Annotated in this window: 57 protein-coding genes and 2 pseudogenes (1 of these 59 running past the window's edge); 22 read left to right on the top strand and 37 right to left on the bottom strand. The window is 66.5% G+C overall.

The window, feature by feature from the left end; genetic code table 11:
* Positions 1 to 1,015: 1,015 nt before the first annotated feature.
* The 7 genes from ACWDXS_RS11790 to ACWDXS_RS11820 form a co-directional block, all read right to left on the bottom strand.
* Complete coding sequence (locus tag ACWDXS_RS11790) at positions 1,016 to 1,672, bottom strand: TetR/AcrR family transcriptional regulator (protein WP_449964797.1); 657 nt, start codon at positions 1,670 to 1,672, stop codon at positions 1,016 to 1,018.
* A 219-nt stretch (positions 1,673 to 1,891) separates the two neighbouring features.
* Complete coding sequence (locus ACWDXS_RS11795) at positions 1,892 to 2,602, bottom strand: hypothetical protein (RefSeq protein ID WP_449964800.1); 711 nt, start codon at positions 2,600 to 2,602, stop codon at positions 1,892 to 1,894.
* A gap of 53 nt (positions 2,603 to 2,655) precedes the next feature.
* Positions 2,656 to 4,017: an MFS transporter gene (locus tag ACWDXS_RS11800; protein ID WP_449964803.1), complete on the bottom strand. Its 1,362-nt coding sequence runs from the start codon at positions 4,015 to 4,017 to the stop codon at positions 2,656 to 2,658.
* A gap of 48 nt (positions 4,018 to 4,065) precedes the next feature.
* On the bottom strand, positions 4,066 to 5,238 hold the full coding sequence (locus tag ACWDXS_RS11805) for an acyl-CoA dehydrogenase family protein (RefSeq protein WP_449964806.1): 1,173 nt from the start codon (positions 5,236 to 5,238) through the stop codon (positions 4,066 to 4,068).
* 112 nt (positions 5,239 to 5,350) lie between these two features.
* Positions 5,351 to 6,109, bottom strand: a complete 759-nt coding sequence (locus tag ACWDXS_RS11810) for an enoyl-CoA hydratase-related protein (protein ID WP_449964808.1) — start codon at positions 6,107 to 6,109, stop codon at positions 5,351 to 5,353.
* Positions 6,110 to 6,162: 53 nt separating this feature from the next.
* Entirely contained in the window at positions 6,163 to 7,791 is a 1,629-nt protein-coding gene (locus ACWDXS_RS11815; RefSeq protein ID WP_449964811.1) for a long-chain-fatty-acid--CoA ligase, read from the bottom strand.
* Positions 7,792 to 7,814: 23 nt separating this feature from the next.
* Positions 7,815 to 9,005, bottom strand: coding sequence for a thiolase family protein (locus ACWDXS_RS11820; protein ID WP_449964813.1), 1,191 nt, complete (start codon positions 9,003 to 9,005; stop codon positions 7,815 to 7,817).
* Positions 9,006 to 9,397: 392 nt separating this feature from the next.
* On the opposite strand from ACWDXS_RS11820, the gene ACWDXS_RS11825 reads away from it, so the two are divergent.
* The 4 genes from ACWDXS_RS11825 (at position 9,398) to ACWDXS_RS11840 (ending at position 11,920) form a co-directional block, all read left to right on the top strand.
* Positions 9,398 to 10,009 carry a TetR/AcrR family transcriptional regulator gene (locus ACWDXS_RS11825; protein WP_449964816.1) on the top strand — a complete coding sequence of 204 codons (612 nt, stop codon included), beginning with the start codon at positions 9,398 to 9,400 and terminating at the stop codon, positions 10,007 to 10,009.
* A gap of 48 nt (positions 10,010 to 10,057) precedes the next feature.
* Entirely contained in the window at positions 10,058 to 10,804 is a 747-nt protein-coding gene (locus tag ACWDXS_RS11830; RefSeq protein WP_449964819.1) for an SDR family NAD(P)-dependent oxidoreductase, read from the top strand.
* Between the two features lie 78 nt (positions 10,805 to 10,882).
* Positions 10,883 to 10,996, top strand: coding sequence for an Lsr2 dimerization domain-containing protein (locus ACWDXS_RS11835; RefSeq protein WP_449964822.1), 114 nt, complete (start codon positions 10,883 to 10,885; stop codon positions 10,994 to 10,996).
* 369 nt (positions 10,997 to 11,365) lie between these two features.
* A complete protein-coding gene (locus ACWDXS_RS11840) occupies positions 11,366 to 11,920 on the top strand; it encodes a YbaK/EbsC family protein (RefSeq protein WP_449964825.1) in 555 nt (184 codons plus the stop codon).
* 1,454 nt (positions 11,921 to 13,374) lie between these two features.
* Here ACWDXS_RS11840 and ACWDXS_RS11845 read toward each other — a convergent pair.
* From ACWDXS_RS11845 to ACWDXS_RS11855, 3 genes are all read right to left on the bottom strand, one after another.
* Positions 13,375 to 13,521, bottom strand: a complete 147-nt coding sequence (locus ACWDXS_RS11845; protein ID WP_449964828.1) for a hypothetical protein — start codon at positions 13,519 to 13,521, stop codon at positions 13,375 to 13,377.
* 19 nt (positions 13,522 to 13,540) lie between these two features.
* Positions 13,541 to 13,885: a hypothetical protein gene (locus ACWDXS_RS11850; protein WP_449964831.1), complete on the bottom strand. Its 345-nt coding sequence runs from the start codon at positions 13,883 to 13,885 to the stop codon at positions 13,541 to 13,543.
* Positions 13,886 to 14,101: 216 nt separating this feature from the next.
* Positions 14,102 to 14,959, bottom strand: coding sequence for a GNAT family N-acetyltransferase (locus ACWDXS_RS11855; protein WP_449964834.1), 858 nt, complete (start codon positions 14,957 to 14,959; stop codon positions 14,102 to 14,104).
* A gap of 220 nt (positions 14,960 to 15,179) precedes the next feature.
* Here ACWDXS_RS11855 and ACWDXS_RS11860 point away from each other — a divergent pair, with 220 nt between their 5' ends.
* Positions 15,180 to 15,353, top strand: coding sequence for a hypothetical protein (locus ACWDXS_RS11860; RefSeq protein ID WP_449964837.1), 174 nt, complete (start codon positions 15,180 to 15,182; stop codon positions 15,351 to 15,353).
* Positions 15,354 to 15,622: 269 nt separating this feature from the next.
* On the opposite strand, the gene ACWDXS_RS11865 is transcribed toward ACWDXS_RS11860, so the two are convergent.
* Positions 15,623 to 15,853: a hypothetical protein gene (locus ACWDXS_RS11865; protein ID WP_449966258.1), complete on the bottom strand. Its 231-nt coding sequence runs from the start codon at positions 15,851 to 15,853 to the stop codon at positions 15,623 to 15,625.
* Positions 15,854 to 16,097: 244 nt separating this feature from the next.
* Positions 16,098 to 16,931, bottom strand: a complete 834-nt coding sequence (locus ACWDXS_RS11870) for an oxidoreductase (RefSeq protein ID WP_449964840.1) — start codon at positions 16,929 to 16,931, stop codon at positions 16,098 to 16,100.
* Positions 16,932 to 17,020: 89 nt separating this feature from the next.
* Between ACWDXS_RS11870 and ACWDXS_RS11875 the strand changes: the two genes are divergently transcribed.
* A complete protein-coding gene (locus ACWDXS_RS11875) occupies positions 17,021 to 17,593 on the top strand; it encodes a TetR/AcrR family transcriptional regulator (protein WP_449964842.1) in 573 nt (190 codons plus the stop codon).
* Between the two features lie 180 nt (positions 17,594 to 17,773).
* Here the strand turns inward: ACWDXS_RS11875 and ACWDXS_RS11880 are convergent, their stop codons facing one another.
* Positions 17,774 to 18,049, bottom strand: a complete 276-nt coding sequence (locus ACWDXS_RS11880) for a GlsB/YeaQ/YmgE family stress response membrane protein (protein ID WP_378988442.1) — start codon at positions 18,047 to 18,049, stop codon at positions 17,774 to 17,776.
* 634 nt (positions 18,050 to 18,683) lie between these two features.
* The gene (locus tag ACWDXS_RS11885; protein WP_449964845.1) at positions 18,684 to 18,809 is read right to left on the bottom strand and encodes a hypothetical protein; all 126 of its coding nucleotides are present in this window, start codon (positions 18,807 to 18,809) and stop codon (positions 18,684 to 18,686) included.
* Between the two features lie 43 nt (positions 18,810 to 18,852).
* On the opposite strand from ACWDXS_RS11885, the gene ACWDXS_RS11890 reads away from it, so the two are divergent.
* From ACWDXS_RS11890 to ACWDXS_RS11900, 3 genes and pseudogenes are all read left to right on the top strand, one after another.
* A complete protein-coding gene (locus tag ACWDXS_RS11890) occupies positions 18,853 to 19,188 on the top strand; it encodes an LppU/SCO3897 family protein (protein ID WP_449964848.1) in 336 nt (111 codons plus the stop codon).
* A gap of 6 nt (positions 19,189 to 19,194) precedes the next feature.
* The gene (locus ACWDXS_RS11895) at positions 19,195 to 19,551 is read left to right on the top strand and encodes a hypothetical protein (RefSeq protein WP_449964851.1); all 357 of its coding nucleotides are present in this window, start codon (positions 19,195 to 19,197) and stop codon (positions 19,549 to 19,551) included.
* A 6-nt stretch (positions 19,552 to 19,557) separates the two neighbouring features.
* Positions 19,558 to 19,955: pseudogene (locus tag ACWDXS_RS11900) on the top strand (ATP-binding protein); the annotation flags it as partial.
* Here ACWDXS_RS11900 and ACWDXS_RS11905 read toward each other — a convergent pair.
* The 3 genes from ACWDXS_RS11905 to ACWDXS_RS11915 form a co-directional block, all read right to left on the bottom strand.
* A complete protein-coding gene (locus ACWDXS_RS11905; RefSeq protein ID WP_449966192.1) occupies positions 19,938 to 21,533 on the bottom strand; it encodes a DUF1254 domain-containing protein in 1,596 nt (531 codons plus the stop codon). The pseudogene ACWDXS_RS11900 and the gene ACWDXS_RS11905 overlap by 18 nt on opposite strands.
* 285 nt (positions 21,534 to 21,818) lie before the next feature.
* Positions 21,819 to 22,397, bottom strand: coding sequence for an Rv1733c family protein (locus ACWDXS_RS11910; protein ID WP_449964853.1), 579 nt, complete (start codon positions 22,395 to 22,397; stop codon positions 21,819 to 21,821).
* 5 nt (positions 22,398 to 22,402) lie between these two features.
* Complete coding sequence (locus tag ACWDXS_RS11915) at positions 22,403 to 23,725, bottom strand: wax ester/triacylglycerol synthase family O-acyltransferase (protein ID WP_449964856.1); 1,323 nt, start codon at positions 23,723 to 23,725, stop codon at positions 22,403 to 22,405.
* 169 nt (positions 23,726 to 23,894) lie between these two features.
* Here ACWDXS_RS11915 and ACWDXS_RS11920 point away from each other — a divergent pair, with 169 nt between their 5' ends.
* Positions 23,895 to 24,092, top strand: a complete 198-nt coding sequence (locus ACWDXS_RS11920) for a TetR/AcrR family transcriptional regulator (RefSeq protein WP_449964859.1) — start codon at positions 23,895 to 23,897, stop codon at positions 24,090 to 24,092.
* Between the two features lie 42 nt (positions 24,093 to 24,134).
* Here the strand turns inward: ACWDXS_RS11920 and ACWDXS_RS11925 are convergent, their stop codons facing one another.
* The 3 genes from ACWDXS_RS11925 to ACWDXS_RS11935 all read right to left on the bottom strand — a co-directional run bounded on the left by ACWDXS_RS11925 (position 24,135) and on the right by ACWDXS_RS11935 (position 26,637).
* Positions 24,135 to 24,530, bottom strand: a complete 396-nt coding sequence (locus ACWDXS_RS11925; protein ID WP_449964862.1) for a hypothetical protein — start codon at positions 24,528 to 24,530, stop codon at positions 24,135 to 24,137.
* Between the two features lie 123 nt (positions 24,531 to 24,653).
* Positions 24,654 to 25,661, bottom strand: coding sequence for an Acg family FMN-binding oxidoreductase (locus tag ACWDXS_RS11930; RefSeq protein WP_449964865.1), 1,008 nt, complete (start codon positions 25,659 to 25,661; stop codon positions 24,654 to 24,656).
* Positions 25,639 to 26,637 (bottom strand): Acg family FMN-binding oxidoreductase, encoded by a 999-nt coding sequence (locus ACWDXS_RS11935; protein WP_449964869.1) that lies wholly within the window; start codon positions 26,635 to 26,637, stop codon positions 25,639 to 25,641. Before ACWDXS_RS11935 ends, ACWDXS_RS11930 begins: the two co-directional genes overlap by 23 nt.
* Positions 26,638 to 26,830: 193 nt before the next feature.
* On the opposite strand from ACWDXS_RS11935, the gene ACWDXS_RS11940 reads away from it, so the two are divergent.
* From ACWDXS_RS11940 to ACWDXS_RS11950, 3 genes are all read left to right on the top strand, one after another.
* Positions 26,831 to 27,217: an SDR family NAD(P)-dependent oxidoreductase gene (locus ACWDXS_RS11940; protein ID WP_449964872.1), complete on the top strand. Its 387-nt coding sequence runs from the start codon at positions 26,831 to 26,833 to the stop codon at positions 27,215 to 27,217.
* 119 nt (positions 27,218 to 27,336) lie between these two features.
* Positions 27,337 to 28,257, top strand: coding sequence for a universal stress protein (locus ACWDXS_RS11945; RefSeq protein WP_449964875.1), 921 nt, complete (start codon positions 27,337 to 27,339; stop codon positions 28,255 to 28,257).
* A 73-nt stretch (positions 28,258 to 28,330) separates the two neighbouring features.
* Positions 28,331 to 29,317, top strand: coding sequence for an Acg family FMN-binding oxidoreductase (locus ACWDXS_RS11950; RefSeq protein WP_449964878.1), 987 nt, complete (start codon positions 28,331 to 28,333; stop codon positions 29,315 to 29,317).
* A 78-nt stretch (positions 29,318 to 29,395) separates the two neighbouring features.
* Here the strand turns inward: ACWDXS_RS11950 and ACWDXS_RS11955 are convergent, their stop codons facing one another.
* Complete coding sequence (locus tag ACWDXS_RS11955) at positions 29,396 to 30,295, bottom strand: universal stress protein (protein ID WP_387443812.1); 900 nt, start codon at positions 30,293 to 30,295, stop codon at positions 29,396 to 29,398.
* Positions 30,296 to 30,385: 90 nt separating this feature from the next.
* On the bottom strand, positions 30,386 to 32,092 hold the full coding sequence (locus tag ACWDXS_RS11960) for a SulP family inorganic anion transporter (protein WP_449964881.1): 1,707 nt from the start codon (positions 32,090 to 32,092) through the stop codon (positions 30,386 to 30,388).
* Between the two features lie 127 nt (positions 32,093 to 32,219).
* On the opposite strand from ACWDXS_RS11960, the gene ACWDXS_RS11965 reads away from it, so the two are divergent.
* The 3 genes from ACWDXS_RS11965 (at position 32,220) to ACWDXS_RS11975 (ending at position 35,122) form a co-directional block, all read left to right on the top strand.
* Complete coding sequence (locus tag ACWDXS_RS11965) at positions 32,220 to 32,633, top strand: hypothetical protein (protein ID WP_449964884.1); 414 nt, start codon at positions 32,220 to 32,222, stop codon at positions 32,631 to 32,633.
* A gap of 66 nt (positions 32,634 to 32,699) precedes the next feature.
* Complete coding sequence (locus ACWDXS_RS11970; protein ID WP_378987241.1) at positions 32,700 to 33,344, top strand: response regulator; 645 nt, start codon at positions 32,700 to 32,702, stop codon at positions 33,342 to 33,344.
* 41 nt (positions 33,345 to 33,385) lie between these two features.
* Positions 33,386 to 35,122: a sensor histidine kinase gene (locus tag ACWDXS_RS11975; RefSeq protein WP_449964888.1), complete on the top strand. Its 1,737-nt coding sequence runs from the start codon at positions 33,386 to 33,388 to the stop codon at positions 35,120 to 35,122.
* A 3-nt stretch (positions 35,123 to 35,125) separates the two neighbouring features.
* Here ACWDXS_RS11975 and ACWDXS_RS11980 read toward each other — a convergent pair whose 3' ends face one another.
* Positions 35,126 to 36,058 (bottom strand): CHAD domain-containing protein, encoded by a 933-nt coding sequence (locus tag ACWDXS_RS11980; protein WP_449964891.1) that lies wholly within the window; start codon positions 36,056 to 36,058, stop codon positions 35,126 to 35,128.
* A 203-nt stretch (positions 36,059 to 36,261) separates the two neighbouring features.
* Between ACWDXS_RS11980 and ACWDXS_RS11985 the strand changes: the two genes are divergently transcribed.
* From ACWDXS_RS11985 to ACWDXS_RS12000, 4 genes are all read left to right on the top strand, one after another.
* On the top strand, positions 36,262 to 37,131 hold the full coding sequence (locus tag ACWDXS_RS11985) for a universal stress protein (RefSeq protein WP_449964894.1): 870 nt from the start codon (positions 36,262 to 36,264) through the stop codon (positions 37,129 to 37,131).
* A gap of 338 nt (positions 37,132 to 37,469) precedes the next feature.
* Complete coding sequence (locus tag ACWDXS_RS11990) at positions 37,470 to 37,862, top strand: YciI family protein (RefSeq protein WP_449964897.1); 393 nt, start codon at positions 37,470 to 37,472, stop codon at positions 37,860 to 37,862.
* Positions 37,859 to 39,103 (top strand): RNA polymerase sigma factor, encoded by a 1,245-nt coding sequence (locus ACWDXS_RS11995; protein ID WP_449964900.1) that lies wholly within the window; start codon positions 37,859 to 37,861, stop codon positions 39,101 to 39,103. The genes ACWDXS_RS11990 and ACWDXS_RS11995 overlap by 4 nt, the downstream gene beginning before the upstream one ends.
* Positions 39,104 to 39,706: 603 nt before the next feature.
* Positions 39,707 to 40,351 (top strand): NERD domain-containing protein, encoded by a 645-nt coding sequence (locus ACWDXS_RS12000; protein WP_449964903.1) that lies wholly within the window; start codon positions 39,707 to 39,709, stop codon positions 40,349 to 40,351.
* Positions 40,352 to 40,455: 104 nt separating this feature from the next.
* Here the strand turns inward: ACWDXS_RS12000 and ACWDXS_RS12005 are convergent, their stop codons facing one another.
* Positions 40,456 to 40,617, bottom strand: coding sequence for a hypothetical protein (locus tag ACWDXS_RS12005; RefSeq protein WP_449964906.1), 162 nt, complete (start codon positions 40,615 to 40,617; stop codon positions 40,456 to 40,458).
* Between the two features lie 465 nt (positions 40,618 to 41,082).
* Here ACWDXS_RS12005 and ACWDXS_RS12010 point away from each other — a divergent pair, with 465 nt between their 5' ends.
* The gene (locus ACWDXS_RS12010; protein WP_378987268.1) at positions 41,083 to 41,499 is read left to right on the top strand and encodes a hypothetical protein; all 417 of its coding nucleotides are present in this window, start codon (positions 41,083 to 41,085) and stop codon (positions 41,497 to 41,499) included.
* 260 nt (positions 41,500 to 41,759) lie between these two features.
* On the opposite strand, the gene ACWDXS_RS12015 is transcribed toward ACWDXS_RS12010, so the two are convergent.
* From ACWDXS_RS12015 to ACWDXS_RS12030, 4 genes are all read right to left on the bottom strand, one after another.
* On the bottom strand, positions 41,760 to 42,416 hold the full coding sequence (locus ACWDXS_RS12015; protein WP_056817616.1) for a nitroreductase family protein: 657 nt from the start codon (positions 42,414 to 42,416) through the stop codon (positions 41,760 to 41,762).
* A 368-nt stretch (positions 42,417 to 42,784) separates the two neighbouring features.
* A complete protein-coding gene (locus ACWDXS_RS12020; RefSeq protein ID WP_449964910.1) occupies positions 42,785 to 43,375 on the bottom strand; it encodes a DUF1877 family protein in 591 nt (196 codons plus the stop codon).
* A 117-nt stretch (positions 43,376 to 43,492) separates the two neighbouring features.
* Positions 43,493 to 43,726: a hypothetical protein gene (locus ACWDXS_RS12025; RefSeq protein ID WP_449964913.1), complete on the bottom strand. Its 234-nt coding sequence runs from the start codon at positions 43,724 to 43,726 to the stop codon at positions 43,493 to 43,495.
* A gap of 281 nt (positions 43,727 to 44,007) precedes the next feature.
* The gene (locus ACWDXS_RS12030) at positions 44,008 to 46,164 is read right to left on the bottom strand and encodes an elongation factor G-like protein EF-G2 (RefSeq protein WP_449964915.1); all 2,157 of its coding nucleotides are present in this window, start codon (positions 46,162 to 46,164) and stop codon (positions 44,008 to 44,010) included.
* Between the two features lie 162 nt (positions 46,165 to 46,326).
* Between ACWDXS_RS12030 and ACWDXS_RS12035 the strand changes: the two genes are divergently transcribed.
* On the top strand, positions 46,327 to 46,689 hold the full coding sequence (locus tag ACWDXS_RS12035; protein ID WP_449964918.1) for an acyl-CoA dehydrogenase C-terminal domain-containing protein: 363 nt from the start codon (positions 46,327 to 46,329) through the stop codon (positions 46,687 to 46,689).
* Here the strand turns inward: ACWDXS_RS12035 and ACWDXS_RS12040 are convergent.
* From ACWDXS_RS12040 to ACWDXS_RS12080, 9 genes and pseudogenes are all read right to left on the bottom strand, one after another.
* Positions 46,676 to 47,106, bottom strand: a pseudogene (locus ACWDXS_RS12040) (DoxX family protein). The gene ACWDXS_RS12035 and the pseudogene ACWDXS_RS12040 sit on opposite strands and share 14 nt — an antisense overlap.
* A gap of 76 nt (positions 47,107 to 47,182) precedes the next feature.
* Positions 47,183 to 47,815 (bottom strand): HAD family acid phosphatase, encoded by a 633-nt coding sequence (locus ACWDXS_RS12045; protein ID WP_378987280.1) that lies wholly within the window; start codon positions 47,813 to 47,815, stop codon positions 47,183 to 47,185.
* Positions 47,816 to 48,011: 196 nt separating this feature from the next.
* Complete coding sequence (locus ACWDXS_RS12050; protein WP_378627985.1) at positions 48,012 to 48,329, bottom strand: GYD domain-containing protein; 318 nt, start codon at positions 48,327 to 48,329, stop codon at positions 48,012 to 48,014.
* A 262-nt stretch (positions 48,330 to 48,591) separates the two neighbouring features.
* Positions 48,592 to 49,314, bottom strand: a complete 723-nt coding sequence (locus ACWDXS_RS12055; protein ID WP_449964924.1) for a DUF6390 family protein — start codon at positions 49,312 to 49,314, stop codon at positions 48,592 to 48,594.
* Between the two features lie 29 nt (positions 49,315 to 49,343).
* Positions 49,344 to 50,417 carry a hydrogenase expression/formation protein HypE gene (gene hypE / locus ACWDXS_RS12060; RefSeq protein ID WP_378987286.1) on the bottom strand — a complete coding sequence of 358 codons (1,074 nt, stop codon included), beginning with the start codon at positions 50,415 to 50,417 and terminating at the stop codon, positions 49,344 to 49,346.
* Positions 50,410 to 51,522, bottom strand: a complete 1,113-nt coding sequence (gene hypD, locus ACWDXS_RS12065) for a hydrogenase formation protein HypD (RefSeq protein WP_378987289.1) — start codon at positions 51,520 to 51,522, stop codon at positions 50,410 to 50,412. Before hypD ends, hypE begins: the two co-directional genes overlap by 8 nt.
* Positions 51,519 to 51,863, bottom strand: a complete 345-nt coding sequence (locus ACWDXS_RS12070) for a HypC/HybG/HupF family hydrogenase formation chaperone (RefSeq protein ID WP_378987292.1) — start codon at positions 51,861 to 51,863, stop codon at positions 51,519 to 51,521. The genes hypD and ACWDXS_RS12070 overlap by 4 nt, the downstream gene beginning before the upstream one ends.
* 17 nt (positions 51,864 to 51,880) lie before the next feature.
* Complete coding sequence (gene hypF, locus ACWDXS_RS12075) at positions 51,881 to 54,229, bottom strand: carbamoyltransferase HypF (protein ID WP_449964929.1); 2,349 nt, start codon at positions 54,227 to 54,229, stop codon at positions 51,881 to 51,883.
* A protein-coding gene (locus ACWDXS_RS12080) for a HypC/HybG/HupF family hydrogenase formation chaperone (protein WP_449964932.1) crosses the window boundary here: on the bottom strand, positions 54,226 to 54,377 show its 3' portion. Its footprint extends 91 nt past the window's final position; 152 of the gene's 243 nt are visible here — the last part of the coding sequence; its start codon lies off the right edge, out of view — the gene reads right to left on this strand; the stop codon is at positions 54,226 to 54,228. Before ACWDXS_RS12080 ends, hypF begins: the two co-directional genes overlap by 4 nt.

A 54,377-nucleotide genomic window follows, 5' to 3' on the forward strand; every position in this document is an offset into this window, starting at 1 on the left:
CGCAAAGCCGCGTCGACGTCGAGGCAGACGCGGGGGTGGACCAGCTCGGTGCCGAGCGCGGCCCGGGTGAGTTCGAGCTGGGCCCCGGGACATGCCCGGGTCCCACACCTCCAGCCTGAGGGGTAACCCGACAGCCTCCCCCAACTACCAACGTGGACCAGCCTTCATCCGAAGGCTGGTCCGCCCGCTTTCGCCACCTGGCTTCGGCGGCCCGTCTACAAACGACGCTGCCGTCGAGAACACTGCCGCACCACGACCTCGACAAACCTGTTGACCAAACCATCTGCGACGTGGACCGACTCGGATGAGGCCACGCGTCGTGGCCGCAGATGCGTCGGCCCCATCCTCACTCGAACACGAGTCCGAGTACGCCGCGCCGGCCCCGTCGATCGGCTCGCCTGCCACTGGCATATCGAATCAGAGGACCGTCGAGTCCAAGCGATGAAGACCGTGCCGCCCTTTCGTCGACTTGCAAGCGGCCGATCGACGACGGCACTGGCTCCACTGCCGATGCCCCGCGTTCTCGACCGGTGGTCGCGACCGAGGCGCCCAGGATCAGGCGTTCTCGAGCGTGGCTCCAACCCGGCTATCGGCCGCGAGCGTGCGACCACTACCCGTCCGACAGTCCGCAGGAACAACGTGCGCGGCATGCGAGAACAGTTCTCGAGCAGAACCCGCAGTAATTCCGGTCGACGTGAGCGGGCGATCTACAGTCGCACGCGTTGGTTCCCGGCGGAGTGACCAGTAGGCGAGCATTCATATCCACGCCGTCAGGTGGAAGTCCACATGCACGGCCGTCGCCCGTATCCGGTTTTGATCGAAACCGTGCGACGGAAGATCTTGCAGTTCAATGCTTTTCGTGGCCGGGCTCCGCTTGTCGGAATGCCTCCGACGACGGTGTTGCAGCTCCGGGTTCCCGGCAACCGACCACGAGCGGGGTTGGTGACGAACTCGGCCAGCCACGGCCCATCATGATCGGAAACGCGACTGCGGCGCGTAGTGACGAGGCCTGCAGTCAGCTGAGATCAGCATCTGCGCCGACGTTGTCGGCGTAGATGCTGCGGTACCAGATCAGACTTACCGTCTCGGCCGCTTCGTCGATGGTCGGGACTTCTCCCCCATACTTCTCGGACTCCACATACCAATGGAATGCCAGTTGGTCGACCATGGTGGCCAGGGCAACCGAGGCATATTCTGGGTTCAAGTTGCCGGCAGGCAGATGTCGACGTAGGTAGAGTTCCTTGCGGCGGAAGGTTTGTCGCTTGAGGTTCCACCAACGTTCGGCACATTCGGGAACAGCGGCGGACATCTCGATCAGTCCCGCGATGAGGCGCCGATTGTCGTAGTAGGTCGTGAGGTATCGCCGCGACGATTCTCGCAGCGACTCCAATTCGCTGCCCTTGACCCAGCTGCCGCTCACCGCGGTGAACAGTTCCTCGGTGACTTCCTCGAGGATTTCCAAGAAGATCAGGTCTTTGTTGGCGAAATAGCGGTAGATAGCACCGAGTGAGAGCGAACTCTTCTCCGCGATCTCGGCGACGGTGGCACCGAAGTATCCTCGTTCGCTGAGTACTTCACGGCCGGCGGCGAGAATGCGCGCTCTCGTTTCTTGACCCTTTTTGGTCGGCGCGGAACGCGTCCTCGGCTTCGATACGGCCACGAACGCCGCCATTTCTCACCCTCCCGCTGTCGAAAGACATCTGAACCGTGTTCAGTCTATCAGCGGCCACCGAAACCCGATGGTGCGCAACCCGGCACAACCCGGGGCCCCATCACACGCAGATCCGGAGGAGGTCGCTGCCCCGGAAACCGGAGCGCCGCTCGGACAGCCCTTGCGGGATGCCCGAGCGGCTGGAGTGTGCGGTTCGATCGTGGCGCGAGCGTTGCCCGTCTACTTGGTCGGAGTGAAGGGGGCGTTCACCGTTGCGGAGTACTGGATGAACGCGGCTATCGCCACCGGCGCGCCGACGAACATCGCCCCGACAAGGACACCGATCGGAGCGAGGGCGGCTGCGCCGATCAGGCAACCTGCCAGCGGGCCCGCTCCGAACAGGGTCGCCAAGGGGCCGGTCAGCACGGCACCTGCGGCACCGCCGAGCAGACAGCCCAGGGTGCCGGACGCCACCGCCCCGACGATGGCGCCGATTCCGGCTCCCATGCTGATGGTCGAGGTCATCCGATTCCACGCAGCGACTTCACGGTCGTAGGCGGATTTCCACGGCGCCTGGTCCTCGAATGGCAATGCGACGGGCTTGTAGTGGGCACGAGCGGTGTCCAGCGACGGCGTCAATGTGGCGGTGTTGCCGTCCAGCTTGGTGTCGATCGGAAACACGATGTCGTCGATGGTGAATTCCAGCGGAACTCCGGCCAGCACGCGACCGGCACGATCGCGGATCTGGAACTGCCCGTTGTCGACGATCAGCGTCCCGTCGCTCACGGTGATCACCGCGGCGCTTCCGTCCTTGTAGGCGGTGTAGTTGACGCCTGGCGCGAGATCGACGTTCACCGGCGGCGGGGGCGCGGGTTCGGCGGACACGGTCGTCGCTGCGCCGGCGAGTGACAGTGCAATCCCGGCGGCAGCGGCGAGATTCTTGGAGATCATGGGGCTCCTGTTCGGTTGGGTTCTATGGGCTTCATCAGGTGCGGATCGCGTGCTCAGGTGGTCGTCGGCGCCGCTGCGGTCGCGGTCACTGTCGGCGGTTCCGATCCAGGGGCGGGACCGCTGGATCGAAGTGTCAGTGCTGCTCCTGCGGCAACCAGCACAAGTGCTGCGGCCGCGACATAGAGGTGCGCCGGGGTCCAGCCCTCGTCGATCAGAGCTCCGACTATCAACGGTGAAGCGATCGCTCCGGCACGACCGATCCCGATAGCGCTACCGACGCCGGTCGCGCGAATGTGTGTCGGGTAAGCCAGCGCCGCGGTGGCGAGCAGGCCCGCGATACAGCCACTGATGCACATGCCCATGAGCAGTCCGCTCAGCAACGCGATCCCCAGACTCGACAAGGTCGCGGGAAACGCCGCCAACAGAGCGACGGTCACGAACATCGCAGCGGCCAGGACCCGACCGACAGGAACCCGAGCGGACAGGAATCCGAACAACAGAGTGCCGATCACGCCGCCGATGTTGAGCAGAACACCGCCGGTGAGACCGCGGCTGGGTGACATCCCGGCGGTGATCAGCAGTTGCGGGCTCCAGCTGGTGACGAAGTAATAGGTGAACAACATGATCAGGAAAAGCAGCCACAAGGTCATGGTTTCGCGGCGCAATGCAGGAGACAGCAATGCGGGGAATCGGGCCTGAGTTGTCGCGAGTTTCGGTGCCCGAGTCGGCAGCGAGGACAACGGCGCCATGCCCGCGCGGTGAGCGATCTGGTTGATGCGCTCGAGTGCGTCGGCGGCACCGCTGTCGAGGAGGAAGTCGACGGATTCGGGCAGGCGCCACATCACCAGGATCAGCGATGAGAGTGAAAGCCCGGCTCCGACGAAGAACACCGACCGCCATCCCCAGCTGTCGATCAGGAACACCGCTGCCAAGCCGCCGATGGTGGCGCCGACGGTGAATCCAGTGGTCTGCAGGCTCACAGCGAGCCCACGCCAGCGAGGCGAGGAGTATTCGCTGGCGAGCACGTTGGTGCACGACAGCAGCCCGCCCACCCCGAGCCCGGTCAGGACTCGCATCAGCCCCAACTGGACTTCGTCCTGGGCCAGCGCGGCGCCGATCATCCCGACGGTGGCGATGCCCACGCAGGACATGACGAGTTTCCGACGCCCGATCCGGTCACCCCACGGTGCGATGAACAGCGCGCCGATCGCCATGCCGAGCAGGCCGGCGCTCAGTAGGACACCGAGCTGGCCGGCGGACAGACCCCATTCGGCCTTGACCGAGTTCGCGGTGAAGGCCATCACGAGTATGTCGAAACCGTCGAGCATGTTCAGCACGACGCATACCCCGATCGCTGTCCATTGGTAGGACGACATCTTTTCGTCGCTGACCTCGAATTTTGGATATTCCGTCATTGCAATCTCCAAGAAAGAAAGGGTGGTGCGAGAGTTTCGGAGGTGGAGTCAGCGAAATGCTTGCTGACCGGAAAGAGCTCGGCCGATGGTCAATTGATGTATTTCCGCGGTACCTTCGTAGGTCATGACCGACTCGAGGTTGTTCGCGTGTCGCAAGGCGGGATAGTCGAGCGTGATGCCGTTGGCGCCGAAGATCGGACGGCATTCGCGCACGATGTCGATGGCCTCGCGAACGCTGTTCAGCTTGCCGAGGCTGATCTGTTCGGGGCGCAATTCTCCCCTGTCTTTGAGCCGACCCAATTGGAGCGCCAAGAGCATGGCGGTGCCCAGTTTCAGGGTCATGTTGCTCAGCTTCAATTGTGTCGCTTGATAGGCGGCAAGCGGCTTTCCGAAGATTTCCCGCTCGATTGTGTAGGCGATGGTCGCGTCGAGACTGTCGCGTGCGGCGCCGAGCGCGCCGAAGACGATCCCGAACCTCGCTTCGTTGAGGCACGCGAGCGGACCGCCGAGTCCGGTCGCCGACGGCAGTACCGCGGTGTCGGGCAGTCGGACGTCGTCGAGGATGAGCTCGCTGGTCACCGACGCCCGCAGCGAGAGCTTGCCGCTGATCGGGTTGGCCGAGAATCCTGGTGTGTCGGTGGGGACCACGAAGCCGCGGATGGCGTCGTCGGTGTGCGCCCACACGATGGCGACATCGGCGACCGACCCGTTGGTGATCCACTTCTTGGTGCCGTTGAGCACCCAGTCACCGTTGTCGCGGCGCGCGAAGGTGCGCATACCAGCCGGGTCGGAACCGAATTCGGGTTCGGTCAGTCCGAAACATCCGATGGCCGTGCCCCGCGCCATCGGTGGCAGCCAAGTGGTCTTCTGTTCCGGCGAGCCCCATTTCCAGATCGCGTACATGGCCAGCGAGCCCTGCACCGATACCAGTGTGCGCAAGCCGGAGTCGACGGCCTCGAGCTCGAGGCAGGCCAGGCCGTAGGCGGTGGCGCTTGTTCCCTGGCAGCCGTAGCCGTCCAGGTGCATGCCGAGCACACCGAGTTCGCCGAGTTGCGCGGCGAGCTCGCGGACCGGGACATCACCGGATTCGTACCATTCGGCCACACGGGGACGCAGCTCGGCTTCGGCGTATTTACGGACTGTGTCTTGCACTGCGGCGTCGGTTTCGGAAATAAGTCCGGCGATACCGAAAAGCTCGAAAGGTGTTTGCGGGGAAGGCATTTCGTATCCTTTTTCGGGTACAACAAAGGAACCCTGGTTTGTCGGGTGGAATGTGCGACCCCTGTGATCGGGCCGCGAATCTATCGGCGGCGCGGTGCGCCGGGTCGATCGGTCAGCGACCGACCCACTGCGGCGGTCGCTTCTCGAGGAACGCGCGAGCGCCTTCGCTGAAATCTTCGGTCTCTCGGATCATCTCCATGGTCTGCTCCCCCAGCGCCATCGCTTCGGCGGCGTCGAGGTTCATCCCTTGTCGCAGGACGGTTCTGGCGTGCCGGACCGCCAGCGGAGCGTTGGCCGTGATCCGGTCGGCCAGACCGAACGCCGCCTCCATCAGGCCTTCCGGTTCGACGAGATCGTTGACCAGTCCGAGCTGATAGGCACGGTGGGCGGTGATCGGGTCGCCGGTCAGCGCGAGTTCCATGGCGACGTTGCGCGGCAGCACCTGGGGCAGGTGATAGAGCCCGCCACCAGCGGCGACCATCGAACGCTTGACCTCGGAAAGACCGAACGACGCGGTTGTCGAGGAGACCACCAGGTCACACGCCAGCACGATTTCGCAGCCGCCGGCGATGGCCGGACCGTTCACCGCGGCGATCAGCGGTTTGGATCGCGCCCGCGCGACGAGTCCGGCGAAACCACCGCGAACCGTTTTCGCGGGGCTTCCGCCATCGGCGATGGCTTTCAAGTTGGCGCCGGAGCAGAACACCGGGCCGGTGCCGGTGATGACAGATACCCAGATGGTGTCATCGAGTTCGATGGCATCGATTAGCTCTTCGATCGCTTCGGCGTCAGCGTGATCGATGGCATTGCGTACCGTCGGGCGATCGAGTGTTATCACCGCGATGCGGCCATGTTTGTCGAAGTCGACCATGATTGGCTCCCTGAACAATTGAATATGAAACGCAGCGGCGTTCGGGGCCGGTGCTATCGACGCGTCTGCGATGCGTACAGTGCGCGCAGCGCCTTCTTGTCGATCTTTCCGACGCTGGTCATGGGAAGTTCGACCAACAGATGGACCTCGTCGGGAACGCAGAACTTCGCTACCTGCGGGCGCAGCCACGCCAAGAGTTCGCGCGCATCGACACTGCCGCCGGCCATCGGGACCACACACGCGATGGGTCTTTCGTCCCAGCGCTCGGAGGGCACTCCGATGACGGCGACGGACTCGACACCCGGATACCGTTGGATCGCGACTTCGAGTTCGAGCGAGGAGATCCATTCGCCACCGGATTTGATCAGGTCCTTGAGCCGGTCGCGCAACCGGATGTATCCGTCGGGGTCGATCACCGCGGTGTCGCCGGTACGAAACCAGCCATCCGGTGTGGAGGCGTGCTGCACGGTGTCACCGTGATACCCGGCTGTCACCCATGGCCCGCGGCACTGCAATTCACCCACGGCGACTCCGTCCCACTCGAGCTCGCGGTCGTCATCCTCACCGACGATGCGGAATTCGACACCGGGGCTGGCGATTCCCTGCGATTGCGAGACCGTGTGCGCTGTCGCGAGATCGGTCGGATCGAGATGGGAACGCACCCGGGTCATCGCCGCGAACGCATTCGTCTCGGTCATTCCCCACACCTGGACGATCGGATTGCCGGTCAGTTCCCGACACAGCTCCGAAAGCCGTACCGGCACTGCGGATCCGCCGGAACACAGCATCCGAACAGCGGATGTGTCACGATCTCGAAGTTCGGGCAGAACCCGCGACCACACCGTCGGTACGGCAGTGGAGAACGTGACCCGGCGCTGCTCCATCAGTCGCGCGACCGACAACCCACTCAGGTCGGATCCCGGCAGCACGAGATCGGCACCGGCGGTCAGCGCCGCGTAACACAAGCCCCACGCGCTCGCGTGAAAGATCGGCACCAACGGAAGGACGGTGTCACGCTCACAGATCCCCGCGGTATCGGTCTGCAGTAGCGACATCGTGTGCAACCAGAGAGTCCGGTGCGAGTTGACGACCGCTTTGGGGTTACCCGTGGTGCCGCTGGTGTAGCAGACGGTCGCCGGCAACGACTCGTCGCTCACCTGCAGTTCGATCGCGTACGCTGCGGCGATGAGTTCTTCGTAGTCTTCGATCGGCACCGGCGACGCCGAGATCAGATCGACGTCCACCGTGGGACCCTCGTCGTTCATCACCACGACCCGGCGCACGCTCGGTGTGTTCGCCAGGACCGGCATCAGTCGGCCCAGGAGCGACTGGTCGACGAAAACGACGGCGTCCTGCGCATGGTTGAGGATGTAGGTCAGTTGATCCGCGGGCAGCCGAACATTGATCGGATGCAGTACCAGCCCCGACCCCGGCACCGCGTAGCTCAACTCCACGTGACGGATCGTGTTCGCGGCGAACGTCGCGACCGGAGTGCCGACAGGCAACGCCATGCCCGCGAGCGCACCGGCGAGGCGGCGCGTGCGCTGGGCCCAGTGCCTGATCGAGGTCTCCACGAACGTGCCGTTGTGGGCCTCGGTGATCGTCTTGTGTGCGGAGTACCGCTCGACGCGCCGGAAGAGTTGATCGACCGTGAGCGGCACATCCTGCATCGTGTGCTTCATCGCGTACCTCGTTAATGATTGTGTCACTGCGCTGCCTCGATCAGCACCGCGTCGGTCTGTCCGAATCCGCCGCAGATCGCGGCGACTGCCCAGCGACCGCCGGACCGTTGCAGTTGACGGGCGGCGGTGAGCACCAGCCGGGCACCGCTCGCACCGGTGGGGTGGCCCAGCGCTACCGCTCCGCCGTTGACATTGGTGCGTGAGGCCAGCTCCCGTTCCAGCGCGAAGTCCCCGCCTGCCAAAGCCTTCGTGCTCACCACCGCAGTGGCGGCGAAGGCCTCGTTGATCTCGATGACGGAGATATCGCCAGCAGTGAGTCCGGCTTCTTCGATCAGGCGCCCGATCGCGACCCCCGGCAGATACACCGATGACGTGGGTGTCGACGCGGTCTGCAGATACGAGTGCACCTTCGCCAGCGGAGTCACGGCATTGCCCGACAGTGCCTGTTCCCCAGCCAGCATGAGCGCGACGGCACCGTCGTTGAGACCTGGAGCATTGCCCGCGGTGACCGTCGGGCCGCCGTAGACCGGTGTCAGGCGCGACAACTTCTCGATGCTGGTATCGGCACGGGGTTGCTCATCGACCTCGACGATTCCGTGCGGAGTCGACACAGCGCTCACCTCGCCGTGGAAGTATCCTTCGGCCAGAGCCTTGAAGTAGCGCTCATGACTCTGCAGAGCCCAGTTGTCCTGCTCCTCACGCCCTATCCCGCGGGCCTGCGCCTCGAGACCGACCGATCGTGCGATAGACACCCCACCCTCGAGTGGGTTGCGCAGCATCAGCAGATCTTCCACGGTCAGGTCGCCGCGTTTGGATCCCCACCGGGTCTCGTGCAGCAGCCGTGGCGTCTGGCTCATCGATTCCACGCCTATCGTGAGCGCGGATCGCGCGCCTGCGCCAATCGCGCGCACACCCAGCCCGACTGCGGCCATTCCCGAGCAACATGCCCGGTCGATGGTGAGGGTGGGTAGCGTCTCGGGCAGTCCCGCGGCGTAGGCGAGTTGGCGGGCGGGCACCATCAGTCCGCCCTCGATCATCGCCATCCCGACGATCAGTTCGTCGATGTCGTCGATCGGCCACTGCGTCCGAGTCAACAGCGACTCGAGCGTCTGTTTGGCCATATCGATCACGGACAGTTCCCGCAGACTGCCACCGAACTTGCCGAACGGGGTCCGGGTCCCGTCGGCGATCCATACGGGCTGCATCGGCTGCATGGCTTCCTCCATTAGTGAAAGTGACTTCACTTTTATTCTATGGAGTGGCCTGCGCCATAGTCAAGCCCCCCTAGATCTGGCCGACGCAGGAGTCCGACCCCGGCGCCACAGGACGGGTAAGCCCAATACCTGCGATTACGCGGGGTGCGATGGCAACCACAAAGCTCCGACCGCCGAGCCGCAGGATGGCGAGTTGCCGAACCGCCATCAGGTGAACCTTCACCCTTCGGTGGACATGGCCGTATCTGAACTGTACGGTCAGTTCAGATACGGCCGTGTTCCACTCGCCGGTGCACTGCTGCACTACGAACAAGGAGAGAGGAGTCAGGGTGTACGTGAGGTAGGGCTCCGCTCAGATACCCCTCACAGGAGCGACAGAGAGAGGAGTCCGATTGACCGGCGACGACGAAGAGCTCAAGCCCCCCACAGGTCCGCGAAGCACGATGCTTCATCAGAAGGCGATCCGCGCCACGCAAGAACTGTTGCGGGAGGCAGGGTATTCGGCGGCCACGATCGACGCGATCGCCGCACGGGCAGGGATCAGCAAGGTGACCCTCTACAACCATTGGCCGTCACGGACCGCGATCATCGCGAAGTCGTACGGACTGATGATGCAGGACGCTTTGACGGTTCCCGATACCGGCAACGTCGTGCAGGATCTGTCGATCTACCTGAAAGGCATCGTTCGTTTCTATGCGAGCGATCTGGGTGGGGTGTTCGCTCAGCTGCTCGCTTCGTGCATTCAGGAACCGTCTGCCCGCGTCTACTTCCACAAGTACTTCCTCGACAAACGGCGCGCCGGGTTCGCCACGATTCTGGATCGTGCCGCGGCACGGGGCGAGATTGTGAAATCGATCGACCGTGACGACATGATCGACATGTTCTTCGGACCTCTGGTCTATCGCTTGATATCGGGACACGCCCCGCTCACCGAGAACAGCGTGGACAGGCTTGTACCTCTGGCGCTCAACGGCTTTCGAAGTGGCCCCGGAGATGCCCACTGAGCTCGGTTCTCAACCTATCGTTCCTTGATTTCGGAAGGTTCAACAGTGATGTCACTACAGGGAAAGACCGCGCTGGTGACCGGCGCGTCGAAGGGAATCGGCGCAGCGATCGCCGCGGATTTCGCGGCCGCCGGCGCCACGGTCGCGGTCAACTACTCGTCAGACAAGTCCTCGGCCGACGACGTCGTCGCACGGATCACCGATGCGGGCGGGTCAGCGTTCGCCATCGCCGGTGACGTCTCCAGCGCCGCAGGTGCCCAGCAGTTGTTCACCGAACTTCGCAATCACCTCGAACGGCTCGACATCCTGGTCAACAACGCCGGCGTCTACCAGATGGGCACGATCGATGAGGTCACCGAAGAGGAATTCATCAGACAGTTCTCGCTGAACGTCTTCGGGCTGACATTCGTGACCCGCGAGTCGGTGCGCTCGCTGATGGCCGACGGCGGCAGCATCATCAACATCGGTTCGAGCGTGTCGTCATTTCACCCCGCCCAGTCCACGATCTACACCGCGACCAAGGCCGCCGTGGACTCGATCACCCGCACGCTGGCCAACGAACTGGGTTTGCGCGGGATCCGGGTGAACTCGGTCAACCCGGGATTGACCCAAACCCATGGGATGCAACGCAGCGCCTTCTCCGCCAAGTCATTCCGAGACGAGATCACCCGCATCACCCCACTCGGACGCATCGGCGTCCCCGAAGACATCGCGCCCGCGGTCACCTTCCTCGCCTCGGAGTCGGCCTCTTGGATCACCGGCGAAGTCTTGGTCGTCGGCGGGGGGCTGCGCTAGCGGCGCATCGCTCGCCATCAACCACAGTCAGTGCCGGGCCCCATTGCTGCTCACCTTTGACGACATCGGAGGCAATCCATGGCGCGTCAGGTCATCGAGGAATTCGTCGACTACTACGACAGCACGTCTACCGCCGAGGAAACCGTGTCGTCGTTCGCTCTGGACTGTGTCACCTACGAAATCGATGGCTAACGGTGTCCGGTCGCGCAACATCGTGGGCCGTGGAAACCATTCGCCCGCATGATGGACCCGATCACCCCGGCGCAGCAACCACACAACGATCACCCGGAAAGGATCCGGATCATACGAAAGTGGGCCCACCGCCGACGTGTTCGAGTATCGAAACGACGCCCGATCTCAGCGGTATTCGTCGAGGCCTATCACATGGCGGCAGTCTAGATCTCGTCGTGGCGGAACCTGTTTCAGCTTCGCCAAACCCTAACCATCCCATTCGACACTAGATCACAGTTGACGACGGCGCCGTCAAACACGCTGAGCGCGGAGCCGGCCGACACGAGTCAGCCGTCGAATAGCCTGCGATTCAAACACTTTGGAGCACACTTGAGCCTTCCACTCGTCGAGAATCTGAAATCGTTGCCAGCGACCTCTCACCAGGACCTTCTCGCCGAGCCGGTCGCCGAGGCGATCGCTGGCTGGGCACACGCAGAGCATGTCGCGGTGGTCGAAATCGATGCAGCGTTCTCAGACACCGCAGCAATGATGACGGCCTACAACCTGCCGCTGACGACCGGCGCGAACTGCGTGATCGTCGCCGGCAAACGCGGCGGTGAGGAACGCGTGGCCGCCTGCGTGGTCCGCTCCGACACCCACGTCGACATCAATACAGTCGCCAAACGAACCCTCGATGTGCGCCGACCGTCGTTTCTGCCCATGGACAGAGCGACCATCGAAAGCGGCATGGAATACGGTGCCATCACCCCGATCGGGCTACCCGTCACTTGGCGCCTGCTGGTCGATCCGAGGGTGCTGTCGATGACGGTAGCGATCATCGGCTCGGGACGGCGTGGCTCGAAACTGCTTCTGCAGGGCAAACTTTTGGCGGAGTTGCCCGGCGCGGAGGTCATCAACGACCTCGGGCGCGATCCCCGCGCCTGACCACCCCCAAGTGACCTCCACACCACCTGCAACACTTCGGTCTGGACCAGACGATGGAGCTGTACATGGACATCCCCGCGAGTTGGCTGGACAGAGCGCCCGCCCAACGCCGCTAGCGGAAATTTCTGCCAGCTCGGCGTGCTGAAACTCCTGCTTCACAATGGCGGGGTGCCACGCGGACGTCCGAACCGCTTCACCGAGGTCCAGCTCCGCCCTGACCTGCGGCGGATCACGCGGCGCCTCCATGCCGATACCGACGAGCGCGGCGAGTACCTGCGGTACGCCGACGATGACGAGCGCGCCGTGTGGGCTAAGGCATCCAGCTCGCCGCCCAACTCCACCGCAGCCAGCAACAGGAGAGGACGGGCCAGCCAGGCGCCTCCGCCACTTCATACCTCCAGCCGCCACGCTTCCGCCAGGTCAACCGAGAAGACGCCACCTCGGCTGCGAACGAATAGCCGCGATCGGTACCGAGGCTCGGCAACCAAGTGACATGTGACTATTCGGGCGACCAGGGCTTGCGCACCTCGACACAGCCCGGGTATCGGCGATGTCACCGCGCGCGACAAGCAAGTACGCCCACAGGTTCCTCCGTTAGCGAAGAGTCTTCTCAGAACACACCAGGCGCGGCCTCGGCGAAGCCCCAGTGCGGCCGGGACCTCCGCCGACCACCAATGAGGAGTACTTATCGGTCGATATGCTGCGGCCAACGCTCCGACACGAGTACTCCGCCCGCCGTCGGCTCTCTCCGCTCCGGCCAACCCAACTGACCAACGCCGAACGCCCCGCGCTCGTAACGAGTGCAGGGCGTTCGTGATTGGGTAATCGGCCGCGCACAGGCTTGATACAAGCTAATGGTTGGCGTTCACAGCGTACCGGCACGGCCCTGCCGTGGGAACCGGCCGTGTCAGGCCTCCCCCACCGCATGCGTCAGCCCACCACCAACGACGTCTGCTGGGTCAGTCGGTGTGCGTAGTGGTCGAATCGCCCTCCGGACACGCAAAGAAGGCCTCGATCATTTGATCGGGGCCTTCTTCGTCTGCAAAATGCATCGGCGAGAGGCCGCGCGGATCTCGGTTGCGCGAGACGCCCGACCAGCTGACCGCCGACAACGACCGGACCGCTCGGGCCGCAGCCGACGAGCCCCCGCTTGCGGGCGCCGATGCACTGCCCGCAACCGCACAGATCTTCGTCGCCCACCCGCGCAAGGCATCGCCGACCTCACACCAGCAGGTTCGAACTGATGGCGATCAGCAGCGTTGCAGAACTGGACAACAGCCCGGACCCAGACAGAAGTGCAGGTCTACCAGACCCACAGGATTTGAACCTGCGACCACCTGGGGCGAGTTCCAGTTGTCCAGAACCTACTCATCAGTTCCGAATAGTGCTCAGTACCAAGGGTTTCCGAGAAACGACTCTTCGCAACGAATCGCATGAATTCCCATTGATTCCGGTCAAAACTGTGGGGTTTCTGTGGAGGCAGCCGCTGAACGTCCGGTCGACGGGCTCATCCCCGCTCGTGCGGGGAGCACGGTGAGCAGGCCGGGGCAGATGAGCAGGGCGGTGCTCAGCGCGCCGATGAATGTGTGTCGCAGCGTCATTGCTGACTTCCTTGTCAGGTCAGAGAGCGGTGTCGGCGTAGCGGCGTACGCGGGCGTCGTTGTCGGCACGGGCGCCGGTGTCGAGGCTGTGCAGCACCCGGTCGCGGGTGAGGTGACCGCGCACGACCGCCGTAACCCGGTCGGGCAAGACCGCGGCGGCCAATTCGTGGACGCGCATCCAACCCGGCACCGCGACCAGGGTGCGCCCGTGGCGACAAAACGCGACCATGGCTTCGGCGATGCGTTCGGGCTTAACGGTTGGCAGCACCCCGCCGAGTTGCACACCGACGACCAGATCGGTGCGCACGGCCGAGGGCAGGACCGCGGTCACGGTCTCACCGGTGCCCGTGAGTTCGTCACGCACCGATTCGGTGAACCCGATGACCGCATGCTTGGAGGCGCCAGCTCAACGGGCGACCATGCAAAACGCTCGGCTGGGAAACCCCAGCCGAGCGTTTGCATAAACTACTCGCGGCCTGAACAACTGACCACGTCTTGCGACGGCCCCTAGAAATCGCCGTTGCGGCGCGCCACACAGGCGCGCGACGGCCTCGCGTAGATCAGGATGTGTCCTGTGGCCTTACCCGAGTTCGAGGGAAGTGACACCGAAAACTCTGTCCTGGAGATGGTTTCGGACGCCACCGGTGTACATGCGCGCGGTCTCGAACGTGGGTGTGAGGCCTGCCGTCTCGGCCAGTAGCACCGCCGGTTCGTTACCCAGTGGCACATCAACCGCCAGTGACGCGCCGTCCGAGGCTCGCGCGCACGCGGCGAGCAATTGGCGCGCGTCGTCGACCGTGTCGGCGAACAGCGGGCCGACCCGCCAACCGTCGCGGGCGGGGCGGACAGTGCAGAATCCAGTGAGGGTCGCGTCGACGATCCGCAGGAAGGTGTGGTGTGTCGGCTCGGTCAGCCAACGCGCCAGAAACATGGGCCGGGCCGCGGGAACGCAGCGCGCATCATAGGCGAGCACATCACCTACCTCATCGGGCAGCAGGACGCGAACGGTCCCGTCCGGTGCGGGCATGGTCGCGACACCGCCGAAACGCGCACTACGATAGGCGAGTTCGAATCCGCTGCGGCGATAGTTGCTCTGCTGGTCCACGACCCCGTCGAGCCCGACCACACGGGCACCCGCGTGGGTGAGCCCCTTTCGCCACGTGGCAATCCCGAAGCCACGTCCGCGCAGATCGGGTCGGACCAGGTAGAAGCCGAGGAAGGCATAGGTGTCGCCGTAGTTCACCACCGAGATCGCCGTGGCGGGCTCCCCGTCGACCCGCCCGAGGAAGAATCCGTGCGGATCCTGGGCGAAGAACGCGCCGCGATCAGCCTCCCCTGGATTCCATCCTTCGGCCGCGGCCCAGTCGACGACGGTGGCCCACTCGTCCGGCGTGGCCCGGGTGATGACGAGATCTGCGGGGTGCACAGCAGTTGGCATAGCCTCCACGGTAGCTGCGGGCTCGCCACATATCGGCGCGAGCACCACCACCGGAGGCGCTCCCGACAGGCAACATCATGGATTCTGTATTCACTTTCGAGGCATCCCCGAGCGACATCGGGAACGCGGCTTCCCGATCGAGAAGCCACATCCAAGTCGCCGTTTCGGACCCGGGTTCAGGGCGAACCAGTCACCGCAGGCCGGTGCGGAGCATGGCCAGGTGAGCCTGCACAACGACCTCGACCACTCCTTTGAACTGCGGGTACTACCTATGGTCGAGTGGCAGGCCGCAGCGCGTGCGCACCTGGAGCGGCTCGACGGGTTGGTCGGGCAGTATCGCGAGCGGCGTGTGGCGGGCACCGCCCATCCGGTGACGGATTTTCTGTTCACCTGATGGCGTACGGAGTGCCCGCGGTCCGAAGCCTGCGGGCAGATGCGTTGAGCTGTCAGCCCATCATGGTCGATATCGCCCAACGGCGCGCTCACTGCCGCGACAGCGGAGCACTAGGTGGTGTAGCGGGTGGCGCTGCCGCAACCTCGGTGTTCGAGCAGCAGAACGGCGACGGGTTTGCGCCATCCCAGCCCCGATCTGCCAGGTTGCCCCAATTCGACCGCAGGTCGATCGGCGATTTCTAGGGGTCGTCGCAACACGTGGTCAGTTGTTCAGGCCGCGAGTAGCTTATGCAACCGCTCGGCTGGGGTTTCCCAGCCGAGCGTTTTGCGTGGTCGCCCGTTGAGCTGGGTAGCGACCGCATCCAGACGCGCCAGGTCGTGGACGGAGAGAACGCACGCCAGCAGATCACGCAGATCATCGACACCGTCCAGGTCCCCGACTGCCCGATAGTGCTCAGTACCAAGGTCTTTCGCGAAACGGCACTTCTCATCGTTTCGCATGAATTCGCATTGATTCCGGTCAAAATGTGTGGTTTCTGTGGGGCGTTTCCAAGCTCGCCTCAGGACATCACCACCGCCAGCGATGCTGGGGACGAGCGACAGCGGACCGCCTTCGCGCCGAATTGTCGAAGGCTGTGGAACAGTTCGACGATCAATCTGCCAGCGGAGGAAAGTGAAGAAGGACCGGTTCCTGGCCGTACCAAGTGGCGCTGTCACCGGCCACGATCTCGGCGACGGCTCGCATTCAGTGTCGGATACCGACGGCGCGCTTGATAAGTGCGTCGAAGGCACGGTCGGGCAGCAACCATTTCAGGAAGATCAGTGGTCGGGAACCGAACCCGACCTGGTAGCGGGTCTTGGGTCGTCGGGCGGTGACGGCCTTGCCGATCGCGTCCGCGATCACCTCCGGCGGGGAACCAAGGCGGGCGACGGTGGCCTGCGGGCCCAATGAGGCGGCCACCGCTTCAGCCTGGGCCGAGTAGGGGCCGTCGCCCGAGACCTTGCGCAAGTGGTCGGCGGCGATGCCGCCCCACTCGGTACGGATACCGCCGGGTTCGATGACGACCACGTTGACGCCGAAGGGCTTGGCCTCGAGCCGCAGGCAGTCGCTGAGCCCTTCGAGAGCGAATTTGGTGCCGTGATACCAGCCGCCGAGCGGGGTGTAGATCTTGCCACCCATGGAGGTGATGTTGACGATGGTGCCGCTGCGCTGTTCACGCATGTGCGGCAGGGCCAACTGGGCCAGGCGCGCGGCGCCGAAGACGTTGACCTCGAACTGGTAGCGGGCCTCGTCGAGTGGCACGTCCTCGACCGCACCATAGGAGCCGTATCCGGCGTTGTTGACCAGCACGTCGATGCGCCCGGTCTCGGCCACGACGAGTTCGATACCGGCGCGCACAGAGGCGTCGTCGGTGACGTCCATGGCCAGCGGGCGGATCCCGTCGGCGGCCAGTTTCTGTAACCGGTCGGTGCGGCGGGCGGCGCCGTAGACGGTGTAGCCGAGGGTGGCGAGTTTGCGGGCAGTAGCTTCGCCGATACCGGAGGAGGCTCCGGTGACGAGGGCGATCTTGTCGGTCATGTCGTCTCCTGTCGGTAAGGTAAACAACAATTCATGTTCTATCGTGAACGAGTATTCATCTTCACGCAAGGACCCTGTGGGAGAAGTTCATGACCGAGGCCAGACCGCAGCGCGCCGACGCGATCCGCAACCGCGGCAAGATCGTGTCCGCCGCCCGTGAACAGATCACCACGCACGGACCCGACGTGGGGATGAACGAGATCGCGACTGCGGCCGGGGTTGCCGTCGGCACCCTCTACCGTCATTTCCCGACCAAGGCAGACCTGGTCACCGCCATCGTGGCCGAATATGTGGCCCAGGTCGCCGATGACGCCGAAGCGGCGTGCGATCGTGTCGCGGGCGGCGCGGACGCCACGCACGAGATCACGGCGTTCTTGCGACGGGTCGTGGAGGTCTCGGCCATCAATCACGCTGCCAAAGCAGCGGCACAGACCCTCGGCGCCGATCTCCGGGTACAGACCGACGAACAGCGCGCCGGCGCCGCACTGGCCACGCTCATCCGCGCCGGGCAAGCCGACGGCAATGTCCACCCCGATGTCACCGTCGCCGACATCTACCTGCTGTTCTCCACTGCTCCGATCGACCGGTCCCCCGCCGCGCGCGAACGCTGGCTCATGCTGGTCTTGCCCGGCCTGAGTGCCCGCACCCGAACGGTTGGTTGATCAGCCCGGAGTGTCGCGACCCTGGGCTGGGCGCGTTCTAGCCGCTGCCCCTCCCGCCACCGCGTGCGCCTCGAGACCGCGACGCCGATCGTTCAGATCGAATGCGCGCCCCACGACATCCGAAAACGGCCCGAAGCCAAAGGCTTCGGGCCGCGCGTCCGATATCGGAGTCGGGCAAGGCTATCGCGAGGCTCCACGGCGGCCGGTGACCAGCTTGACGAGGAACAACAGAACGACCGCGCCGGCGATGCAGGTGAAGAAGCTGAACCAGAGTCCGCCACCTTCGACGTCCACCCCGAGCAGTTCGAGCAGGAATCCCCCGAGCAGACCGCCGATGACACCGACGACGATGTTGAGCAGGATTCCTTGCTGGGCATCGGTTTTCATGATCTTGCTGGCGATCCATCCGGCGAGTCCGCCGATGATGATCCATCCGAGAATACCTAGACCGAGCATGGCCTGCTCCCATCGTCTGAATGTGCTGACGAGCATCCGGTGCGCTCGTCCGATCGCGGCATACCCCGGCATGGCGCAGCCAATCAGCCGAAGCGGCAGTCCCGCGAGTCGTTGGCCGGAAACGACGTGGAAACTGGCATGGCCGTCCTGCGCCTGGCAGCTCCACGGACTCGCCGACCGTGGAGTCGAACGGACCGTGCGTAGGTGCAGCGCCATGGCGAGCACGGTGTCGTCGGCGACGGTGGCACCACCGATCAATTTGCCGCGCTGACGGGCGGATTCGTGGCCTTCGAGAGTGCTGTCGCGGATGTACTCGCGCGTTCCATCCCCGACAGAGCGGCCAGCACGGTGAACACCACGGGCTCTCAGCGGGCAATCGAGATGGCGAAGGGCATGATTCTGGTGGATCGGATTACATGCGGTACCAACAGGATCGCGGCCTCCGTGGCCCGGGCAGTCTCGATCCCACCGAGGTCTGTGATCCACTCCCGCTGCCAGCCGAGGTCTGCGAGAAGCCCGCGTACAACCTGTTTGGCCTACACCGTCGCCACGATGCCTTCGCGGTGGCCCGGTCTGCGCGCTCGGTCTAGGTAGGGCAGGACCTGCGGTGCAGCGCTCGTCTCGAGCTGAACGGCTAGCTCGACGCACCCACAGCGCTCAGCGCATAGCTCGAGTCCACCAGCGCTTTCCACCGGTGTTCGGTCCGTGGCGCCTTCCAGGAGTCGACGGCGTGCTCGACCAGGCTGGCGATGCGCGACATACGATTCCATCCTTGCCGAGCGATGAGGGGAATTCACACATTGATGACACGGCTCTGGGGTGTCACGGGGATCGCACTGACAGTGATGACCGTGGCCTGCGCTCCCACCAGCTACCCTGCTGACGCCATCGAGAACGCGAAAGTCGGGGACTGCGTCTTCCGCGAATCCAGTGCCTACGAGGAGAGTTACAAGGTTGTGCCGTGCGATTCGCAGCCGGATGACGACTTGGTCGACAGGGTCCTTCAGATCAACCCTGGCTACCACAGTGACGACAGCTGCCCGCGCCATACAACGTCCTACCTCAACACCCGCAAGGAGACCACCCTTTGCTTGTCGAGCTACGGTTCGTGGAAGTTCAATAACAAGCCGCCGCCATGATCGAACATGACAACTGATCGTGCGCGACGGCCGTCCCCGTTGATCTGGGATCTCACGGACAGAACCGAACCCGCCGGACAGCACGAAATCGTGGACGGCGCTGCACCACACCGGATCCACCACACCGCCCCAGCAAAGCCGTACACCGCCCCTAGTGCCGGAGCCGCGCGTGAGCGCCACATCGAAGTCCGTCTGCTGCATCGGCATCTGCCCCACGAACACGTCGTCGCGGGCCTGGCTGCCGCGTTGCAGGCCGGGGTGCTCACCTCGGACGCGGTCGCGTTGGAGGCTCGCAAGATCGGCGAGTTCGCGCCCGTCGAAACACCTGTGGTCGATCTCGATGCACCGGGCACAGTCTCGTAGTTGACGCAGCGCCGGCTCGCGTCGGCGGGGTTCCCACGCGACAAATCGTTGCGCGCGTTCGACTTCGTTGCCAACCCCAACATCGAGGAAGCCACGATCAACACTCTCGCCAAGGGCGATTGGATCAAGAAGGGCCTGTCACTCTGCTTGATCGGCGACTCCAGCACCGGCAAGTCCCACCTGCTCATCGCGCTGGGCACCGAAGCGGCCATGCAGGGACACCGAGTCAAATACACCCTCGCCACGAAACTGGTCAACGAGCTCGTCGAAGCCGCCGACGAGAAGCAACTGACCAAGACGATCGCCCGCTACGGGCGCGCGTCGACCTGCTCTGCATCGACGAGCCCGGCTACATGGAACTGGACCTCCGCGGCGCGGAGCTGCTGTCAGGACATCTTGACGAGGTCGTCGGGTCGCCAGGTCTGGTCGTAGAAAGCGACCTCGGTGCCATACAAGCGCAGGGCAACGATGAAGTGGCGGCCGGGAACGGTTCGGACGTAGGCCGCGTCGGTGACGCCGTCGGGCTTGCGTGGCCCGAACCAGATGTCGATCGAGCCGTCGTCGTTGGGCGGGATGTCGTAGTACCCGTTGGTCGAGGGCAGCAACTGATCGGTTTCGGGCATGGTGCCGTCGGTGATGTTGTAGGCGGTGGTTGCCCAGAACAGTCCGGCAGGCACATGTGGTGGGAGGCGCAGTTTGTAAGTGTGGCTGCCGTGCAGAAACTCACCGTCGGCATCGTGATAGGTGAACGGGTACTTCGACCCGGCGCCGGTGGAGTGGATGTTCATCGCCGGTGCCGAGGAGTAGGCGTACTGGAAGAACCTGGACCGGGTGTTGAGGTCGAGGTAGCTGTCCTGCATCCACTCGGCCGTGCCCCCCGCCCAGGCGACTTGCCATCGGCGGTCGTCGTAGTAGTAGTTGCGATCGTCTTCACGTCCCAGCTGAGCCGATGCCAGGATCATCCTCGGGGCATCGGCAACGGCGCGATCCAGCGCTGCCCGCTGCCAGTCTCGGGGTCTGAACGGCTCACCCTTGATGATGCCGATCGAAGCCAGCACCCCGCGCAGTTCCGGTTCGATCGCCGAAACCGGCTCGTAGTCGACGAACTCCTTCAGCTTCGTCCAGTATTCGAAGTCGGTCGGGTACATCATGTTCAGGCGCTGACCGCTCGCGTTGGGAAACTGCATCGCCGCGACATCCTTCTCCGGCGTCCACAGCGGAAAGACCCGGGTCTGTTCGGCGACCGCGACTCCCGCCGCGGGATCGGGTTCCCCGTCGCCGCGGCCCATCACCGCACGGAAGAACAGGAACACGTTGTACGTAGACGAGGTGACGGTGTAGTAGCCGCCCGGGACGTGACCGTCGTAGTTCGGCGGCAGCAGCAGGTAGAGCCCACCACGCGCCCGGTCAGGGCCGATCGCACCGACGTCGGTCAGGGTGCGCTGGAAGAAATCGGTGAACATCCCGATGACATTGCCCGGAGCGTCCACCACCAGCGGCCCGGTCTCTTTCAGGTCCAGGTAGCTCATCGCGTAGATGACGTCCGCGTTCGGGGTCGGGACCCAGGTCCGGCTGTCCATCCGGTCTTTCCAGATCGGTAGCACGTGATACCCGCGCCCGAAGGCTTTCTCCGACCCGTCGCGCATCCCGATCACGTTCAGCGCGGGCAGCATGGTCATGTAGGCATGCACAGCGCGTTGGTAGAACAGGTCCGCGCGAAGCGCCTCGGCTTCCTGCTGCGGCAACCAATTGCCGCCGTTGAGCAGCCGCACCAACGGCGACGCCGTCCCCTCGAGTCCCGAATCATCGGTATTCGCGGTCTCAGCCATGGCCGCCTCCCGGTCAGATGAAGTGAAACGTCCGCTGGCGACGCTACTCGAGTCCAGCGGCACGTCCGGGACCAACACGCATCGTGCCGTACACGGCGAAGGCCGAAAGTGCTCCGCAGCAACACGCTGCGACCTCAGACTTCGCCGATACATGACGTCGGAATTCAACAGGCGAACTCGAAGAAGGTTGCCACGTTCTCGGCGAGACGTACCAAGCGCTGGCGACCATGGGCAACCATCGCGGACTCACGCGCACAACGAGCCATCGAGAGGATCGCTCCTTGGCAGAACGAACGGCCGGTCCTCGCGTTGGTGGAGCGAGTACGCAGCATCAACGAGCGATATCGTTCGGCACCCTCGCCGAGCGTGGCGGTGCGTTCGCACGCATGTTGAGCGTCCTCTGAGCTCTGGGATCGACTGTGCCGCAAGGGTGCTCGTTCACCGGTCCAGTTGCGGCATCTGGCGGTCCAAAGCCGCGAAATGACGCCGGGTCACGAACCATTCCGCGCAGGTGATCGAGCACCACGCAGCCAGCCCGGCACCGGCCATGATCAGCACGGTGACGCCGATCGCGTTCATGACCGCGGCGATCGGTGGCCTCGGTGCGTCCACCGGGTCGCCGGATCGGTTCAGCCACACCGAGATTCGATCACCCTTGTCGACCGTGCGACTGACCGGCACGGTGGCCACGACCGGCCCTGAGGCACCGGTCCAGGTCACCTCGGCCTGCCGGATATGTAGTGAAGTGTATTCGGGCCGGTCCAGCACCAGTGCCTCGACGGCAGTCGTTTGCGCGTGCTCGACACGGATCCGCGCGGCGTCGTCGGAGTAGGCGACGCTGCCGACCGCACCGGCCACCGGCACCGCGGCCAGCACGACGACGACGGCGAGCAACCGCACCGCGGCGCCCAGCCGATCCGGCCATCGCATCAGCGAGTTGGTGTTCCACGGGCGGCACCGCCACCAGCGCGCCACGCGCGAGAACACCGCGTCGGTCCGGAATGTCGACGACGTCATCGCGATCACGCCCTTGCCCGGGCCAGCAATTCGGCTATCCCCTGCTCGATACCCGCGCTGATCGCGTCGATATCGGGGGTGGTGTCGTAGTCGCCGGTGATCCCGAAGACGAGCTGATCGTGATAGCTGAGGATGGCGATCGTTGTGCGCAGGCGCATCGCGATGGGGATGCAGGGCAGGATTTCCAGCACCTCGCGTCCCCGCAAAGACAGCACCCGGCGCGGGCCGACGACATTGGTCGCCAGGGCGGCGACGCTGCGCTGCGGGAAGTGCCCGGCCAGCTGGAAAGCTCGTGCCACGACCGCGTGGGGTAGCCATTCAGCCATCGCCAGCACCGATTTCTCCGCCTCGGCCTCGCCTTTCGCGCGGTGCCGAGCGACGCGTTCGTGCACGGTGGCGAGCCGTTCGACGGGATCGGTGAGCTCGATCGGCAGGAAGGGGATCATCACCGAGACACGGTTGTCGGCGATGTCTTCGGCGCCGGGCGGCCGGACGGACACCGGAACCAGCACCCGCAACTTTCCGGCCGTCGGCTCCTCACCGCGCAGGGACAGCACCGCCCGATAGGCCGACGCGATAGCGGCCAGCACCACATCGTTCACCGTGACGCCGAAGACCCCGCCGATCTCGCGAGCTTCGGTCAGCGACGCCCTGGCGACCGCGAATCGCCGCTGCCTGCCGATGGGACCGTTCAGCGACGACGATGCCGTCGGGGTGAGCGCCGCGGTGACGACCGGGACCAGACCGCGCACCATCGAGAAGGCGAGCCGCGGCACCGTCAACGGCAACCGGAGAGCGCCGGCCACGCGGCCGGTTCGCGAACTGCGCTGTGCCGTCACAGGTTTCCGGTCACCACCCGGCGGCGGATCACAGAGCCGTTCGAACAACGCGATCCCCGAAACGCCGTCGACCATGCTGTGGTGGGCTTTGAGCAGCAAGGCCCAGCGTCCGCCGGCCACATGCTCGATGACCACGCATTGCCACAGCGGATGATCGCGGTCGAACCGCTCCGCCAGTTCGGTGGCGACGAGCTCGCGCAGCATCGGTTCGTCACACGGTTGAGGCAGGGCCGTCCACCGGCGGTGGTGAGCCAGTGCGAAATCGGGGTCGTCCTCCCACACCGCGGCCTTCAGCTCCAGCGGCGAAGTGCGGACTCGCTGCCGGAGACGTTCGTTGCGGTCGAGCGCGTCGGTGAGGATGGCGTCGAACTCCGCGCGGGTCGGCGCCGGTCCCGCCACAATCGCGACGGCACCGATGCCGAGGCTGATGTGCCGGTCGGTGTCCTCCAACTCCATGAACCCCGAATCCAGAGGATGCAGCTCAGTCATCAGATCGACCTCGAAGTAGACGATTGGGTGGGCCGGTCACCGCGGCGGGGACCTACATCAATCCTCACGCCGGGCGGTCGGGGACGGTAAGAGCAGATGGTCCATCACCGACTGCCGAACGGCTCTGCCCTGCGGCCCGTCACATCCGCTGTGCTGCGGCTGGAGTGTCGTGAACGGTAAGGAGTACCGCGGGCCCCCTCGCCGTCAGCCCACGCAGGATCGAGCCGAGGCGACCCGGAACCAGATTCTCGACGCCGCGCCGGAGCTGTTCGGGGAGCGCGGGATCACCGAGACCTCGACCAACCGGATCGCGGTGGCGGCCGGCGTCAGCATCGGCACGGTGTACCGCTACTTCAGCGACCGCTAGCGATGCCGGGCTGGTGCGAGCGCTGATCACGGGCGTGCAGTTCTACCGCACCGGCCTGCCGAAATCGAGCCGCGGCTGCGGGTGATCAAGATGCCGGTCATCTGCTCCTCGATGTCCGGAGGTGGCGTCGGCGAAGTAGCGCACGGCGCCGCTGGCCGTGACCCGCACGCGCCAGTCGCCGGTGCGGTAGTAGCCGGCCGTGGCCAGCGTTCGGTCGAGTCCATCCAGGTCGGTCGGCATGTTCGGCGCGAGGGGCAGGGACCGCGACCAGCTCGCGGTGGTGCTGGCGGAGATCGCGCCGTCGTCGGCGTGGTCGCAATAGACCTCGCTGCTGTAGAGATCGGCCGCGGCGTCACCGAAGTCGAGCCGGGCGATGACATACAGCTCGCTCGTCGCCATGAGAGTTCGGGGGCGATATCGGAGAACTTCAGTTGTCACCTGAGAACCTCACATCCTTGGGGCAGAGCGTTTCACGGGCCCCGATCCCACCATCCGCAATCGACGGGCAAATAGAGGATAAAGTCCCTTCGAATCAGGCCCTATTCCCGTCATCGGAACTGGTCAGCCTGGTCGGCGGGCGTCTGAGGTGTCGTCGGCGAGGCTGTTTTCGAGAAAACTGTCGAGGGGCCGGCGAGGGGTGCGCGGTGGCGGTTCCGTGCGCGCACAGCCGATTCGCACCAGCACCTGTGGGTAACGCTGTCCGACAAGTTCGGCCACCTTGGCTCTGGCCGATGGAATTTCCACGACGTGGGAGATGGCGCAGGTCGAGAGGCCCTGCGCCGTGCACTCGAGCAGCACGGCCGAGAGCACACGTCCACAGTCGAGCAGGTCGGTCGCCGCATCTCCGGTGGTGGACAGCACCGCGACCATCGCCTCATCATTGCCGTCTCCGGCCGGACCCGCTGTCCCGGCCGGGAATTCGCGCCCGATCGGTATGCGGGATCGGTCGAGGGTGGTCGGCAGTACGGCGGCGGGCAGGCCGGCTCGGCCCGCGTCGGGGCCCGCGGTCCACCAGCTCAGCTCTGCTTGGTACTTGGGGTCGTAGCGACGGAATCCGGCGGTCATCGCCGAGATCTGGTGCAGTGCGGCCGACGCGGCCGGGTCGAGAAAGGTTGTGGTCGTGCCGGATCGGCCGGCGATGAACTCCAGAATCTGGGACGTGGTCTGCCAACCCGACGGCTCCGACATCGGCATCCGGTCGCTATAGCGCCGTTCGATCGCCTCGCCGAGTAGTTGTTCCGGTTCGGTGGGGTCGTGCGGGCACACGGGTTCGAGCGAGGCGAGGTGGCTACGGACGGCCGGGTCAGGGAACGTGGTCACCCGGGTCTGCCACCCCGCCGCACCCCACGCGACTTCGGCGTGATTCAGCATCACCCCGGCCCCGAGCACGCCTTCGCGGTTGAACATGTCGGTCGCGGGGAGCAGCCGCTCGGGGTCGACGGACAGCGCCGCGGTGGTGCCGTCCCACCGCCAGCGCCACGGTTGACTGTTGTGCAGCGACGGCGCGCGCGAGGCGTGGCCGAAAACGGTACGGACAGTGTCGATGTCAGGGCTGGAGCTGCTGGTCATCGGATACCTCGTCCTCTCCGATCATCAGGTCCTCGATCCGTCGCCGTGGCGTTTCGGGAGGGAGGTCGGCGCTGTCCGGCGCCCATCCGACGCGCAGGAACGCCTGCGGATAGATGGTGTCGGACAGCAGGTCGTTGCGGATCTCCGCGCGCTCGGCGGCGACCTCGAGCGGTTCGGTGAGCAGGCAGGTGGCGAGTCCGATTCCGGTCGCCGTCAGCAACACGCTGCTGATCGCCTCCCCCGCGCGCAACCGCGACAACCGATCGTCGGCACCCGTCCCGATCACCAGCAACTCGGCGTGATCGGGTCCGCCTGCCGGATCGGTGAATTCGGCGGCGGCGTACGCCCGGGGCGGGAAGTCATCGGCAGGCCCGCCGGGCGGCACATTGCGGGCGGGGACGCCGTCGGCGCTGCTGTGCCTGCCCGACCACATCGCGAGTTCGAACCGATAGGACTCGTCGGCGGCGTGAATTCTGTCCGCCTGCCGGGCAGCGGCCTTCACCCGTTCCCGGTCGCCGATCCGGCGTACCACCGCACCCAGGACTGCGGCCCGCTCGGTGAACAAACCGAGGTAGCCGGGCGGGACCGGCCACGAGGTGTAACGGCGCCGATCGGTCCGCCGGACGGTGATGGCCTTGCTCAGCTCGATGTCGAGCGCGGTGGGCCGGTGCGGTACCAGGGTCAAGGTCGCCAGGTGATCCGGTGCGGCGGGGTCGGGGATCCGGCGGATCACCGGCGCCCAGCCCATCGCCGTCAGCGCCACCGACAGGTGATGCAGGGCCGCACCGCAACTGATCACGATGTCGCGGTAGTCGGGATCGGTCGCGGGCAGCGCGCGGCCGGTGTCGAGATAGAGGTGGATGCTGTGGTCGGCGACGCGCCAGCGCCAGGGCTGCACATTGTGCACGGACGGGGCGCGCCCGGACAGCACCAGCGCCGCCTTCACGGTGTCGTCGTCAGGCAGTCCGCGTTCCATGGGTGTCCGTCCTTCGTCGAAACGATCCGTCCTCCCCACGATCGCAGCAGCGCGAGGCACGGATAAGGGCACGACGACCCCGTTCGGAAGGACTTCAGGTCACCCGTCGGCCTGCCATGTAGCACTTCCTGGGCGTGGCCGGGGCGAGCAGGCTGAGAAGGAGCCGTACCCCCACAGGAAAGGTTCGATCATCATGTTCGATCTGCATGGGCGCAGCGTCGTCGTCACCGGTGCGGCGCGCGGCATCGGCGCGGCCGTCGCGCACACTCTCGTCAAGTCCGGCGCCGGGGTCGTCGTCGCCGACATACTCGACCGGGACGGCAGCTCCACCGCGGCCGAACTCGGCTCACGGGCGGTGTTCCGCCATCTCGACGTCACCGACGAGAACCAGTGGCGGCGCGTGCTCGACGACGCCGAAGCGACGTTCGGGCCGTTGGCGGTGCTGGTGAACAACGCGGGCATTCTCGACTTCGGCGGTGTGGAGTCGGAATCACCGGCACAGTTCCGCCACGTCCTCGACGTGAACCTCGCTGGCGCCTGGCTCGGTATGCACCGGGCCGCACTCGTGCTGCCCGCCTGACCGGCGCACCCGGTTTTCCCGGTCGACTTCAGCACACGCACCGGCGTGGACACCGCGGGCGCACGCGCCGAGTCCGTAGCGTCGGCCTGCGATCAGCCCACCAGCCAGAAAGGCCGACCATGACTCAGTACAGCGAGAACCCGCACCTGATGTCGTCCGCCGCGGTGGTCGTCGGAATCGACGGATCGGACGGATCCGCCGCCGCCGTGCGCTGGGCAGCCCGCACTGCCGCCGCCCGCGAACGCGCGCTGCACATCGTGCACTGCACCGCGCCGATCGCCGACCGCACCCCGCGCAGCGCCTACGACGCGTTCATCTACGCCACGATGCAAGACATCCGGCTCGCCGCCGAACGCGTACTGACCGAGGCTCGCGAGCAGGCGCACGCCATCGCCCCGGCGATCACCGTCACCACCGAGCTCGCCAACGGCAATCCGGCCCGGACGCTCATCGCGGCGTCGGCGCACGCGCATCTGGTCGTCCTCGGGGTCGCGCCGTGGGCGGGCTCGATCGCCCACCTGGGGTCGACGCTGCTCGCGGTGACTTCCCACGCGCAGGGCGCGGTCGTCATCGTGCGCGGCCCCGACCCGGACAGCCGGACCGGACCGGTTGTGGTCGGTGTCGACGGCAGTCATGTCGGCGAGCCCGCCATCGGCGCCGCGTTCGCCGAAGCGTCGCTGCGCGGAGCCGAACTGGTCGCCGTGCACGGCTGGAGTGATCTCTCGGGCGGCGAATTCGGTGGTGCCAGTTACCTATCGGTGCCGATCGCCGACTTCGAGACCGCCGAAGCGGCACTGCTGGCCGAACGGCTCGCCGGTTGGACCGAGCGATTCCCCGATGTCGTCGTGCGCCGTGAGGTCGAGGTGTACGGACCGCGCGAACGGCTGGCCGAATGGTCGCGAACCGCGCAGCTCCTGGTCGTCGGCAGCCGAGGGCGGGGCGGGTTCCGTGGTCTGCTGCTCGGTTCGACCAGCAACTGGCTGGTGCAGCACGCCGAGTGCCCCGTCATGGTCGTGCACCACGACAGACCCGGGCGATGAGGGCATTAGGTCCCCATCGAACGGGCGCAAAGACCGTCTCGGCAAATACCTGGCAAGGACGAGACTTGCTGGTATGAGCGATGAACGAGCCACCGCAGTCCCCGACCATCCCATGATCCGAGCGGCGATCCGCCTCGGGTGCCGCGCACCGTCGGTCCACAACACCCAGCCGTGGCGGTGGGTGTTCGACGGCACCCGGCTGCACCTGTTCCGTGACCACGACCGTCAGCTCACCGCCGCCGATCCGCATGCGCGCCAAGCGGTGATCAGCTGCGGTGCGGCACTGCACCACGTGCGGACCGCGTTCGCCGCGAAGGGCTGGCGCACCGACACCCTGCGGCTGCCCGACCCGACCCGGCCGGAGCTGCTGGCAACCCTCGAGTTCAAGCCGTGGCCGGACCCGCCGATGGGCGTCTTCCGCCGCGCCGACGCGATCACCCGCCGCTACACCGACCGGCTGCCGATGGCCGAACCCATCGGGTGGGGATCGGTCCGGCTGGCCCTCGACGATCTGGTCTCGCCGCACGAGGTCACCCTCGATGTCCTCGACGAGGACGCCCGCGAGCGCCTGTCGGTAGCCTCCGAGCAGTCCGCGGCCCTGCGCCGCTACGACATGGATTATCAGGGCGAACTCCACTGGTGGTCGGGTCATCCCAGCACACCGGAGGGGGTGCCGCCCTCGGCGCTGGTCTCGGCCTCCGAGCAGGCCAGAGTGGGTGTCGCCCGGGCCTTTCCGAAGCCGGGCCCCTCGGCCAGACGCGGCGAACTGCGCGATCACGCCCGCCTGGTCGTGCTGACAGCGACGGAGGAGACACCGCCGACGTGGCTGCACACCGGGGAGGCGCTGTCGGCGGTGCTGCTCGAATGCACCGCGTCGGGGATGTCGAGCTGCGCGCTCACCCACATCACCGAGCTCACCGCGGGACGGCGGCTACTGAGCAGCCTGATCGGCCATCCCGGCATTCCGCAGGTCGTCATACGGATCGGGACCGCTCCCGACGACCAGCAACCACCGCCCACTCCGCGGAGGTCACTCGCCGAGATTCTCACGGTGCAATGACCAGACCACGACGACACAGGCGAAAGCGGCCACCGGATTCCGGTGGCCGCCTTAGTATTTCGCCGAGCCGTTCGCTGGTCACAGCCTGCTGCGGACCACGATCGTCGGGATCTCCACCGAATGCAGGAGCGCGTTGCTCGTCGACCCGAGCAGCATGCTGGAGAAGCCACCTCGACCGTGGCTGCCGACCACCAGCAACTGCGCCGAAGCCGACTCGTCGAGCAGCGAGCGCACCGGCCGGTTCGCGACCACGATGCGGCGGACCGGCACGTCGGGATACTGCTCTGCGTAACCCGCCAGCGCTTCGGCGAGATCGGCCTCAGCCGACTGCCTGCCCATTTCCCACCCGAACGCGGGCAGATCCAGCGCGCTGGAATCGCTGAACGCGTGCAACGCGACCAGCTCCACCTTGCGCCGCGACGCCTCGTCGAAGGCGAGTTCCACCGCGGGCACACTGTTGGCGCTGCCGTCGACGCCGACCAGTACCGGCTGCGCCGCCGACACCGGATCGATCCCGGCCATGCCGTGGATCACCGCCACCGGGCAATGCGCGTGCTGGGCCACGGCGCGGCTGACCGAGCCGAGCAGACCGCGCTGAAACGCGCCGAGCCCGCGACTGCCGACCACCAGGATCTGCGCCGAGGTGGAGCGCTCGATCAGCAGCGGCGCGGCCAGCTCGAAACTCACCTCGGTGGTGATCGCGAGGTCCTCGTCGGGCACCGCGGCGCGGGCGACGCGCTCGGCCTCCCCGACGACCCGCTCGGCGTCGACGCGCAACCACTCCAGGTCCGCCTCACCCAGTGACATCCCGGGCCCGAACCCGGTCTGGACCGCGCCCGAGGTGAGAATGTGCAGTGGCAGGTGGTGCAGGGCGGCTTCGGCCGCCGCCCACGCGGCGGCCTGATACGAGCTCGCGGAACCGTCGACCGCCGCCAGCACCGACCTGGTCCGGTGTTCGGCTTGGTGCTCGTCGCTCATCATCGCTCCTCTCGTCATCGCGATCGCGTGACGATCGCGCTCTCGACATCGAGCATCGTCGGGTCCGGCCCGCCGTATCAGGGGACAAGGTCATCGCGCGACCGGGCCGATCGGCCCCGGATCGGATCGGAACGCCGCCACCGCGGTTGCCAGCGTGGGGAACAGCCGATCGGGACCGATGCGTTCGGTGAGCCCGCTCGCATCGAGCTCCTCGCGTAGATCCTGTTTGACCCGCGCCATCGCGAAGACGATCCCGCGCGAGACCAGCTCGGCACGCACCTGTTCGACCGCGTCGAGCGCGGTGAGATCTACTTCGACATTGGCCTCGGCGCTGAGTACGAACCAGCGGACCGGTTCCCCGCTTCGCTCGCGCCACCACCCGACGGCGGCGAGCGCCCGCTTGCGGAAATCCTCGGCGTTGGCGAAGCACAGTGGCGCGTCGTAGCGGTAGACCACCAGTCCCGCAACGGGTTTCGCGTCGGGGTAGTCGTCCACGTCGTGCATGCCCGCGAGACCGGGAACGAATCCGAGCACCGCGTCGTGCGCGCGGGCGAGGCGGCGTAGCAGGTCGAACACCGACAGGGCGATCGCGACCAGAACGCCGTAGAGCACACCGAGCACCAGCACGGCGAGCACGGTTCCCAGCGCGAGCACCAGTTCGCTGCGCCGGAAGCGGGCGATCCGGCGGAACTCGGCCACATCGATCAGCCGAAGCGCCGCGTAGACGACCAGCGCGCCCAGCGCGGCATAGGGGAATCCGGCCAGCACGCCGCCCGCGCCGAACAGTACGACCAGCACCGAGGCGAGAGTCACGAGCGCGTAGAGCTGCGTGCGCGCACCGAGCAGGTCGGCGATGGTGGTGCGGCTCCCGCTGCAGCTCACCGGAAATCCGTTGGTCAGCGCGGTGGCCACATTCGTCGCCCCCAGGGCCGCCAGCTCGGTATCGGCCTGCACATGGGTGCCGTGGCGCGCCGCGAACGCCCGCCCGGTCAGTGCGTTGTCGGAGAAGGCGACCACCGCGATGCCGACGGCGGGCAGCAGCAACGCGGACACCTCATCGACACCGACACCCGGAAACGCCGGCGTCGGCAGGCCGGCGGGAACCGCGCCGATCACGCTGATCCCGAGCCGCTGCGGCGAGATCACCGCCACCGCGACGGTCGCGGCCAGTACCGCGATCAGCGGGCCCGGTGCGCGCGGTGCCCATTTCGCCATCACCAGGAGCAGTACCAGCACCGAACCCGCCACCGCGGCGGTCGCGGGATGCCACTGGTCGATTTCGGCGACGAACGAGCGCAATTGCGCGGTGACCGACGTCCCGGTGACCGGCACACCCGTGACCTGCCCCAGCTGGCCGACGATCATCAGCCCGGCGGTCCCCGCCAGATACCCGACCAGCACCGGATACGAGAGCAGATCCGCGAGCACCCCGAGTCGCACCAGTGCTCCCAGCAGGCACACCAGCCCGACCAGCAGCGCCAGCGCCGCGGCGAGCGCCGCATACCGTTCCGGGTCGCCCGCGGCCAGCGGTGCCAAGGTCACCGCGGTGAGGAGTGCGGTCGTCGACTCGGGTCCGACCGACAGTTGTCGTGAAGTCGCCAGCAGCGCGTACACCGCCAGCGGGGCGACCGCCGCCCACAGCCCCACCACCGGCGGCAGTCCGGCGACCGTGGCATAGGCCATGACCTGCGGGATCAGGTACGCGGCGACCGTCACGCCCGCGACCACGTCCGAACGCAGCCACGCCCGTCGATAACCCTGGAATTGCCGAAGACCCGGCAGCACACGTGTCCACACCGTCCCAGCATTGTGCGCCGAACCCGGTGCCGAGACAGCTGAACGTCACCGGATCGGGACCCGGGTCCTTGTTCCGCGTGACCTTCGGCCCTGCCGGTGACCGGCCCGAACGCGCGAGGCTTTACCCATGTCCACCTACCTGCGACGATTCGACCCCCGTCGGTCCGTCCTGTGCCTGATCACCGGCTTCCTGGCCACGTGGGCGTTCGCAGGGGCGCTCGCCCTGATCACCGGGGCGCTGACGCTCGGACCGACAGCCGAGGACCGGTTGCCGTGGCAGAGCCCGATCCTGGCCGGGGTGCTGCTGGCACTCGTGGTCGGTCTGCCGATGACGGTCGTCACCCTCGATGCCGCCCGCGAGGACAAGCGCACCGCGCAGACAGCGATGATCGCTGCCTGCGCGCTGATCGGCTGGATCCTGTTGCAGCTGTTGATCTTGCGGGAATTCAGCTGGCTGCAGCCGCTGTGTGTGGTCCTGGCCATCACGATCGCCACCCTCGGCGCCCCACCGCTCACCCACCGCTCCGCGATTCGACGCTGAACCGAGCCGACGACGATGCGCGAAGATGGGAGACAACAGCCCGACCGAGGCGAGAGCGAGTCAGCGATGATCACGGTGTTCCTGGTCGACGACCACGAGATCGTCCGGCGCGGCGTGGGCGACCTGATCGCCCTCGAACCCGATCTCGAGGTGATCGGCGAGGCCGGATCCTGCTCGCAAGCCCTCGCCCGCATCCCGGCACTGCGCCCCGACGTGGTCGTGCTCGACGTCCGATTACCCGACGGCAACGGCATCGAACTGTGCCGTGAACTGCTCTCGACCGAACCCGAGCTGCGCTGCCTGATCCTGACCTCGTTCACCGACGAACAGGCCATGCTCGACGCCATTCTGGCCGGTGCGAGCGGCTACGTCGTCAAGGACATCAGAAGCCTGGAACTGATCAGCGCCGTGCGCGAGGTCGGCGAAGGCAAGTCCTTGCTCGACAATCGGGCCGCGGCCGCCCTGATGGCCAAGCTGCGCTCGGAAGCGGAGGAGAAGACCGGCCCGCTGGCGACCCTGACCGAACAGGAACGCACGCTGCTGTCGCTGCTGGGCGAGGGTCTGACGAACCGGCAGATCGCCGCGCGCATGTTCCTCGCCGAGAAAACCGTCAAGAATTATGTGTCCCGATTGCTGACCAAACTGGGTGTCGAGCGCCGGACCCAGGCCGCGGTCATGGCGGCCGACCTGAATCGGGAACAGCGCAGGTAACAGCCGTCGCCACCCACCCCCGGCGTGGAAGAATGCGCCCTATGGACAACACGTCAGGGGCCAGTGGCCGGGCGCCGGTGACCGAGACCCTGTCCCAGCTGCGGTTGCGTGAACTGCTCGCCGAAGTCCAGGACCGGATCGCCCAGATCGTCGATGTGCGCGACCGGATGGACCGGCTGATGGAAGCCATGCTCGTGATCACCGCGGGGCTCGACCTGGACAACACCCTGCGCACCATCGTGCACACCACGATCGAACTCGTCGACGCCGGCTACGGCGCACTGGGCGTGCGGGAAACCGAGAAGAACAGCAATCAGCTCGCCGAGTTCGTCTACGAGGGCATCGACGATCGCACCCGGGTGCTGATCGGCGACCTGCCCCGCGGGCACGGCGTCCTCGGTCTGCTCATCGCCGACCCGAAACCCATTCGGCTGTCCAACCTTTCCGACCACCCGTCCTCGGTCGGCTTCCCCGCCAACCACCCACCTATGCGAACCTTCCTCGGCGTGCCGGTGAAGGTGCGCGACGAGGTGTTCGGCAATCTGTATCTGACCGAGAAGGCGGGCGGTCAAGAATTCACCGAAGACGATGAGGTGGTGGTGCAGGCGCTCGCCGCCGCCGCGGGCATCGCGATCGAGAACGCCCGGCTCTACGAACAATCGCGCGTCCGCCAGCAGTGGCTCGAAGCAATCCGCGATGTGGCGACCGAACTACTGGCGGGCAGCCCGTCCGCCGACGTGCTCGGCCTGGTCGCCGAACGCGGACGCGCCCTCACCGATTCGGCCTGCACATTTCTCGCGCTGCCCGAAGACCCGGATGTTCCCCCCGACGAGATCACCGAACTGGTCGTGGTCGCCGCCGCCGGGATCGATGCCGGCAGCCTGATCGGCAAGCACATCCCACTCGAGGATTCGCACTCGGCCGAGGCGTTCCGGTCCGGGCGCACCGTCGCCGCCGCCTCCCCCACCCAGACCCCGATCTTCGACTCGGTCGACGATTTCGGGCCGGTCCTCACCTTGCCCCTGCGTGCGAACGGCTCGGTCACCGGCGTCCTGACCTCGGTGTTTCCCGCCGGTGCGGCGCAGCTCAGCGCGATCGACCAGGCGCTGATGACTACCTACGCCGACCAGGCCGCGGTCGCGTTGCAGCTGGCCGACACCCAGCGTCGGATGCGCGAACTCGACGTCTATGCCGACCGCGACCGCATCGCCCGCGGCCTGCACGACCACGTCATCCAGCGCCTCTTCGCGGTCGGCCTGTCACTGCAGGGCACGATGCAGCGAGCCAGGTCGACCGAGGTGCGCGGGCGTCTCGACGAGACCATCGACGACATTCAGGCGATCGTGCAGGACATCCGCTTCTCGATCTTCGACCTGCAGAGCAACACCACCACCGACTCCTCGACCTATCGCAAACGCCTGCACGACATCATCACCGATATGACCGACGAGATCGGCCTGCGCACCACGGTCCGGCTGGCCGGGCCGGTCACCGTGCTCGAGCCACCGCTGTCCGATCATGTCGAAGCCGTCCTGCGCGAGGCGGTGAGCAATGTCGTGCGGCACGCGAAGGCGAGCACGGTGGCGGTGGAGCTCACCGTGCGCGACGAGGTGTCGATCGAGGTCACCGATGACGGGACCGGCATCGACCCCGAGATCGGGCGCCGCAGTGGCCTGGCCAATCTGGCGGCCCGCGCCGCGGAGATGGGCGGGACCTTCACCATCACACCGAGGCCCCAGGGTGGAACCACCATGCGCTGGACGGCACCGCTGGACTGATTTCTACGCGTGCACGTCCGCCATCACCCGGGCATCACGCAGTGATCGCCAGTAGGCCGACGGCAAGTCCGCCGAGCATTGCTCGGTCCGGTCGATTTCGCGCTGCAACAGCAACCCGTAGGTGAATGTCGGTTCGTCGGCGTTCTCGGCTTCCCTGGCGATCTGGATCAGGTGCTGTTTGGCCACCACCGCGTCCTGGTGCTCGCCGAGCAGATCTTGTATCGCGGTCATGCCCCCGCACGCCTGCGCGGTGCGCGCCGGCGCGAGATTGCGCACGCTCTCGAGGTAGTAGCGGGTGCGCCGAATCGCTTTGCGCAATGCGTGGATCGCCGCGTCGCGGGCGTCTTCCTCCCCCGCCGAGTCGACCGCACGCATGCGCGACCTGACCCGATCGAGCAACGCGCCGAGCACCACGGTGTTGTCGACATCGTCGATCCCCGCGACAACGCCGCCGCACAGCAATCGTTCCTCGGCCATCAGGTCCTCGATCATCGCGGGAAACCGGGCCGATCCGAGCAGGTCACAGGCGGCCATCCAGGCGAGTCTGGTTCGTTCCCCGAAGTACTCGCTGATCCTGGCGCGCACCGGTCCGCGGACATAGCGCGGACGCAGCACATCAACGGCGGCGTGCAATCGCGCCGACTGTGTCCGCAGCTCGTGGGCCGCGCCGACGCTGATACCGAACCAGCGCAGTTCCTCGATCAGTCTGCGCACCTCCGGCTCGGCATGAACGGTTCGCCGGTGTGCGCTCAGGACGCTACGGGCCCGCCGCGCCGCGATCACCATGGCGGGGACCGAATCCGGATCGTCGTGCGCCTCGACCGTGATCTGACCATCCAGGATCGTCTCGCGCTGAGTGTGCAGGTAGCCGGCCAGCAACGTGCTCACCGACGCGGGCTCGCGGACATCGACGGTGAGAGGGCTCTCGGTCTTCATCGCAAACCTGCCTTGCTGAGTGGGTGAACGGTTCTGTCTCCACCCTGCTCGCAACACCGTCACCCGCCCAGGGTCGTTCGCCCCCGCAGGTCCCCGATCGGGGTGTTCTCGCCGACGACCTAGTGCCTCTCCGCACGGGACATCTGACCCTGCTGCGCTGCGAAAGCCCGGCTCACAGTGGAGGAAACAGAAAGGCCCACATCATGTTCACTCCTGGACACCCGAACCAGCCGGTTGTCGTCGGCGTCGACGGATCGCAGCAGTCCCGCATCGCCCTGCGCTGGGCTGCCGAGTACGCCGCGCGGCACCGCGCCCCGCTGCAGCTCGTCTACGCCATCGATGTCCCGGTCGACTACGGGCCGGGCCTCGTCGGGCCACTCTACGATGCGGAACAGCTACGCACCCACGGCGAATCCATCGTCGCCGCGGCTGCGGCAACGGCCGCGAAGGTCCCCCTCATCGCCCAGACCGTCATCTCCACTGCCGCGGTGTCCGGTTCCCCGGTTTCCGTGCTGCGCGAGCGCAGCAGATCGGCGCGGCTGGTGGTCGTCGGGAGCCGTGGGCTCGGCGCAGTGCGTCGCACCCTGCTCGGCTCGGTCAGCACATCACTCGCCTGCCACGCCGAATGCCCCGTCGCGGTGATTCCGGAAACGGTAGCCGACACCGGCGCGGTGGTGGTCGGTGTCGACGGTTCGCCCTGCAGCGCCGACGCGATCGCGATCGCGTTCGATGAGGCCGCACAACGCGGTGCGGGTTTGGTGGCAGTCCATACCTGGTCGGAGTTCTACCGCTACGAAGCGCGCACGACCATGCAGACCGAGGCCGAAGCGGTGCTGTCGGAATGCCTGGCCGGCTACGCCGAGAAGTACCCCGAGGTGTCGGTCGAGCGCGTCGTCGCAGAGGAGCTGCCCGCCGAAGCGATCCTCACCGCCTCCGCAGCCGCACAACTCGTCGTCGTCGGCAGCCACGGCCGTCGCGGATTCGCCGGCATGACTCTGGGCTCGGTCTCCCAGGCGGTACTGCACAGCGCCGAATGCCCGCTCATCATCGCCAGGCCCAACACCTGCAATTGAACAACGTGCGCTGCTCGACGCGGAATCCGTTACCTGGCACCATCCTCGGCGACCACATAGCAGTAGGTCGTTTCGCCGGGCAGGGCCAGCGGTCTTCAGGCCCTCCGATCCGGTCAACCCCCAGCGCTCGGGATCAACTCCGGGCATCAAGCAACCACGGACATGGGGCGAGGAGGGCGGCAGTGGACCAGCAAGACGTACTCCGCCCGCGCCGCAGAACCTCGCCCTCGCACGGCGGGTAGGCGAACGCAACTGGGATGTCGATATCAGGGCGTGGACTCCGACGTTCAGGTAAGGATGGGTCATCCGGGCGCATCCGCGATCGCGAAGGAGTCGTGATGAAATACGTGATCCTGATTCACTCCAATCCGCAGCCCTGGGGACATCCGACGGGTGACTACCTGCCCGAGTACCAGACGATGTCGCAGGAGCAGCGGGGTCAAATGAACTCCGATTTCGAGAAGCTGCTCGGCGAGATGCAGGAGAAGGGCGAGTTGCTGACGGGCGAAGCCCTCGGGGCGCCCGAATCATCGCGGCTGTATCGGTGGGGTGACAGCAAACCGCTGGTAACCGATGGGCCGTATTCGGAGGCCAAAGAGCACCTGGCGGGGTTCTTCCTTATAGATGTGGAAGACCGCACCCGCGCCGAGGAGATCGCTGCGCAATTCGCCGGCCCTGGCGAAACCGTCGAACTGCGTCCGACGATGTGGCCGGGCGGCGACGACCAGTGAGTGACCCGGTGGTGGAGGACGTGTGGCGGCACGAGTCGCCGCACGTCCTCGCTGCCCTGCTGCGCAGGCATGGTGACTTCGCAGACTGCGAGGACGCCGCCCAGGAAGCAGCCGAGGCGGCGGCGGTGCAGTGGTGTCGCGACGGGGTGCCTGCCAATCCACGCGGCTGGCTCATCACCGTGGCGTCGCGGCGATTGATCGATCGGTTGCGGGCCGACCGCGCACGGGCTGGGCGCGAAGAGGCGGTGGCCGGCGCACAGCCCGGCGGCGCGTACATCGCGCCGTCGGCGGATCAGGCGACTGCCGGCGACTGCGACGACATGCTGCAGATGTTCGTTCTGTGCTGTCACCCGAGTCTCAGCCGCTCCTCGCAGGTTGCGTTGACTCTGCACGCCGTCGGTGGACTGGGAACCCGCGAGATCGCTGCCGCTTACCTGGTTCCGTACCGGACCATGACGCAACGTCTCACCCGGGCTCGGTCGATCCTGAGGTCGGCCGGTGCTGTGTTCGAGCTCCCGAGCGAACAGGACTTGCCCTCGCGCGTCACGTCGGTACTCGATGTGTGCCACCTGCTGTTCACCGAGGGTCACACCCGTTCTGCCGGTGGCGCACTGGTGGATTGGAGTCTGACCGGTGAAGCAATCCGGCTGACCCGTCAATTGCATTGTGCGATACCGGATCACGACGAGGTTGCGGGCGCTCTGGCGCTGATGCTGCTCACCCACTCGCGAGCGGAGACCCGCACCGAGAACGGCAACCTGATCCCGTTGGCGGAACAGAATCGTTCCCGGTGGGACCGGGACCTGATTGCGGAAGGTGTCGCAATCCTGGAGCGGGTCCTGCCCCGCGGCCACGTCGGCCGGTTCCAGTTGCAGGCGGCGATCGCTGCCGTGCACGCGGAGTCGCCCACGTGGGAGAGCACGGACTGGCGGCAGATCAGCATCCTTTACGACATGCTCGACCGAGTGGGACCCAGCCCGGTGGTGACGCTCAACCGGGCCATCGCCATCAGCATGGTTTTTGGCCCGAAGCAGGGATTGGACCTGATCGCTCCCCTGCTCGACAACCCGTCGATGCGGCGTCATCACCGAACCCACGCGGTACGCGCACACCTCCTGGAAATGATCGGCGACCGGACCGGCGCCGTCGAAAGCTATCGGAGGGCCGCTCAACTCGCCACCAGCGTCCCTGAACAGCGGTACCTCAACGATCGGATGCGTCGCCTCGCCGGCCGAGAATGACGCGGGTTGAGGTGATGGAGTCGAAACGTGTATTGGGCCGGACAGGGGTGCCCACACACGCGGTATCGACGGATCCGCTACTTCTTCCGAGGAAGGAGTGCGTCATGCGCAGCGCAGTTCAGCCGCTTCGGCGGCCCGGAGGTTCTCGAGATCGTCGACCTGCCCGATCCCTCCCTGGACCGGAGACATACGGGGTTCCGGCAGTAACAGCTCGCCGGCAGTGCGAGCAGGCTCGGCGCCGAGTGTCGCCGGATCGAAGTGGGCGGCGAACTCCGAGAATCTTTGGCGTTGGTCAGCGCCGAGATCGAGCCACAGGTTCCCGACCTGGTCGCTGCGCTCGATCGGCGCAAGTGCGCGTAGTAGCCCTTGTCGTATTCCTCCACGATGCGCAGCATGTCCACCGCCTCACCGAGAGCGACGAAGCGAGCCGTGGTCGTGCACCGCCACCGACTCGCGGCGCCCGGATGCTCGACTCCTGCGGCTTCACCGTAGCCGAAATCGCCACCAGCGCAGCCATTCTCAGCCGATACTGTTGGTGCGACAGGTTCCACGTAGCCGGGCGGGAGTGGCTCGCCGACGGGGACCGAACGGGGGTGCAGAGGCATGCTGCTGCTGGTCAACAACCGGCGCCGGGATCTGTCCGGTGCCGCGCTGCGTTTCGCCAACTGGGTCCAGGCCAGCCCGAACCAGCCCGGTGTCGCGATACTCAACGTCGAGGTCCCCGGCCGCGGCCGCCGCCCCCGTCAGGTCGACGCTCTGGTCTGGACACCGCAACGTTGTATCGCCACCGAGATCAAGGGCTTTCGCCGACGCCAGGACGGAGTGCTGGTGGTGCCACCGAACGGGCCGTGGCTCATGGACGACGGTCGTGTCGCAGACCTGTACGGCAACGACACCGGCCGCAACCCGGCCGAGCAGGCCCGCGCAGCGAGCCTGGCCACCAAGAACTGGATCACCGAGGTGACCGGCGAACAGTGTCTCGTCTTTGGGATGGCACTGGTGATGTTGCTTCCGAGGCAGCAGGTTCCGCGCCTGGACTGCGCTCACACCCCACCGATGATCGACATCGTGATCGAGGACTACGACGTATGGCGCTACTACCTACACCTGGACCACGCCGAACCAGCCCGCTGGGACAGCGACCAGGTCGCGCGCGTGCTGACCAGACTCGGCCTGGGCCCGCTGTTCCAGAACAACCCGACCATCCTTGCCGACGCGCTCGGCGAACCGATCCGCACGCGCGCGTAACCGGACGTTGGGCCGACTGCGGTCCGCTGTGGTCGGCCCCGGTAGTTCGGTGGGCTGCAGTTCGAGAGCGTTTCCTCGAGCGTGACAGGCGAGACCCGTCCATGTCAGCGCACGGCGAACACCGTCGACGCGTACGCGAGACCGATGCCCAGCAGCAGTACTATCGGGTTGATCCACGTTCGCCACCAAGTCGGCACAGCGACGGTGGCCAGCAGGTACTGAGCGACAGTGTCGGCGGCGGGGGCGCAATCCGAGCCCGCACCCATGGCGTGGCATGGACTCGTCGATGTTCAGGCGTGCGCTGGGGCCGCCCAGATCGGTCTTCACCCAGCCCGGCGCTATGAGCAGCAACGTGCGCGGGTCGTCGCCGTGCCGCGCGGCGAAGCTGAGCATCAGCTGCGAGGGGCTCGAGCCGAACGGGCTCTTCGCGGTACTTGTGCTGCGGCGGTTCGCCGACCGCACCCTGCCGGTACCACCCCGAATCGCGGAGCCGCGGTGAGGCTTTCGGCGACCGGCCTTCCGGTCGCCAGCGGTGACATCTCGACGATCGCGCCCCGGCAGCTGCGTCGCCCGCTCGGATCGGGGTATTCCACGGAGTGAAGGGCGGTGACGCCGGGTCGCTGTGCACCGTGGCATCACGATCGTCGGTCCGCTCATCGGGTCGACTCGCACGCGGCCGGCGGGCGGGCGGCACCACACGTATACCGGTGTAACCGGATTCGGAGACTGTCATGATTGTTTTCCTCGGCCTGGTCCTGCTCATCGCCGCGGTGGTGATCGGCACGGCGGGCGTGCTGAGCAACAGCGGACCCGCCCACACGCTCAGCGACGACTTCAGCCTGCTCGGCTACCACATCACCGCAACGTCGGGCACGTTGTTCCTGTGCGCGGTCGTGCTCGGAGCCCTCGGCATGCTCGGCCTGGTCCTGCTCACCGCCGGCGCGCACCGTTCGTCGCAGCGCCTGCGTCAGACCAAGGCCGATCTTCGGCTCGCCCGTCGCACCGGCACGAGCGGGCGGACCTTCCGTCCTTCGGCCGAACCGAAGGAGAAGGGGACCGTGCTCGCGAAGACACCGCGTAGTGCGAGCGCACGCCGCACCTGGCGACATCCCTTCGGTGACCGCTCCGCCGACGCCGTGACACACTGACCCGACCACAGCACGGCGTCGCAGAGGTCGAGCGGGCGTGGACCGATCGAGCCTACGGGTTCCGAGCCTGGCTCGGGCCCCACCACCGAAGTCAACAGCGTCGAGGTCAACGCCGCCGAACAGTGTCCAGAACAGCGGACCGAGACCGCAGGAGTGAACGTGTTGCGCAGTCCAGAAAGACAGACCTATCTACCCGCCGCTGCCGAGTAGAGCTTCTCGACCGCCGGCGTAGACGAAGCTGCGGGCGAATCGGCTCAGCACTACCATTTGTTGACGTGCAGTACCGTGTCGAGCGGGGCGCGTTTGGCGAGCTTGAAGTCGGTGCCCTTCGTGTAGGCAACAGGCAAGAGCACGCCCTGCCGAATACTCGGGGGAACTCCCAGCGCCTCGGCGACCTCTCGTTCGTACTCCAGATGCAGTGAGGTCCACGCAGACCCGAGGCCGCGCTCACGCAGTGCGAGCGCGAAGCTCCAGGCGGCGGGGAGCAGCGAACCCCACAGACCGGCCTGGTTCCCCTCCGGCATCTGCCCACCCGGAACGTGGATCGCACCGATCACCAGCACCGGTACCTGCTCCATCACCTCCGCCAGATAGGTCGCACTCGAAGCCACCTTCTCCGCGGTATCGGCGTCCTTCGGCGGCTTCGCCTGCCGCACGGCCGCGCCCGCCGCAGCGTAGGCGGTGTAGGACTTGCGGTAGTACTCGGCCACGATCTTCTTGGGCTCGGGATCGGTCAGCACGATCCAATGCCAGCCTTGCAGGTTACTGCCCGACGGCGCCTGGAGCGCTACCTCCAATGCGTCGGTGACCACCTCCAGCGGCACCGGCCGATCCAGGTCGAGACGTTTGCGCACCGACCGGGTCGTGGTCAGTACCTCGTCCGCGGACAGGTCGAGATGCGGGAACTCGACAGTCATACGTTCTCCCATCTTGCGCTCGGTATCAGGATCGCCCCGTCATATAGTCGACGGTGCGCGTATCAAAGTATGCGAAGATCCCTTCACGGGCATCGCCATCCCCCAGCACACCACGAAATCGCTGTTCACCGATGCGATCAGCTCCGCAGGCCAGATCTTGCCCAAGCCTCGATCCGGCGCACCGCACCTCCCGCCCGTCACACCACGCTCAACTCGGCAAGTGCGGACGTTCCACCGATGCAGGCTTTCGAGATCATGTCGTGCCGTTGATCTTTCGTCACGACCTCAGGCCGCGCGGGTCTGGGCATCAGGAGGCATCCGGTCGTGAGTCGATCGCGGCACACTCATCGCTTGACCGAGCTGCTGGTTCAGTCGAGTGTTACCAGTACGCATTCGTCCAGGTCGGCGGCAAGTCGGTACAACTCGGCATACTGGGCCAGCTGATCGAGAAGGTAGTCGCGATCCCACGGTCCTTTATAGACACCGGATGCTTCCATCGCTTCAGCGTCGAACAGATGTGAAGCAGTCTCCAGATTGTTCTCCACATAGTCAGCTATGGTTCGCGCAGTAGCCGGACGCACAAACCGAAGCGGATTCCCTTGCCCCGCAGTCGCACCCGAAGCGAGGGGCTCCGCCCCGAACACTGCGATCTCGGCCAACCCGACTGGATTGCGTTCTTCCTGCTTCCGGCGGTTGGGCGCAAGCAACCAGTACGCCGCGTCCCACGCCCGCGTGGAGAAAGTCCGGTTGAGAATGTCGGGCCGCTGCCTCACGATCTGACGAGCGACCGGGGCCAGCTCCGCCCAGATCGGGTCATTCCAGTACTGCGAATCGGCACCATCGCTGGTAGCCAAGCTGCCGAAAAACTGGATCGCGTTCTCGGCGGCCTCACGATCACGCATCGCGCGTTCGAGCAGCGGTTCGTAAGGAACTGCTTGGTACCGAGCATCGAGGGCCATCCCCAGACCATAGGACTCAGCTCGAGCAGGCCCTAGCCGACATTACATAGTCGGCATGGGCGCGCGTTCAGTGTGGAACGGGCCCGCGGATCGTCCGACGGGCCCGCCTGGTCGATGTCAGACGCAGTGCGCGGGCGGGGCCGGGCTCCAGCTGCCGATGCAGCCCGCCGCGATGTACGCGAGTAGATCGATTACGGCCGAGCCGGTCTGCAGGACGACCGGTTCGGCTGCGGCGGTGTGGCTGATGGTGGGCTGCGTCGGTGTTTCGGGCACGGCGACGGCGAGTCCGGTGGAGGCGGCGCCGAACGCGGCGACCGCGATGGCAAGGGCAGCAAAGCGTTTCACGAGCATGCGAGCGAGCCTAGTGTGAAACACAAGTATTTAGACATGGATCGAAACCCCCTGATTTCGGGGGGTTGCCCGTGACGCCCACATCATCGCTGATGCCGCCCGCACCATGCCGCACACGTTGCGCCAGGTCGATACCGGCGATGAAACCCCGACCGAGCTCGGTGGTTCTTCTCGTCTGACCTGTGCACTCAGGGCTCCAGCGAAATCGCCCGAACTCGAAGGCATCTAGCAATCGGCGGCGCCCGTCGAGGACACCCGCTCTGCACGATCGCCCCGGCGATTCAGGCCGACGCCTCGGCGATTTCCTTGCGTGCCCTTTCGGCGACCCCGGTCGGCATCGGCTCGTGCCGCAAATACCCGCGGGCGAACGACCCCGCCCCGTGGGTGAGCGATCGCAGGTCGATGACATACCGGCTCAGTTCGAGTTCGGGAACCTCGGCCCGGATATGGGTGAAGCCGGTATCGGCCTGCTCGGTGCCGAGAATGCGTCCGCGCCGGGTGGACAGGTCGCCGAGGACGGCGCCCAGCTGGTCGTCGGGGACCGTGACCCGCACTGCGGCAACCGGTTCGAGCAGCAGGGTCCCGGACGCGTTCGCCGCGTCACGAAGGGCGAGCGCACCCGAGGTCTGGAAGGCGGCGTCGGAGGAGTCCACCGAGTGCGCTTTCCCGTCCATCAGTGTCACTCGCACATCCACCAGCGGATATCCGGGAGTGACCCCGCGCGCGGCCTGCGCCCGTGCCCCTTTCTCCACCGACCCGATGAACTGGCGCGGCACTACCCCACCGACCACCCGGTCGACGAACTCGAATCCCGCCCCCGCAGGCAGCGGTTCCACCTGGATGCGGCACACCGCGTACTGCCCGTGCCCGCCGGATTGCTTGACCAATTTGCCGTGCCCCTCGGCTTCCGCGGCGAGCGTCTCCCGTAACGCCACCCGATGCGGTTCCACTTCCACTCGCACCCCGAACCGCCCGCGCAACCGTTCCAGAGCGACGTCCCGGTGGGATTCCCCCAGACACCACAGCACCAGCTGATGGGTGTGTTCGTTGTTTTCCAGCCGCAGGGTCGGATCCTCGGCAACGAGCCGGGTCAGACCCTGCGAGAGCTTGTCCTCATCGGCCCTGCCCTGCGCCCGAACAGCCACAGGCAGTAACGGTTCCGGCAGCTGCCACGGCTCGATCAGCAGGGGTTTCCCGGTGCCGGAGAGGGTGTCGCCGGTTTCCGCGTGGCCGAGTTTGCTCACGAATGCGATATCGCCGGCGACGGCCTCGGTCAGTGTCTGCTGTTGCTTCCCCAACGGCGCGGTGACCCCGCCGACCCGGTCGTCGGCATCGTGCTCGGGTCCGCAGACGCGGACGGTGTCCTCGCTGTGCAGCGTGCCGGAGAACACCCGCACCAGCGATACCCGACCCACGTACGGGTCCGACGAGGTCCGGATGACCTCCGCGGCGAGTTCGGCCGCCGGATCGCAGTCCAATGCGATGGGCGCGGTGCCGTCGCCGCGCGGCGCGGCCGACAGCGGGTGTTCGATCGGTGTCGGGAACCCTGCCGTGATCAGTTCCAGCAGTTCGAGCACGCCCAAGCCCTGCTCCGCTTCCTCAGCTGCCGGTGCCGCGAACAGCACCGGATGGAAGCTTCCGCGCGCCACGGCTCGTTCCAGGTCGCCGATCAGGGTGTCGACTTCTACGGGTTCGCCGTCGAGGTAGAGGTCCATGAGCGTTTCGTCTTCGCTCTCGGCGATGATCGCCTCGATCAACCGATCGCGGGCCGGGTCGATCACCGCGAGTTGTTCCGCGGAAGGTTCGGTGCGCACCCGTTTCCCGCTGCGATAGTCGGCAGCACGTCGCTCGAGCAGTTCCAGCAGTCCGATCGCGGGCCGGTGCCCATCGGGAGTCTTCTGCCCGTAGACCGGCAGGTGCAGGGGAAGGACTGTGTCGCTCGCTCCCCCGCTCAGCAGTGCCTGACAGGTCTGCACCAGTTCCGCGTACTCCGCCCGCGCCGTGTCCAGATGTGTCATCACGATCGCCCGCGGCATCCCCACCCGCGCGCATTCGGCCCACAGTTCCCGCGTAGGCCCCGCTACACCCTGCACTCCGTCGGCCGCCGACACCAGGAAGAGGGCCGCGTCCGCCGCCCGCAACCCGGCCCGAAGTTCGCCGACAAAATCCGGGCATCCCGGAGTATCGATCAGATTGACCTTCACCTCGCCCCACGTCACCGGGACCACCGACACCTGCACAGATCTGTGCTGTCGCCGTTCGACCTCGTCGTAGTCCGACAGTGATGTTCCGTCCTCCACGCGGCCTGCGCGGTTCACCGTCCCGGTCGCCAACGCCAGCGCCTCCACCAGCGTCGTCTTGCCCGCACCACTGCTGCCGACCAACGCTACGTTCCGGATGCTCTCCGGTCGCTGCGCCGCGTTTGTCCGGTCCACCATGTCGCTGCTCCCTCGGGTCGGGATCCGGCTCCTTCGAGCTTCCCACCGCAGGTAGGGACACGTCCACGATTTCCGGGATCGATGCTGCAGCGCTCGATTCAGCGTGTGCTGACGCAGCCCACGTAGCGGCGCTGGTCGTGAACGACACCGCGACAGCCCGCCGTGCCGACGTTGATGTCTGCGGTGTCGTGCCGGATCGCGAGCACCCGGACTCGGCCGGGCACGTCGACGCCGTGGCGCCTCATTGTCGCCGCTGAAACCGTCCGCACCACAATCGAAACCGGGCAGGACACCGCTTTCTACACCGGCAAGGTCGCGGTGGCCTCGTTCTTCACCACCTCCGTACTCCCCCACCTCACCGCCGACTTGGCAGTGGTCTCGGGCACGGACCTGCCGATTCGCGGCTGTGTTGCATGCGTCGCGATTCGAGGTCTACACACGGCTGGAAAGCGACCCGCGGCCCGTCCGCACCGTATCCGCCTGCTGCGCGTTTCCACGTCCGGCGCGCCCGTCACTTCTGGTTGAGCTCGGCGCGCTCCGGCAGTCCGGCCGCCCACAGCGCCGCGGCGATCAGCGCGGGCTGACCGAACAAGCGGAGCAGGCGTTTGGTGTCCGTGTCGAGGCCGAACGCGGTGGTGCCCTCGACGTATTGGCGATATTGCCCGGGAAGATCACGATAAAGAACGCGGCGAGTGCGATCCCGGTTATTCGCCGCTTGCGTGGCAGGCCCAACAGCGCGAGGCCGAATCCGATCTCGGCCACACCGGAGCCGAGCACCGTGAGGTCGGCGTCGAGGGGGAACCAGTCGGGCACCTGCGCTTGGAAATCACTGCGCGCGAATGTCAGGTGCGAGACGCCGGCAACCGACATGACACCGCCGAGTGCAAGCCGGGTGAAGCGCTGTGAGGGGCGCTCGGACGAAGGGCTGGTGAGTGAGAACATTGGTCCTTCCGATTGGGATCGCGCCTGACGGCCCATCGAGCGCGCCACTTGTGGCCTTTACGACTACCCAGGCGGATCAGTTCAGTGCGCCGTTGTAGTCCGGGAACTTGAAGGTGCGCTCGGCATGCCCGCCGGACAGGTCCGAGGGGCTGTTGCCGAAATTGGCGACGATCGTGTAGCCCTTGCTCTCGATGTCGGCCCGGCTCGCGGTCTTGTACTCGGCCAAGCCGGAATTGCCCGCCGACAGTGTGGTCGGCGCGCTGCCGTACAGCGCGTCGACCGGGTAGCCGACCGAGGTCAGGTTCGCCTGCGAGTAAGCGTTGACCAGGGCAGGCCTGCCGGTGACGAAGATGATCGCGGCGCCGTTCTGTTTCGCCCAGGTCGCCAGGCCGAGCACCGGCTGGATCGCCGGGATGATCAGGCCGGTGTTATAGGAGGTTTCCAGCGTCGTGTTGTCGATGTCGAAGACGATCGCGGGCCGTATCGCGCCGGGCAACCGACCGGCAAGGTAGGTCTTCGCCTCGGCCACGACGGGGGTGATCTCGCCGATCCACTGCGCGTACGGCGGCAATTCGGACTGATTGCCCGACAACGAGGACGAACCGCCGCCGGACAAAGACGACGAACCGGTGTCGGCGTCCGCGGCGGGCAATGGTGCTAGGAGCGCGGCCGCGACACCGACGACGAGCGATGCAGTAACACGTTTCATCTCTCGCACGCTAACAGCGGACTGAACCACGCAGCTTCGAAGTCTCGCGCAGTGGGACTGCTACGCGGGCGCGCCCGCTTGGTCGGCCTCGACGCGCACAAGGCTGGTCGGCACGTCGCGCTGAGATCATGCTTCCCGCCACCACCCGGAGCATCGTGGTCGTGCTGAGCAGAACGTGATCGTCACGCGGCGGAACTTACGTCGGCGGCCGGTAGGTAACGTCCCTGGCTATCGCTTCGTCGATCTGCTCGGGGCTGAGCAGACCCACTGTGTGCGACACGGCGGCACCAGCGGCCGCAGTTCGAATCGCGAGCGCTGCGGCTGAGACATCGTCCGGGACATCACCGATGACGAACAAGTCGTCCTCGCCGAACGCGAAATAACAAGCTTCCACCCGACCACCCACGCTCTCCACCATCTCCGTGATGGCCGCACGGCGCGCACTACCGCCCTGTGCCAATAGACCTTGTGCCCCCTCTTGGAGATAGCTGACTCGCCACAAGTACTTGGGCATACCCACCAGCCTCCTCGGCTCCAGACGATCTCGGCGAGACCGACCCTACGGGTCCGCCGCCCCACACACCGCCCAGGACGAACGCCGTCGTCGCAACGATGCGGCAACGTAACTGAGGCGTTATCGGAAATCCAGAGCGCAACCGAACCAACTGCCGTACAGGAAGCTCTCGCCGAGGCGGACGAGGGATCCTCGGTAGCTGGTCGTTCGGCTGATCCCGAGCTCGGTAGCCACCGCATGCGATTCGACCCGTCGATGCTCTCTATCGCAGAGCGGCACGCGCGGTGTCGGCCAACCGACGATTGGTCACCCGCAGCTGCCGTGCGGTGCTGGTGGCCAATGCCCGCGTCTGATCGGAATCGAGGCGGCCACACACGCGCCCCCAATGCACGGCGACTTGGTCACCGACAGCCACCTCCGTCGCGAGGTGATCGTCGTCGACCTCGGCGCGCCATAGCGCTGGACCGGACAACCGCAGCAGCGGACCGTCCGAGACCAACCGCCGACAGCGGACGGAAGCAGCCCCGCCTTCGCGAGCCACCACGGTGCCCCAGGTGATACGGCAACTGTCCAGGATGCGGATCGGGTGCTCGTCGGCGCCACGTCCCAGCAGGCGGGTCCACGGATACACGCCGAACACGTGGAATCCGTGGTTGGCGGCGGCTTCCTCGGCGAGATCGGCGTTCAGATACGACCAGTAGTGTCCGGCCATCGGCGCGATGATCGCGAGCAGTTCGGTGGTGAACGCGCCGGCGTCGAGGTCGGCGCCGATCCCGCCACCGAGCCAATAGGACTCGACGAGGCGCACGTCGAGCGGATCGGCGATGCCGGTCAGTCTCGACATCGCCCGCAGGTAGGGCCAGGCTCCGGAGAACTGGCGGGCCAGCGCGCGGATATCGGCGGCCGAGCCGTTGTGCAGCGCCCGCGCGTCGGCGGGACCGCAGTAGCCGAGCCGGTTGGGCGCGTAGGCGTAGCGGGCGAACATCTCGGTCCCGTCGATGATCGCGCCTCCTGTCAGCAGATCCGCGGCAGTTGTTCTCCGGCAGGCAGATCCACCACCCGGGTACCGCCGAGGGCGGTGCGGGCGACCACCATGCCCGGATGGTCCTCGACGCACACACCGATGGCTTCGGCACGAGCACCCAGCGGATGCGCGCGCATCGCCGCGAGCACCCGGTCGGCATCCTCGGAGGAGACGAAGGCGACCAGCTTGCCCTCGTTGGCGACATACATCGGATCGAGCCCGAGCAGCCCACACGCGTCCCGGACCGCGTCCGGGACGGGCAACTTCCGTTCATCCAGTGCCACACCGACTTTCGCGACACCCGCGATCTCGTTGAGCGTCGCCGCGACCCCGCCGCGGGTCGGGTCACGCAGCACGTGCACATCGGCGCCGGTGGCCAGCATCGCGGCGACCAGGCCGTTGAGCGGGGCGGTGTCGCTACAGACGGTGGTGCCGAATTCGAGGCCCTCCCGGCAGCTCATCACGGCGACGCCGTGCACCCCGATGTCACCGCTGACGATCACGACGTCACCGGGACGGGCGCGCTGCGGGCGGATGTCGACGCCGGCGTCGATGATGCCGATGCCCGCGGTGTTGATGAAGATGCCGTCGCCGTGGCCGGAGTCGACGACCTTGGTGTCGCCGGTGACCAGCTTGACCCCGGCCGCGAGCGCGGCAGTACCGACAGCCTCGGCGACCCTGGCGATCTCGGCGAGTGCGGTGCCTTCTTCGAGGATGAACGCCGTGGACAGCACCATCGGCCGCGCGCCTGCCATGGACAGATCGTTGACGGTGCCGTTGACGGCCAGGTCCCCGATCGACCCGCCGGGGAAGGCCAGCGGTTTGACGACGAAGGAGTCGGTCGAGAACGCCAAGCGCACGCCGTCGAGGGTGAGCACCGCCGAATCACCCATGCCCGCTTCGGCGGCGGAGCCGAACGCGGGCAGGAACAGGTGCTCGATCAGCTCGCCCGACATCGCTCCCCCGCCACCGTGGCCCATCACGATGGTCGGTGAGTCGCGCAGCGGCATCGGGCACACCCAGCTGTCCATGTCGAGGCCGGTCGCCGCGTTGTCCTCACGCATGAGCCACCTCCGCGGGCAGGTCGAGGCGTCGGTACAGGTAGTAGGCCGCGCAGGCACCTTCGGAGGAGACCATCGTGGCTCCCAAGGGGTTTCGTGGGGTGCATTGTTTGCCGAAAGCGGCGCATTCGTGCGGCTTGATCAGTCCCTGGAGGACCTCGCCGGAGCGGCAGATCGAGGACTCGGCGGTGTGCAGGTCGGTGACCGCGAACCGGTGCTCGGCGTCGTAGGCGCGGTAGCGTTCCGAGAGCCGCCAGCCGCTGTCGGGGATCACCCCGATGCCGCGCCAGGCGCGGTCGGTGACTTCGAAGACGTCGGTGAGCATCGTCTTCGCAGCCGGATTGCCTTCGGCGCGGACCGCACGGGGATAGGCGTTCTCGAGCTGGTGTCTGCCGTCCTCGAGCTGGGTCACGGTGCGCCGGATACCTTCCAGGATGTCGAGGGGCTCGAAGCCGGTGACCACCATCGGCACTCCGTATTTGTCGGCCAGCGGCGGGTACTCCTCGGTGCCCATGACACTGCAGACATGTCCGGCGGCCAGGAAGCCCTGGACCCGGCACTTCGGCGATTCCATGATCGCGGCGATGGCGGGCGGAACGAGCACGTGCGAGACCAACAGCGAGAAGTTCTCGATGCCCAGCCGTTTGGCCTGATAGACGGTCATCGCGTTGGCCGGTGCGGTGGTTTCGAAGCCGATGCCGAAGAACACCACCTGCCGATCGGGGTTCTGCCTGGCGATGGTGAGCGCGTCCAGTGGCGAGTACACCACTCGCACATCACCGCCTTCGCTCTTGACCCGGAACAGGTCGCGTTCGCTACCCGGCACCCGGAGCATGTCGCCGAAGGAGCAGAAGATCACCCCGGGCTGCGCGGCGATCTCGAGCGCCTTGTCGATCACCTCGAGCGGGGTGACGCACACAGGGCAGCCGGGGCCGTGGATCATCTCGATCTCGTCGGGCAGCAGTTGGTCGATGCCGTGGCGGATGATCGAATGAGTCTGTCCGCCGCAGACTTCCATGATGGCCCACCGCTGGGAGGTGGCCCCGCGGATCTGATCGAGCAACTTCTTCGCCAGGTCGGGATCACTGAATTCGTCGAGATACTTCATGACGTCACCTCCGTGTCGTCGCCGGCGCCGGAGTCGGTCGCTGCCGGTTCTGCCGTGGGATCGGGGAGCCCGGATTGTCTGGCGGCGAGGGCGAACCCGTCGCCGAACTCCTCGTTGAGCACACCGAGGTGCTCGAATTCGGCCAGTGTGCGCAATGCCGATTCCTCGTCGAGGCGCTGGATGGCGAAACCGACATGGACCACTACGTAGTCGCCGATCGCCGCGTCCGGAATGTATTCCAGGCACACGTCTTTGTGCACGCCGCCGAAGTCGACGACCGACATCATGGTGCCGTCGCGTTCGTGCAGGCTGAGCACCTTTCCCGGGACTGCCAGGCACATCGCTGCTCTCCTTTCGCTCAACCCGCACCGGCGGCGAGTAGTTGTCCGAACGCGAGACCACCGTCGTTGGGCGGCAGTCGGCGATGGGTGATGACGTGGAATCCGTTGTCGCGCAGCGCGGTGCGTGCTGCCGAGAGCAGCAACGCGTTCTGGAACACCCCACCGGAGAGCGCGACGGTCGTCGGGTGGGGTGCGAAATCCAGAGCCAGGTCCAGGACCAGCGCCGCCACGGCGTGATGGAAGCGCGCGGCGATCACGGCGGCCGGGACGCCGTGAACGGCGTCGGTGACCACTGCCGCCACGACCGGGGCCGGGTCGATCACCGCCGGGTCCGCGGTGTGATCGAGGCCGAACCGGTAGGTGCGCGAGCCGGGATCCACGGCGCGCGCGAGGGCCTCCAGTTCGATCGCGGCCTGGGCTTCGTAGTCGACGGTGTGGCGAACCCCGGCCAGCGAGGACACGGCGTCGAAGAGCCGTCCCATGCTCGACGTCGGGGTACACCCGAAGCCGGAGCCGAATTGGTGTGCCAGCACCGCGCGTTCGTCGGCGGGGCAGGCGGCGACCGAGGCGATCGTGTCCGACCAGTCCAGTCCGGCCGACCACAGATGTGCAAGCGCCATCCGGTAGGGCCGGTGCACGCTGACGTCCCCACCCGCGAGCGGCACGTATTTCAGGTGCGCGAGACGCCGGTAGCCCTTGTAGCCGGCGGCCAGGACTTCACCACCCCAGATGGCGCCGTCGGGTCCGAATCCGGTGCCGTCGAACGCGATCCCGGTGACCGTGTCCGAGGCGCCGAGTCCGTGTTCGCCCATGACCGCGGCGATGTGCGCGTGGTGGTGCTGGACGGTGTGGACCGGACGGCCTTCGGCGTGGGTGCGCGCCCAGGTGGTGGAGCGGTAGCGCGGGTGCGCGTCGGTGACGAGCTGGGTGGGCGCTACCCCGGTCAGTTCCGCGAGGTGCTCGGCGGCGAAGCCGAAGGCACGCAGGGTGGCCAGGTCGTCCATGTCGCCGATGTGCTGGCTGAGCCAGGCGTAGCGGCCCTCGCCGACCGCGCAGGTGTTCTTGAGGTCCGCGCCGACGGCCAGCGTCGGCGGCACCGGGACCGGCAGGGTCAGCGGGAGCGGCGCATACCCACGGGAGCGGCGCAGCGGCAGCTCGACACCGTCGACCACGCGCACGACCGAATCGTCACAGGGCGTCAGGATGCGGCGGTCGTGCGACAGCCAGCCGTCAGCGAGGGCGGCCAGGCGGGTGCGGGCGTCCTCGTCGTCGAAACAGATCGGTTCGCCACCGAGATTGCCGGAGGTCATCACGAGCACCCGCGGGACGGGCCGGTCGCCCGACAAGCCGAACAGCAGCAGGTGCAGCGGTGTATAGGCGAGCAGGACGCCCAGGTCGGGGTTGCGGGGCGCGACCGAAGGGGCCAGTTCGATGGTGTCGCGATCGAGCATGTCGTGCGGGTCGGCATCGGATGCCGCTTCGGCGGGGATACGGACGGGGGCCCTGCGGGCAAGCAGGACGATCGGGCGTTGGGGGCCCGTGAGCAGTAGCGCGGCGGTGTCGTCGACCTCCGCGATCGTGCGCGCGGTGCCGAGGTCGGGAACCATGACGGCGAAAGGTTTGTCGCCTCGCCGCTTTCGGCCCCGCAAGGTGGCCACGGCGCGCTCGTTCGTGGCATCACAGGCGAGGTGGTAACCGCCGATACCTTTGACCGCGAGAATCCCGCCCTCGCGCAACAGGTTTCGCGCCGAGTCCAGCGGCCCCTCGGCCGATGAGCCGGAAGGACCGAGGTAGGACAGACGCGGGCCGCAGTCCGGGCACGCGATGGGCTGGGCGTGGAAGCGGCGGTCGGCGGGGTCGGTGTATTCGGCGGCGCAGTGGGCGCACATCGGAAAGTCGGCCATCGACGTGCGGGACCGGTCGTAGGGCAGTTCGGCGATGATGGTGAACCGGGGGCCGCAGTTGGTGCAGTTGATGAAGGGGTGGCGATAGCGCCGGTCGGTGGGATCGGCCAGTTCGGTGGCGCAGTCCGCGCAGATCGCGACATCGGGTGAAGCCAGGGTGCGGCCGCCACCGTCGCGGGTGGTGTCGGCGATACGGAATCCGGTGCCGCCGCGCAACGCGACGATGCTCTGGTCGACCGATTCGACAACGGCCAACGGCGGTGGGCGCTCGCGCAGGCGTCGCGCGAACTCGTCCAGATCGGCGGGGGCGCCTTCGATCTCGATGATCACCCCGGCGCTGTCGTTGGCCACCGACCCGGACAGGGACAGTTCGGCGGCGGTCGTGTAGACGAAGGGCCGGAAGCCGACGCCCTGCACCACCCCGCGAACCACGAGGCGCCGACGTTGCCGGTCGGCGGTCATGACTGTTCGCCTCGTCCGAGCAGATTCAGCCCGGCCAGTGCGGTGGCGGCGCCGGCCTGGTCGGTCTTCTCGACCGCCAGACCCATGTGGATGATCACCCAGTCCCCGGGATGCACCGGATCCTCTTCCAGCAGACCGATGTTCACCT

It is taken from the genome of Nocardia sp. NPDC003183, assembly GCF_053590715.1.

Excerpts from the sequence above, each read along its gene's own strand:
- ACWDXS_RS11790 (WP_449964797.1), bottom strand. The coding sequence starts at position 1,672 with ATGGCGGCGTTCGTGGCCGTATCGAAGCCGAGGACGCGTTCCGCGCCG.
- ACWDXS_RS11795 (WP_449964800.1), bottom strand. The coding sequence starts at position 2,602 with ATGATCTCCAAGAATCTCGCCGCTGCCGCCGGGATTGCACTGTCACTC.
- ACWDXS_RS11800 (WP_449964803.1), bottom strand. The coding sequence starts at position 4,017 with ATGACGGAATATCCAAAATTCGAGGTCAGCGACGAAAAGATGTCGTCC.
- ACWDXS_RS11805 (WP_449964806.1), bottom strand. The coding sequence starts at position 5,238 with ATGCCTTCCCCGCAAACACCTTTCGAGCTTTTCGGTATCGCCGGACTT.
- ACWDXS_RS11810 (WP_449964808.1), bottom strand. The coding sequence starts at position 6,109 with ATGGTCGACTTCGACAAACATGGCCGCATCGCGGTGATAACACTCGAT.
- ACWDXS_RS11815 (WP_449964811.1), bottom strand. The coding sequence starts at position 7,791 with ATGAAGCACACGATGCAGGATGTGCCGCTCACGGTCGATCAACTCTTC.
- ACWDXS_RS11820 (WP_449964813.1), bottom strand. The coding sequence starts at position 9,005 with ATGCAGCCGATGCAGCCCGTATGGATCGCCGACGGGACCCGGACCCCG.
- ACWDXS_RS11830 (WP_449964819.1), top strand. The coding sequence starts at position 10,058 with ATGTCACTACAGGGAAAGACCGCGCTGGTGACCGGCGCGTCGAAGGGA.
- ACWDXS_RS11835 (WP_449964822.1), top strand. The coding sequence starts at position 10,883 with ATGGCGCGTCAGGTCATCGAGGAATTCGTCGACTACTACGACAGCACG.
- ACWDXS_RS11845 (WP_449964828.1), bottom strand. The coding sequence starts at position 13,521 with ATGACGCTGCGACACACATTCATCGGCGCGCTGAGCACCGCCCTGCTC.
- ACWDXS_RS11855 (WP_449964834.1), bottom strand. The coding sequence starts at position 14,959 with ATGCCAACTGCTGTGCACCCCGCAGATCTCGTCATCACCCGGGCCACG.
- ACWDXS_RS11865 (WP_449966258.1), bottom strand. The coding sequence starts at position 15,853 with ATGCGAAACGATGAGAAGTGCCGTTTCGCGAAAGACCTTGGTACTGAG.
- ACWDXS_RS11870 (WP_449964840.1), bottom strand. The coding sequence starts at position 16,931 with ATGACCGACAAGATCGCCCTCGTCACCGGAGCCTCCTCCGGTATCGGC.
- ACWDXS_RS11875 (WP_449964842.1), top strand. The coding sequence starts at position 17,021 with ATGACCGAGGCCAGACCGCAGCGCGCCGACGCGATCCGCAACCGCGGC.
- ACWDXS_RS11880 (WP_378988442.1), bottom strand. The coding sequence starts at position 18,049 with ATGCTCGGTCTAGGTATTCTCGGATGGATCATCATCGGCGGACTCGCC.
- ACWDXS_RS11885 (WP_449964845.1), bottom strand. The coding sequence starts at position 18,809 with ATGTCGCGCATCGCCAGCCTGGTCGAGCACGCCGTCGACTCCTGGAAG.
- ACWDXS_RS11890 (WP_449964848.1), top strand. The coding sequence starts at position 18,853 with ATGACACGGCTCTGGGGTGTCACGGGGATCGCACTGACAGTGATGACC.
- ACWDXS_RS11895 (WP_449964851.1), top strand. The coding sequence starts at position 19,195 with ATGACAACTGATCGTGCGCGACGGCCGTCCCCGTTGATCTGGGATCTC.
- ACWDXS_RS11905 (WP_449966192.1), bottom strand. The coding sequence starts at position 21,533 with ATGTATCGGCGAAGTCTGAGGTCGCAGCGTGTTGCTGCGGAGCACTTT.
- ACWDXS_RS11910 (WP_449964853.1), bottom strand. The coding sequence starts at position 22,397 with ATGACGTCGTCGACATTCCGGACCGACGCGGTGTTCTCGCGCGTGGCG.
- ACWDXS_RS11915 (WP_449964856.1), bottom strand. The coding sequence starts at position 23,725 with ATGACTGAGCTGCATCCTCTGGATTCGGGGTTCATGGAGTTGGAGGAC.
- ACWDXS_RS11930 (WP_449964865.1), bottom strand. The coding sequence starts at position 25,661 with ATGACCAGCAGCTCCAGCCCTGACATCGACACTGTCCGTACCGTTTTC.
- ACWDXS_RS11935 (WP_449964869.1), bottom strand. The coding sequence starts at position 26,637 with ATGGAACGCGGACTGCCTGACGACGACACCGTGAAGGCGGCGCTGGTG.
- ACWDXS_RS11940 (WP_449964872.1), top strand. The coding sequence starts at position 26,831 with ATGTTCGATCTGCATGGGCGCAGCGTCGTCGTCACCGGTGCGGCGCGC.
- ACWDXS_RS11945 (WP_449964875.1), top strand. The coding sequence starts at position 27,337 with ATGACTCAGTACAGCGAGAACCCGCACCTGATGTCGTCCGCCGCGGTG.
- ACWDXS_RS11950 (WP_449964878.1), top strand. The coding sequence starts at position 28,331 with ATGAGCGATGAACGAGCCACCGCAGTCCCCGACCATCCCATGATCCGA.
- ACWDXS_RS11955 (WP_387443812.1), bottom strand. The coding sequence starts at position 30,295 with ATGAGCGACGAGCACCAAGCCGAACACCGGACCAGGTCGGTGCTGGCG.
- ACWDXS_RS11965 (WP_449964884.1), top strand. The coding sequence starts at position 32,220 with ATGTCCACCTACCTGCGACGATTCGACCCCCGTCGGTCCGTCCTGTGC.
- ACWDXS_RS11970 (WP_378987241.1), top strand. The coding sequence starts at position 32,700 with ATGATCACGGTGTTCCTGGTCGACGACCACGAGATCGTCCGGCGCGGC.
- ACWDXS_RS11975 (WP_449964888.1), top strand. The coding sequence starts at position 33,386 with ATGGACAACACGTCAGGGGCCAGTGGCCGGGCGCCGGTGACCGAGACC.
- ACWDXS_RS11980 (WP_449964891.1), bottom strand. The coding sequence starts at position 36,058 with ATGAAGACCGAGAGCCCTCTCACCGTCGATGTCCGCGAGCCCGCGTCG.
- ACWDXS_RS11985 (WP_449964894.1), top strand. The coding sequence starts at position 36,262 with ATGTTCACTCCTGGACACCCGAACCAGCCGGTTGTCGTCGGCGTCGAC.
- ACWDXS_RS11990 (WP_449964897.1), top strand. The coding sequence starts at position 37,470 with ATGAAATACGTGATCCTGATTCACTCCAATCCGCAGCCCTGGGGACAT.
- ACWDXS_RS12000 (WP_449964903.1), top strand. The coding sequence starts at position 39,707 with ATGCTGCTGCTGGTCAACAACCGGCGCCGGGATCTGTCCGGTGCCGCG.
- ACWDXS_RS12005 (WP_449964906.1), bottom strand. The coding sequence starts at position 40,617 with ATGGGTGCGGGCTCGGATTGCGCCCCCGCCGCCGACACTGTCGCTCAG.
- ACWDXS_RS12010 (WP_378987268.1), top strand. The coding sequence starts at position 41,083 with ATGATTGTTTTCCTCGGCCTGGTCCTGCTCATCGCCGCGGTGGTGATC.
- ACWDXS_RS12015 (WP_056817616.1), bottom strand. The coding sequence starts at position 42,416 with ATGACTGTCGAGTTCCCGCATCTCGACCTGTCCGCGGACGAGGTACTG.
- ACWDXS_RS12020 (WP_449964910.1), bottom strand. The coding sequence starts at position 43,375 with ATGGCCCTCGATGCTCGGTACCAAGCAGTTCCTTACGAACCGCTGCTC.
- ACWDXS_RS12025 (WP_449964913.1), bottom strand. The coding sequence starts at position 43,726 with ATGCTCGTGAAACGCTTTGCTGCCCTTGCCATCGCGGTCGCCGCGTTC.
- ACWDXS_RS12030 (WP_449964915.1), bottom strand. The coding sequence starts at position 46,164 with ATGGTGGACCGGACAAACGCGGCGCAGCGACCGGAGAGCATCCGGAAC.
- ACWDXS_RS12045 (WP_378987280.1), bottom strand. The coding sequence starts at position 47,815 with ATGAAACGTGTTACTGCATCGCTCGTCGTCGGTGTCGCGGCCGCGCTC.
- ACWDXS_RS12050 (WP_378627985.1), bottom strand. The coding sequence starts at position 48,329 with ATGCCCAAGTACTTGTGGCGAGTCAGCTATCTCCAAGAGGGGGCACAA.
- ACWDXS_RS12055 (WP_449964924.1), bottom strand. The coding sequence starts at position 49,314 with ATGTTCGCCCGCTACGCCTACGCGCCCAACCGGCTCGGCTACTGCGGT.
- hypE (WP_378987286.1), bottom strand. The coding sequence starts at position 50,417 with ATGCGTGAGGACAACGCGGCGACCGGCCTCGACATGGACAGCTGGGTG.
- hypD (WP_378987289.1), bottom strand. The coding sequence starts at position 51,522 with ATGAAGTATCTCGACGAATTCAGTGATCCCGACCTGGCGAAGAAGTTG.
- ACWDXS_RS12070 (WP_378987292.1), bottom strand. The coding sequence starts at position 51,863 with ATGTGCCTGGCAGTCCCGGGAAAGGTGCTCAGCCTGCACGAACGCGAC.
- hypF (WP_449964929.1), bottom strand. The coding sequence starts at position 54,229 with ATGACCGCCGACCGGCAACGTCGGCGCCTCGTGGTTCGCGGGGTGGTG.